A 55,685-nucleotide genomic window follows, 5' to 3' on the forward strand; every position below is an offset into this window, starting at 1 on the left:
CACCATGGCCATCGGCCCGCGACCAGCCCGAGCATCGCGAACCCCGCGCATACCAGACCCGTGACCTGCAACGTCACGATGCACACTGCTCATTGAGTAGCCGACGATCTCACGGGTGGCGAGGTCCAGCCAGGTCGCCAGATACAGCCAGCCCTCGACGGTGGGGAGGTAGGTGATGTCACCGACCGGTTTCCGGCCCGGGGCGTCGGCCGTGAAGTCGCGGCCGATCAGGTCCGTGGCGGGTACCGCCCTCTTCGCGGACGGGTTTCAGCGACCGGCGCTTGCGCCGGGTGACCCCGCAGATGTCGCGCTAGCGCATGGTCCGCTCCACTCGCTTGCGGTTGACCCGACGGTCCAGCCTGCGCAGCTCGGCGTGGATGCGCGGCACCCCGTAGGTGTGCCTGGAGGCGATGTGCAGCACGGTGATCTCGTGGGCCAGTGCGTCGGCGGCGGCCCGGCGGGCGGCGCGGGCCTCTCGCCGGCCTGCCAGGCGCAGAAGGAGGACCGGGCCACCTTCAGCAGTCGGCACTACAGAGCGACTGGGTGGGTGGTCTTCTCCGCCTCGATGAACGCATACACGTCGTTCATCGAGCTTCTTCAGCGTTGCAACTCCAGTGTGAGGATGGCCTTGGCGACTGACGTCATGCGGTTGGGGCTGCAGCGGGACCTGCGGAAGATCCGCCAGGACTTCAGGCGAGCGACGCCACGTTCGACGGGTGCGCGTGCTGCGGCCAGGGCACGGTTGCGGGTCTTCTCGGTGGGGGTCAGTTCCTGCAGGGGCTTGCGTTTGATGCCCGTGGTCAGCCACGGACCGGCGCCCTGGTACGCGAGATCGGCCACGATGGGAACGTCCTGACGCTCGCAAATCCGGATGATCCGGTGGGTGCGGGCGGCGGTCAGGTTCGTGGGTGCGGCCCGGCAGGGCGGGCGAGAGCCACAGCAGCCGGCCGTCGGGATCGGTGACGACCTGCACGTTCACGCCGTGGCGGCGGTGCTTGTGGGAGTAGTCGGCCCGGCCGTCGCCGACCCGGTCGCATTCGGCGAGAGTGTCGTCGAGCAGGACGAAGTCGGGTTCGTGCTCGCGCAGCGTCTTGAGCAGACCCGGTGCACATGCGGCGAGCAGGTCGACGACCGCGCTGGTGTAGGCATGGGCGGTGGACTCGCTGATCCCGAACCCAGCAGCGATCTTCGCCAGAGTGGTGTGTTCGCGCAGGTACACCAGTGCCACCATCGCGCGCTGGGACAGACGGAGCTTGCAGCGCCGGTCGACCTCACGGGTGACGATCAGCATGGTGACCCACTCCACGAGTGCATGCGGCAGGTCGAGTGCGGCAGGATGGATGACCAACGAGGCCCCCGAGCAACGTGATTGAGACGTCAGACATCTCGATCAACAGCCCGGGGGCCTTGCTCGTTGCGCTTCACGGACCGTCACCCGATCGGTGGCCACATCGAAGAAGCTCACCCAGCGACGGCAATGACGCCGGCCCTGGGAGGGCCAGGGCTCCCGAACTGTCCTCTGACCAGGCCTTGCGCCAGCACTGTACCAATCGGATGCTGACCCGCAGCTGTGCGCGATGACCGCGTTCTCGTCGCCTTGGGCGAGCCGCTCGGCCGCCTCAACCTGCAACTTCCCGCCGAGGGCCCGCCGTTCATGGGTCAGCCCGCCGCCTTGCGCGTACCTCACACAGCCGGTTGCCGCAGGGATCGAGGGCCGTCAGCCAACCCGAGAGCACGATTTGAAGGTCTGTAGAAAATCAAGAGAGCTTAGACACCGAATCCAAGAATCTTCCCGGAGCCGAGATCAGGGCACCTCGAAACGACAGGTTGCGCGTGTACACACCCTCGAACAGGATCGCGAGACTGATGTCAACAGAATCCACAGCTCCGTGAGCCGTTCCGGAAATGATCTCCGGATCTGACGCACTGGAACGGACCATGACGATACGGGACTCTGGGCGCTCCAACACGTGCTGCCGCCGGTTCGCTTCCTCCCGGTACCGGTACTCCCGCCCCACGGCCCAGATCCTCAGAGCCCGGGCGCCTCTACCCATCCGCAAGGTCTTCCGGGTGAAGGACGCATGCTGCCCTGCCACGCTCAACTTCCCTTCGGCCACGCGAGGCCGCCCGCCGTACCGGAGAGCTTTGAAGGAGGACATCGGAATGTTCTCACCGGTCACCATGGCGCCTTCATACTCGGCACGTTCACTAACAGGAACGACCTCCAAGGCAGGAACGACGAGTTCAACTGGGCCCAGCCCGCCGACGTCACCTCGCCAGCAGTTCACGTGACGTTGATTCATCGACGTCACTGTATTCGTGAAGCGCTCAAGCTCGAATGAAAATTGAGACATTCTCCGACCCTAACCTCTCCCGCCACGAAGGATCAATCAAAGGGATTGAGCGCACTGCCCAGTGCCTTCGCGCCGTCGGCAAGTTTCCCGGCTCCCTCACTGATCTTCTTCCCTGCCCAGGCCCCGGCGTCCGCGACCTTTCCCGGGAACTTCTTGACGGTCTCCCAGTTATCGGCGATGGTCGCAACACCATAGACGGCACCCGTGACCACAGCGGCGCCGATCGTGATGGGGGTGGGCGCGACCATGGCCATCGTCATGGAAGCATTGAAGGCCACACCGGAAGCCTTCGCTACATATCCGACCTTGTCCCGTTTGAAGGCCTCGACAGGGTTTCCTTCCTGCACAAGGTCGACGGCACCGATCACCGTGGACACCGCGCTGCCGCCGACGCCGGCAGCACGCCACCAGCCGGCCGTCCGCATCGCTGTCCCGGCTCCGGAGGCAAAGGCACTCAGCCGACTCGCGCCGGTCGCCCTGCTCACAGCACCGGCGTTCTTGCCGACCTTGAGCAGGTTCGCCTCCCAAGCCCAATTTCTCCCCGAAAAGGCCGCGAGGCTGTCCTTTCCGGTCAGCACATCAAAAATCGGCGCAGGAGTACGTGCCCCAATGGTTGCAGCCAGGGCTTTGATACGTGCAGGAATAAATCGAGATGTCGCCTGCCCCTTCAAGAGCTGAGCGAGCGTGGTGCCAGGCGCCTTCAGGAATTTGACCTCGCCAGGATTCTTGAGGCTCTTGAAGTACGAGATCAACTGAGTGGTGCCCACGGCCGTCATCTTGAAGGCGCCCGGAACTGTAGAGACCATTGCCGTCAGGTCGATGTAATCCCCGACAACTTCCCCGAGATTCTTATCGTCTGTCACCTTGGCGACGGCATCACCCTTGATGCGCTGGATCCAGTCCGAGAGCGTCTCGCCCTTCTGCCGCTCCAACCACTTGGTGTCGAACTTGTCACCGTTCGCAACGGAGGCGTTCGCGATCAGCATGGCATCGGGTGGAAGGTGTGCGCCCTTCAACTCCTCCGGCGTGAACCCCGCGTACAATGCGGCGGCTTTGGGATCACCCTTGTCGGCCCGCAGAATGGCCGCGCGGCGCCGAAGATCGACCGCCGTGCCGTCGGCCCAGTTCCGCATGGGTTTGAGGGCGGCCAACTTATCGGTCACGCTCAGACCGGACGCGCGGGTAAAGGCCTCGTCCAGTTTGTCCCGTAGTTGGCCTCTGCCATCCAACAGCTTGGCCAGGTGTTCCATGTCCTCCGGATTAGCCATGCGCTTGGCACTGTTGCTCATTCTTTCCCCGTGATCATGTGCTGCGCCGTGCAAGGACTGGTCCGGAAGGCGCAGGACAGGACAGTGACGTACCGCCAGGTTGCTGCGGTCATGCACATATGCCTCAAGAGGCAGGCTGGGACTACTGCGCGGACGCGAGTTGCGACCCGTCCGGCAGCAGGTCCGTGATCAGCTGCCACAGTTCCTTGGCCGAGGTGCGCCGCACCCTCAACTCACTGCTGTGGTCCACCTGGCCGTCGGCCACCGGCTCGGCGGGCAACTCCCGCAGCCAATACCCCTCGACCCCGCAGTCCCATACCGCGAGCGCCGTTGCTGCCAGCCCATTCCCCGGCGCACCCGCCCCTTGCCAGGCCACGGTCATGCGCCACATGCAGTTGAGCTGGGACAGTACCTCCGCCAACCGAACCGGAGCGTCCGTCCCTTCGGCCGCGACCTCAGGCCTCCCGAACTGCCCCGTTTCCATCCGGGCGACCAGAGCGTCGAACGCACCCATGGTCGAAATGATCACCTCGTCGGACTCGACCCCGACGGTGAAATCCCGATGCAAATCGACCATCCTGGCGAGGGCCCACACGAGCGTCTCGGGCTCCGCAGGAACGTACTCCGACTCCGCCTCACCGGGCCAGTTCTCGTGCGTGAAAATGAAGTCGTCGCCGATGACTGCTCCACTTTGAGTAACCCCCTTGGGGCCGCTCATCTCCACCTGGGCAATGACCCGCGGTTCCATGAGCGTGGCGACAAGTGGATAGAGGTCGGCCGCGATCTTGTCATCTGCTTCAAGGATCCCCACCTCCCGCAACTCGACCCGAGCCTGGAACAGTTCCTCGGGAATCTGCTCCTCTTCCACGAGAAGCCCGAGCACGCTGACATGGAAATCGGATAGGCGCAGTCGGCGTCGGGCTGCATCCATGGCGGGCATTCTGTTGTATCCCCCTGACGTCAGAGATCGTTGAAGAATCTCACTGAAGAGTCGAGCAGATGAGACTACTTGAAGAAGTCGAACAGCGTGAATAGTTGACGAGAGAAAGTCGGGCAGGGCATCAAAAGACCCACCGGTTGATGAAGCGGCCGGGCAGCGACACTAGCGCCCCGAAGGTCGAAAGATCCCATGTGTACACTCCCTCAAGGACGAGTGGATGCTGAGGTCGGGTGAAACTGCCTCGCCCAGGCATGCTCCTGAGACGGTCTGCGGTTTCGCCCAGCTGGAACGCCTCATGTGTACGGCGACCCCAGGGCGTACCAGCCCATGGCTGCGCCTCCCGCTCCGCTGGGCATACGCGTATGCCCGCCCCTTGACTTGAATCCTCAGGGAACGCACATTCCGGCCAGGCAGCCACACATTCCTGGGAAGCCCTGCCGGCTCCCAATCGACCTGCAGTTCCCCGCTGGCCAGCAGCGGTCGCTACAGGAAGCCCAGTCCGAAGTGCGTCGCGAGCGGGAATCCTTCCCCACTCACTGCCACTCGCGATACTCCGAGAGTAAGCGCTGTACTCCGTGGGATACATGAGCTCAATCCGTCCGAGCCCAGCGACGTCCCCAACCCACGAAAAGGACCTCACCTCGGCGCCCCTCGACGGATGCCGCACGCTGCAGCTCGAACGTAACCCCGCTCATACGTCCTGTCCTCGGGAAGCAGGATGCTGGCCTGATAGCCAACCCAGACGCCAAGAACCCGGGGTAGCGATCACCCAGCGCTTCGGCAGCTTCTCCTCGTACACCATTGCCTGCCCGGACGACGCTGTCGATGCGCCCGCTCCGGAACCGTCCGCGCCTCCCACGACCACTCCCTTCAACTCTATTCAACCTACGTTCCGGGCAGGCCACCCACCGCCCGCAACAGCGGACTAGAAGAATGAGCTCGGGGTCCTTAGAGGGAGATCGGGAGGCCAGGGCGCCGAGCAGGTCGGGTCGCGCAGCACCGGCGCCCGTTCTCCCTCCTCGCCGACCAAGCCGATACGCTGGAGCCCGACCAGTCCCACAGTTCCTCAGGTGGCGTCTCGTTGTCCACGAGGTGTGCGAACACGGCGATGTGACGGTCGGCCAGCCGGAAGCGGGCCCAGGGAGCTGTCGTACGAGGGCACTGGTACGGGTACCTCTCGCCGTATCAGGGGCAACCCTGCTACTTCTTCTCATCCTTCAGGTCCTTGGCGTCCTGCGTGCACTTGTGCGCTTCATCGCGAAGCGCCTTGGCGACCGTGCCGCACGTCGTGTGCCAACTCTTGAGCCGCCCGCGCACGTCGTCCGCGTTCGGGCCCGACCAGGTCTTCATCCCGGTCGTACTGTGCTTCCTGGCGGCATCGACAAGTGAGTCGATGTGGTCGGCCAGTGACCTCAGCCGGCTGGCCCGCTGGTTGAGTTCCTGAATGTCAGGATTTGCCATAGCAGCCTCCCCCGCTGTCCCAGAGGCCTCAGCATACTGGCGCTCCGTGCAGACCTCCCTCAAGCTCCTGCCCCAGGCCAACACCACTCGTTCACACGAAGCTCCCCTCTCCGGAGGCACTGGACTGCAACTATGTCTGGTGCGGTAGCGTCCCTTGTTGCAAACGGATAGTCCGTTTACCTATGTGACACGGGGAGGAACGCCATGGATCGCGGTGCAGATCTCACTCAGCTTCGGGAGCTGTCCAAGCTCTTCGGCAAGAAGGCCACCGACCTCCAGGGCCTCATCAAGGCTCTCGAGACGGCCACGAGCCAGAGCTCGGGATACTGGAAGGGCCCCAAGGCCGACCGCTTCCGGAACGACTGGCACGACGTGAAGCCGACCTTCGACAAGTGGGTCGACACGCTGAACGACGCCAGCAAGTCGGCCAACACCAGCGCCGACAACATCGAACGCGCCACCTGAGCCGACGCGGAACGTGCGGATGCCGCAGCTTGCCGGGGCATGCCTTCGAGGTCGTCCAACCTCGGACGGGATGCCCCGGCGGCATGTGAGCAGAACACGAAGGGGACTCCGGCGGGCAACCATAAGCGCGCCATGGGAACAGGCCTATGCCACCTCCCACCGGCCCGGCCCGGCCAACATCGTTAGTGGCCAACGTGTTCACACCCAATACGAAGGCGCCCTGCACGGGCCTCCTTGGCCAACCAGGACGATCTGCCCCCTCCCCGAGGCCCTGCTATTGCCCCGCATTCAGGCATCCTCATAGGCTGCGTGGATGCATTCGGCTCAGTCTCTCCAAGAAGCCCCGGAAGTCCTTGTAGTTCCCACTATGACGGACCTGCCACGGGACGATGATGGTGCGCCTCGTTTGGAGGGCACGGTCGACGTGACGCTCATCCCTTTGGAAGCCGAGTCCGGAGGAACACAACTCGTCGCTCTGGCTTTCTCTACCGTGGCTGCCCTGGTGGATGCGATGGGTGAGGATCAGCCGTGGGTCGCGATCCCCACCGACAAGCTCGAAGAGGCGCTGCAGGGGTCGGGCGCCCAGGCGATACTCATCGACCCGCAGCCACCGGCGGACATGGGGGACGCAAAGAATGGTTGATCCAAACTTCTCGGGAATCAACCCCGCAAACCTGATGAAGACGATAAACAGCTTGGTCTCCGGCAGTAAGACACTCCATCAGGGAAAGACCGCTTATCTCAGTCGCTTTCAGAAATTTGGGCTGGACACGAGCCACCTCACGGAGCTCGGGAAGATAGCTTCCTGGGTCGACGACGAACTGCCCATGCTGCGTCGTCGGCAGGCACTCGCCGCTGCCATGGAGTTCGAAGGTGTGGGGCCCAAGCCTCCCATGGTCCAACTGCGCGAGCCGGTGTGGACCGCAAAGCAGGCACACGAAGAGGGCGAGAAGCTCGCCAAGGAGGCCAACGAGCTCGCGGACATGGGTGCTGACGAAGCAGGACCCGCGTTCCACCGCATCGCCGAAGAACTGGCCAAACGCAGCAAGGATCCGGACTACACCTCGGCCTTCTACGCCAACATGGATCCTGAGCTCGTCAAGAACCTACCCATGGCAATCGCGGTGGCCAACGCGCCGACGGCCAAAGACGACGCCAAGGTGTTCGGCACCGCTTTCACCACCGCTGCGAGCGCCGAGAAACCCGCACCAGGTTTCAACAAGGTGCTGGATGTCTTCCACGGCGACCTTCCCGAGGACGAGCCCGGCGCCATCTTCAACCGCGCACTGATGCAGGGCGACGACCCCGACCTGTGGGACACCGCCTGGAAGCACCTCCAGAAGGCGGTCACGGACCTCGGCGACCCGAAGGCGACCTGGACCGTACACGCGGGTCTAGTGGCCGGTGTCATCGGTGTCCAGTCGAAACTGGCGGACCAGCTCTGGGATGAGGCCGGCAAGTTCTCACAGGCGGCGAAGGCGGCCTATGAGCGGCGCATCAATGCCATGTCCCCTGCGGAGCGGGCCCAGTTCAAGAAGGAGACGCGGATCAATGCCAAGGCTTCGAAGGCCGCTTCCCGGCAGGCCGAGCGGATCTTCGCCAAGTACGGCCTGGGCTCGTTCTCGCGCCTGATGGAGGCATCCCTCGGTGACTCCGCCCGCTGGTTCGCTGACAAGGTCCCGTACACCAGGGCACCCACGGCCGTGAAGGGCGGTTGGCTCGGCAAAGTCTTCAGAGTGGGTGGACGTGTGCCGCTGGTTGGCTCACTGCTGACCATCGGCGGCATCGCGTACGACATCAAGGTCAACAACGCGGACACCGATGTGGCAGTCGCCTCGAATGTCGCGTCTCTTGGAGCCGGAATGGCTGGCGCCTGGGCTGGTGCGGCGACCGTGGCGGCTTTGGGCGGGCCGGTGGGCTGGGGTGTGGCAGCGGGCATCGTGGTGGGCGCAGGTCTCGGCTACGCCGCCTACTATGCCCTCAATACCGATACCGGAAAAAAGGTTGTACATGCCGTGACTGACACGGTCAAGGACGTCGGAAAGAGTATTGGAGGGGCTGCCAAGAAAGTGGGAGGGTGGCTAGGCTTTTGACGCATAGGAACTGGATGTCATGGCAAAGAAGAAGAAGCGCTCGCGGGACGACTGGACCTTGCCCTCGAAGTCCGCGGAACGGCAGGCTCGGGACCGGGATTTGCAACAGCTTCGGGCCGCAGTGCGCCAGCCTCCCCTGCCGCAACGACGCCTGATCCTGGCGATGTTCGCAATGGCCCTGGGGACATGTGTGGCCTTTCTCACGTTCTGGCTGCCTTCACAGGCGCTCGTGAACGATTTGCGCTCCCGAGGGGTCCCTGCTGCGGCCGAGATAACAGCCTCACCGAAGAACAAGTATGGCGAGGCGGGCAACGTCAAGGTGCGATTCAGCGGCCCCGAAGGCGAGGTCGAAGCCGTGCTCAGCGATTGGGGCGGAAAGCGCCCTGAAGGTCTGCTTCCAGGAGCGGCAGTTTCGGTGACCTACGACCCTCAGGAACCGACTCGAGTACTGACAACGGAGTGGGTAGAGGATCCTCCCGCCATGACGCTGCCAATGCTTATCACACTGACATTCACTCCCCTATTGCTGGGGAGCGCAATCCTCCTTGTGGTACGGCGCCGCAACTTGCTGAAGGCAAGGGAGCAGGCCGCAACGGCATGACTCACAACGTGCCGATACTCCATGAACGAGAGGAGACGACTGTGGCGGATCCCGAGCCCAAGGTGGACAATCCGAGAAAGGCTGATCTGGAGAAGCTGCGCCGCGATCTGGCAAAGGAGGTCGAGCAACTCAAGAAGGCGCTCAAGGGGCCGACCGAGGACATCGAGGGTGACAAGGTCTGGGTCGGTAAGAACGCTCGTGCCTGGCGCCAGGAACTGCAGGGTCGTCACAAGAATTTGGGAGAGCAGGTCGACAAACTGCTCCCCCTTGTTGACGCCGCCATCCGGAACGAGCCCGACAAGGTGTCCACGAGCGAGGCCCGCCTGTACAACAAGGGCATCTGAACCCAAGGTGCTGCTGATGAACAACTTGGCTGTTCTGAGCCTTGTTGTTCCGTGCGATGCAGGTACGTCACCGGCATCGTGACGATGAGATGGCGGGCCGCCGCGTACGCAAAGAAGCTCCGGCGATGCCGGGTGACGTACCGAGTCACCCGTACCGGCCGGAGCTTCGATGTAAATACCTACAGGCTGTAGATCCTTCCTGTTCAGCCCGTCCCCACGGTGAATCCGGATTCTCGCACTCGCACTCGTGCCGTGCTCCGCGTTCCACCATTTGACGGAAAATGAAAGATGGACCGCCAATGCTGTTACAGGCGCAATCAAGAGCACCAAAGAGCACAGGGAAGGCGATCGGCGCCGCCGCATCCGTCAAGCGTCAAGAAATACGGTGGATGGATGGTTCTCATAAGATTGCCACGGTATGATTAAGAAAAGAAGAAAACGCCCTGCGGGGCAATATCAACTCCCGCCTCGCATCAAAAGAGCACGCCAGGAAGGCGCCAGGGCAAAGCCGCGGCCTCTGCTCCCGCAACTCCGTGTGATCCTGGCTGGGTTTGGTCTGTTTCTTCTGTGCGTAGGGATGGCTCTATTCTTCTTGCTCCCCTCGCGATCCTTGGTTCAGGACCTGCGTGCCCGCGGGGTGAGTGCCGCTGCCACGGTCGTTGGTGTCGACTCGAAGCCGAAGTACGTGAAGGTCCGTCTTGTGAGCAGTTCCAAGGCAGGCACCGAGGTCAAGCTTTCGGAATACGCCGGGATGCTTCCCGAAACGGAAAACGGCGCTTCCTTGATCGTCACGTACGATCCCGAGGCCCCCTCCCGGATTCTTACTCAGAGCTGGGTAGAGGACCCGCCAGCAAACCTGCCCGCCTTCGGCACTTCGGCTCTGGCTGTCATCTGCCTCGGTCTCACCACGGCAGTGATCTGGCGTCGTCTCTGGATCCTTCGCGCGTTCCGCCCGGAGGCCCCCCAGCCTCATCGCTCTCAGTAACAGGAAAGCAGCGCCGAGGGGATCCCGCTCAGTGAGCGGGATCCCCTCGCGGCTTACGCGTTCACCACAGCCTGAACGGGTACGAACGCCCCGCCGGCCACGAACAACCCGCTGCCCGCCGCCCCGCCCCCGCTGTTCGCAGGCAGCCGGATGCCGAACAGTTCGCCGTCCGACGAACTCTGCGGTGTCAGCAGCATGCCGTTGCGGGACTTGCGGGCCTCGACTGCGAAACCCCGGTACTGGCTCGACAGTGAGTCCGTAGTGCCGGCGGCGAGCAGGCCCACCCCACCGTCGGCTCCCATTCGGATAACGCCTTCCAGCGGCTCATCCAGCGGCGCGTCGTAGAGGAGTTCGGCGTCGTCGACCACGACCACGTACGGCCGTCCGTCGAGCTGGTCCTGGAGTTCCTCCAGTTCGTCACCCGAGCTTTCCGCGTTGAGCATGCCGAGAACCCCTTCTCGGCCCTCCAGGTCCCGCAACGGAGACCGGCGAGGCGTCACGACCACCAGGGGAGTGCCTGCTCGCAGAAGAGACTCGGCGGCGCACAGCAGAGCAGTCGAACGGCCGGACTTCGGCGGGCCCGCAATGACGAAACCGGGTCCGTTCTCCTCCAAGTCGATGCCGATGGGGTGGAGTTCGTCACCTCCCACGGCGACCAGCGCCCACAACGGTGACGACGGAACGAAGTCCGGGTCCAAGGCCATCGCCTCCGACGCCGTGATGCGCGTCGGCAGCGCATCGACGCGCAGGGGACGTCGGCCCGCCGGAATGCGGCCGTAACGGGTTCGCGCCTCCTCCGCGAGCTCGCGGAGCGCGCGGACCTGGGCCTGACCGGCCGGGTCCTGCGCCAGCAGGCCGATCTGGGTCTCGTCCACACCCGTGTCCGTGATGCGGAGGGCGCGTCCGGGCGGCATGTTCTTGGGGACCTCGCGCGCCTGAAGACCGGCTGTGGAGTAGTCGTTCGGGTCGGCGAAGCGCATGACGAGTCGGTCGGAGAAGGCCGAGGAGACGTGACCGCTCAGACCACTGCGGTCGGCCGTCATGACGACCTTCAGCCCCGCTGCGGAACCTTCGCGGAAGAGACGCTGAGCCGCTTCCAGCAATTGACCGTAGTTGTAGTTCTCGAAGGTCGACGCGAAGCCTTCCCAACTGTCCAGGAGCAGGACCATCCAGGGCAGTCGCTCCTCCGGGGACGCTCCCGCGCGCTGTTCCGCAACGCTGGAAGCGCCCTCCATCGCGAGCAGTTGCTGACGGCGGGCGATCTCCACCTGCAGGCGCTGGATCAGCCGGCGGGCCCGGTCCGGCTCGTCGCGTGTCACGACGGCGCCCACATGCGGCAGACGCACCAGGGGCAGTAGGGCATTGGAGCCACAGTCGATGGCGTAGACGTGCACATCGTGCGGGGAGGTGTTGCGGGCCAACGAGCCGGCGAGCGTGCGCAGTGCCGTCGAGCGGCCGGAGCGAGCGCCACCGAGCAGCAGGGTGTGCTCGCCGTGTACAAGGTCCAAGGACACCGGCATGCGGGTCTGCTTCGCCGGCAGGTCGACCAGGCCGTACGGGATCGGCGCCACGTCGTCGCCAGGGGCGGTGGCCGGTGCGCCGCCGTACGTGGACAGTTCGTCCAGCGTGACGGATTCCGCCAGTGGAGGAAGCCAGGGGCTGCGCTGTTCGCCATAGCCCATCCGCTCCGCGCCGTCGCGCACCGCGTCCACGAGGACGGCCAGGTCGGTGACCATCGTGCCGTCGTCCTCGGCCTCTTCCCGCTTGGGCAGCGGGCGGGCGTAGGCGTTCCAGGGCAGGGGGATGAGCGTGGCCTTCGGTCCTGTTTGACCCGTGGCCGGGCGACGGCCACCGATACGGGCCGACTGCACACCGATCAGGGACTGGGCGCCGGAACGGACGTACATACGGCCTGGCGTCGACTTCGAGATCGCGCCCGAGTCCGGTGCGTCGATGACGTCCATCGACTCGGCGGCGTCGGTCACCCGCAGGGCGATGCGCAGGTTGGTGTTGGCCCGGATGTCGGCGCTCACCACACCCGCGGGACGCTGTGTCGCGAGGATCAGGTGCACGCCGAGGGAGCGGCCTCGGCGTGCGATGTCGACCAGTCCCGCGATGAAGTCGGGCAGTTCCGCGACCAGGGACGCGAACTCATCGATGACCAGAACAAGCCGGGGCATCGGCTCCAGTTCAGGGCGGAGCTTGCGGGTGTCGTTGTAGTCCTCGATGTCCTTGGTGGCGGCGTCGAAGAGGATCCGCTCCCGGCGATGCAACTCGGCGGCGAGCGAGGCGAGGGCCCGCTCGGTCAGGTGGGCGTCGAGGTCGCTGACCATGCCGACGGTGTGCGGCAGGCGAGCGCAGTCCATGAACGCGCTGCCGCCCTTGTAGTCGATGAGGACGTAGTTCAGGGCGTCGGGACGATTCGCCACCGCGAGCGAGGCGATGATCGTCTGCAGGAGCTCGGACTTACCAGCACCCGTCGTACCGGCGACCAGGGCGTGCGGCCCGTCGCGGCGGATGTCCAGGACGAATATGCCGTCGGCGGCGATACCGATGGGTGCGGACGTCGTCGAACCACCGGCCTGCCAGACACGCTCCACGTCGGCACCGGCCGGGTTGGGCATGTTGAGCAGGTTCAGTAGACGGGCCGACGTGGGAAGGGCGGAATCGGCGTCATCGCGGCTGACGTCGCGGATGGGGGCGAGTGAGCGGGCAAGGAGTTCGCACCACTCGTAGGGAACCTGGTCGGCCAAGACGTCGCCGACCGCCTCCAGACCGTAACCACGCACCCGGACATGGTGAGCCGCATCGGGCGACCAAGCTACGACGGCCTTGCACTCCTCGGGCAGCAGCCGCTCGTCCTCGTCGATGCAGAGGGCGAAGATGCCGTATTGCGGACCTTCAGTCAGGAGTTGGGGGACGCCGGGTACACGGCGCAGCAGTCGTGCCCCGTCGAGAATCAGCAGCACGTTGGCGTCCGGGTACAGCTGGCCCGTCATGTTGTTCTGTTCGCGAGCTGCCTTGCGTCGAGCCAGTTCGTTCAGCAGTTCGTTGACCCTGCGGGTGATGCCCTCGGAGTCGAAGCCCACCAGGGCGACGCACTCCTGTCCCTCGTCGGGGTTGGTGTGCGGCAGCCAGTGCGCCCAGTGCCATTCGGCGCCGGCGGCGGGTGAAGCGGCCAGCGACACCAGTGACAGGTCCCGGGGGCTGTGCAGCACGGCGGCCTGCACGGCCAGCCAGCGCGCGGTGGCGAGGGCGCGGGCCCGGTCACCCGCGATGCCGACCACGCCGAGCCGGGCGAAAGGCAGGGTGACTGGAACATCCGGAAGGATGGGAGGCTCCGGGGGCTCCTCGTCGTGTGCCGTGCCGCCGCGCGCGAAGACGAGTTCCACATCGGAAGGCAGGGCGCCGACCCCGATGCGCAGCTGCATCGCATCCGGGTCGGTGAGCCTGCGCTCCCACAGGCGGCGTCGGGGGCCGGTCGCGAAGAGCAGGACCTCAGCCGGGTCGGGATTGTCGTCACGCCGGGCGCGCTGTTCTTCCTTGCTGAGGGCGACGAGTTCGGCCTCGTGGGCCGCGAGGTCCTTCTTGTACTGCTTGAGGGACGTCTTGTGCTTCTTCTTGCCGTCGCGGTTCTCACTGATCCACTGGCCCAGCATCATGAGCGGGCTCATCAGGCAGAACAGCAGCATGTAGATCTGCTTGGTGAAGAAGTACATGGCCAGCCCGAACAGCATGGGCATGAAGGCCATGATGAACTGGAACCGCGCGCGCTCCCCCTTGGTGGGCGGTACCGGTACCACCAGCCGTCGCCGGGGCCGCAGTGGCGACAGCCGAGGGGGACGGTTGTAGGCGAGGCCGCCCTCGCTCATGGGGGACAGGTGGGCGTCCGGCGCAGCCACCTTGTCCAGGACGAGCAGCGAGTCACCGACCCGTGCGACCCGACCGAGCGGCCACGGGGTGTCGGCCGTCATCGTTTCGTCGTCCAGCTGAACGCCTGCACCGGCCTCCGGCGTGAGCATGACCTTGCCCTGGAGGTCGATCGTCAGTCGGAGAGCGACCGGTGGCAGTGAGGCATCGGGCAGGGGCAGGGAACAGGTGGGTGCGGATCCCGCGGTGGCCGCGCCGACTCCGAGTCGGACCACCCGGCCGGAACCGGGGCCGCCGGTCACCCGCAACTCGTACTGTCCGACGGGCTCGCCTTTGCGCAGCAGCGGGCCTATCGAGCCGTCGACGGAGACGCGCATGCCGTCCCGCAGGACGCCGGTCGCCGGTGCCGCAGGATCGCACAGCACACCATCAGCCCACAGCGCCGGTGCTCCGGTCACCGCCGTCCCGTAGCCGGGCAGCGAAGCCAGTGAGGTGCCGGGCATGGCCACGACGTTCCCCGTCCCGCCGCCATGCGGGGCGACGCCTTGCCCGACGGCCTGTGTCAGCACCTCCGCGACATCACCTGCCGTGGCGGTGTCGTCGGCGGTGACGACGACGTCCTCCGGCTCACCGCCTTCGCGTACGACCGTGACCAGCATCCGCATGGTGGTCATCCTCCCCGTAGGCCGCTGTGGCCACGTTCGTTAACTTCAGCTAACGGAGACTATGGCAGCCCCCGGTCTCGCTCCCAGCGCCCCGGTGTCAGACTGCCGGCATCGCGTATATCTCCGGCCCGTTCGTCACCAACAGCCGGTTCCCGGCGGGGGCAATCTGCCACGGGGCTCCGGAGTCCTTGTCGTCGGTCCAGGTCCACCGCACCTTGCCGGTCTTGGCCGCAAGGGCGATGACACCTCCCGACAGGGGGCCGGAGGCGCAGTACAGCGTCGTGCCGACCTTCACGAAGGTCTCCGGCCCGCCACGGTCCTGGTCCTCGCACAGCCAGAGCCGCTTGACGCTCTTGATGTCGACGGCCCATACGCCGCGGTCGTAGTCGCTGACATACAGCACGCCGTCGATGACGGCAGGGTTGTTGAAGCCGCGGCGTCCCTTGGGGGAGAGCGTCCAGCGGGTCCTGCCAGTCTCCGCGTCGACCGCCGTCAGCTTCTCGCCGGGCAGGAAGACGAGGCCGTTCGCGACGGTCGGCTGCCAGGCCCAGTCATCGCCGATCTTCTGGGTCCACAACTGGTCGCCGGTCGCGGTGTCGCGCACGGTGAGGTTGTAGTTGGAGTCCGTGTAGACGAGGTACTTGCCGGAGACGGTGCCTTGGACGTCGTAGTCCTTCGTGCCCCAGTCGCGGTGCTGCAGCCACACCTTCTCGCCTGTGCTATGGCTGATGGCAGCGACCGCCGTACGGTACTTGGTGGCACTCGCGGCTTGGCCGAAGTCGGTCGCTGTGACGTACACGTTCCTGTCGTCGATGGCGATGGTGCCCTCGACGCGGAGCTTCTCGCCGAGGCGGCTGCGCCACACCTCGTCGCCGGTCTTCACATCGCGCGCGACGAGGACGCCCTCGATGCCGCCATCGGTCAGGAACACCTTGCCGTCATGGAACAGGAGCTGGGAGCCGGGGGCGCAGACGTCGGGCTTCGACCAGCGGGTCTTACCGCTCTTCACGTCGTAGGCCACCAGAGGGTCGCCGCTGACCAGGAGCAGGCCATCATGGATGAGGAGCGGTACATCCGTGGTGGTGCTGTCCTCCGCCGCCTGCTCGTGCCACAGCGGCTGGGGGGCGACTCCGGGCGGCGGGGTGGTGAAGTTCTCCTCGACGGGCTGTGCGGAACCGCCGGCCCCACTCGTGCCGGTCGTTGTGCCAGAGGGGTCACCGTCCTGGCCGAGCCACCAAGCGGCGCCACCGCCTGCCACAGCCACAGCGGCGGCACCGCCGAGCGCAAGACCGAGGACGCGGCGGCGGGAAGGAGCGGCGGTGGCGAGGGCTGGCGCGGTCGTCCCGTGTCCCGGAGTGGATGTGTCGCCCGGCGGTGTGGCGCAGCCGGGCATCGGGGTGCCATAGGCAGCCGCAGGGGTGCCGCCATGCCCAGAGGAGTGTGGATAGCCGTACCCAGGCGTCGGCGTGCTCGCTGACTCCGGTGTCCCACCCGCCATCACCGGTGCGGGCCCGAAGGACGCGGCGACCGGGGTCTGAGTCTGCTGCGGTGCCTCCAAGTCCAGTATTCCGGCCGCATGCGTGGCGATCGTCGATGCCACTGCCGACGGCAGCCAGTCGCTGAGCACACCCTCGACGCCCTGGGGTGCCAGTGCCGTCACGATCTCCGACGGCGCAGGTCGATGCGTCGGGTCCTTCGCAAGACATGCGCGGACGAGGCCCACCAACTGCTGCGGGACACCCTCCAGATCAGGCTCGCCATGCACGACCTGATAGAGCAACGAGGCATGCGAGACGGCTCCGTGACCGAACGTGCCTCTGCCGGTCGCCGCAAACGCGAGCACGGCACCCAGCGAGAAGACGTCTCCCGGCGTGCCGACATCCTTACCGAGCGCCTGCTCCGGTGACATGTATCCGGGTGAGCCGACCACGACTCCCGTCTGAGTCATGCGGTTTCCGTCCACCGCACGTGCGATCCCGAAGTCGATGACGCGCGGACCGTCCGCTGCCAGCAGGACGTTCGACGGTTTCAGGTCGCGGTGGATCAACCCCGCTGCGTGAACCTCCTGGAGAGCAGCGGCGAGGCCTGCAGCCAGTGCCCGCACGGTCCGCTCCGGCAACGCACCGTGCGCAGCGACCACATCCGTGAGATCCGGACCGAGCACGTACGACGTCGCCAGCCACGGCAGCGGCCCGTCCGGGTCGGCATCCACGACGGGGGCGGTGAAGCGGCCGGAGACCGCCTTGGCTATCTCGACCTCGTACCGGAAGCGGTCGCGGAATTCGCCGTCTGCTGCCAGGTCCTGACGTACGACCTTCACTGCGACGGTCCGGCCACCGGGCGAACGGGCCAGGTAGACGCGGCCCATGCCGCCGGCACCGAGTCTTCGCAGGAGACGGTAAGTGCCCAAATCCGTCGGATCGTCCGGTTGCAGCGTCTCCATGATGGGCCTTCCCCGTGGCACGCGTTGTGGTGCGCTTGTTATATCTGATGTTGTTCGCTATCGCAGACACAGTAGTAAGTGCCTGACCAGGGTGAGAGTTAGGGGCCATGGGCGGGAGTTCGGCGAAACCGAAGCGGAGAAAGGCGGCCGGGGCGGCCCTGCGTTACGAGCACCGGCCAGGGCGGCCGCTGTCCGTCCGTCGAGCGAAGACCAGTCTCGGGAGCGCCTGTTCGGCTGCCTGATGCTGCCGGGCTCCGCGGCCGCGGCCCGCTGTGGTTGGATTTCGCGCCGACCGGGTCCCGACGAGATCTTTCTTCGTCACCTCCTTCAGGGTCAGTACGTCGACGCACACGCCGCCGATCTGGCCGGTCTGGCGGAGACGGCCCAACTCGTGTCCGACGGAGCCCGTTCGACCGTGATCCGGAACGTGCCGAGTGGCAGCCTGCCGTCGACGCTGCCCTGGCCCTCCCAGGTGCCGAGGCGAGCGGCGGGTACCGCACCGGAAAGGGCGGCGCTCACGGTCGCCCCGCGTCGCGGTCCTTGGTGAGGCACACCGCCGTCAGGTGCCTGTCCCGAAGCCGATCAGCGCGGGCCGTACAGGGTAAGAGGGACGTTCGACGCGCTGCGTGTCGCGGTGTACGGGGCCGGCTCGTGCCCGGCCGGCCGAGCAGCCGGCAGGGCCCCGCGGCCGTGGGTTCGTCGGCGTCGAGCGGCCGCCGCACGGCGTCACCCCGTCCCCGCGGGCGCGGGGGTGCTGCCGGGCCCGGCACGCCTGCGCCTCCCAGCGGAGGAGTGCCGGGACATGACCCGGCACGGGCTCACGGCTGGAGCAGGTTCACCTTCACGTCCGCCGGGAAGCCGGTCGTCGGGCCGACGCGCCGGGCGAACTCGGCGACCGCCTCCAGTTGCGGGCCGCCGAAGCGGAAGTCGAGGGTCGTGAAGTAGCGGGCGAGGGTCTCCTCGTCGAAGGCCTCCCAGCGGGCGGCCTGTTCGGCGACCTTGCCGACCTCCTCCAGGGAGAGGTTGCGGGAGTCGAGGAAGGCCTCGTGCACCTTGCGTGTGATGGCCGGCTCGCGCTCCGCGTAGTCGCGGCGCGCCGCCCAGACCGCGAAGACGAACGGCAGGCCCGTCCACTCCTTCCACAGCGCGCCGAGGTCGTGCACGTCCAGGCCGAAGCGCGGCCCGTCGAGCATGTTCGCGCGCAGCGCCGCGTCGCCGATGAGGACGGCGGCCTCGGCCTCCCGCATCATCAGGCTCAGGTCGGGCGGGCAGGCGTAGTACTCCGGCTGGACGCCGTAGCGCTCGGCGAGGAGCAGCTGGGCGAGGCGGACGGAGGTGCGGGAGGTCGATCCCAGGGCGACCCGGGCGCCGTCGAGCCGGTCCAGGGGGACCTGCGAGACGATCACGCAGGACATGACCGGGCCGTCGCAGCCGACGGCGATGTCGGGGAAGGCCACGAGGTCGTCGGCGTGCTTGAGGAACTCGACCAGGGTGATCGGACCGATGTCGAGATCGCCCTGCACCAGCTTCTCGCTGAGCTTCTCCGGGGTGTCCTTGGTGAGCTCGAAGTCGAGGAGCGTGCCCGTTCTGGCGAGCCCCCAGTACAGGGGCAGGCAGTTCAGGAACTGGATGTGGCCGACGCGCGGCCGGGTGCGAGGATTGTCCACATCGTGAGGCTAGCCCTCGGGGCGTACGGACCGGCGCGCGGGCCCCGATCGGGTGCCTGCGTCTGGGTGGTCGCCCCCGGTCGGCCCACGGAGGGTCACCCCGGACTGCGCTCTCGCGCCCGGCTGCCGCGGGCCGTCTCCGGCCGCCACGGGAGGCTTCACCGCCAGCCGGCGGGAGATGTTCAAACATTCGGGTGACGTGATCTTGGCCCCTATTGCATTCGGTGGCCCGCGTGCTAGGCTCGTCGCAAGTTGCAGTTTGGTTTCCCTTGCAGTACAGAGCCTGCGGAGCATGTGACCGCGGGCTCTCGTCATTCACAGACATATGCACTTGTGCGGAATTCATCTTCACACTTGCTGGTTCTGGAGCAGGGCAACCCTTTTGGGCCCAAGGAGGGCTTATGGCTACCGGAACCGTGAAGTGGTTCAACGCCGAAAAGGGCTTTGGTTTCATCGCCCAGGAGGGCGGCGGCCCCGACGTCTTCGTCCACTACTCCGCGATCAACGCGAGCGGCTTCCGCTCGCTCGAGGAGAACCAGCAGGTGTCTTTCGACGTCACGCAGGGCCCGAAGGGCCCGCAGGCTGAGAACGTCACGCCGGTCTGATCAGTAGTACCCAAGGAGCCCCGCGCCGCCAGGCGACGGGGCTCCTGCCCTTTCCGGGCCCTTCCGCCCGGTGAATTCCTGGCGAAGTCCCGGCGAGTTCCGGCCATGGGACGATGAGCGGATGCGGATAGACCCGGAGAACAGTGGGGAAGGCGGCGTGGTCCCCGCCGACAAGCGCCTGGCGACAGGGCTGGCCCTCGGCCTGTCCCTCGGCCTCACCCTCGGCACGGCCATGGGGCTCGTGCTCGGAATGACCGTCTTCGACAACATCGGCCTGGGGCTCGCCCTGGGCGTCGGGTTCGGGACGGCGGTCGGGACGGGGGCGGGGATAGGGGTCGGGCAGGCACGCGCGGGCCGGGGAGACGGGGCCACGGGAGACGACCAGGGGGCGTGACACGTGCCCTCTTCCGAAAGGCAGAGGGGACCAGAGGGGGCAGGGGGGACCAGGGGCCGAGGGGACCAGAGGGCACAGATCCGGCCGCGGGAGGGCGCAGGCGTCCCCCCTCCCCGCAGCAGGGTCTCCCGTCTTCGCAGTACGGCTCCTGCCCCCGCAGCACGGCTCCCCCGCAGTATGGTCTCGCGGCATGAGCGATGCCGACTTTCTGAGCGAGACCCGGCACTTCTACGACACCGTCGCCGAGGACTACGCCGTTCACTTCAGTGACCCGCTCGCACCACTGGACCAGATGCTGCTGAACGGGTTCGCGGAGCTCGTCGGTGCCGGAGGCGAAGTCGCCGACCTGGGGTGCGGGCCCGGGCGGGTGACGGCGCTCCTGGCGTCCCGGGGGCTGTCGGTGTTCGGCCTGGATCTGTCGGAGTCGATGCTCGCGATCGCCCGCCGTGAGAACCCGGGCCTGCGGTTCGAGCAGGGCTCGATGCTGGAGCTGGACCTCCCGGACGGCTCGCTCGACGGGGCCGTGTGCTGGTACTCGATCATCCACACCCCCCTGGACCACCTGCCCGGCCTCTTCGCCGGCCTCCACCGCGTGCTGCGCCCCGGCGGCCACCTGCTCCTCGGCTTCCAGTCCGGCGAGGAACCCCGCCGCTACGAGGAGGCCTGGGGGCACCGGGTGGCCCTGGACTTCCGCCGGCGCCGGCCGGAGCACATGGCCGCCCTGCTGGAAGCCGCCGGCTTCGCCGTCCGCGCCCGGATGACGAGGGAACCCGACGAGGACCGGGGCGAGCCGGTCCCCCTGGCGTACCTTGTGGCGCGGAAGCCCCGGAAGACAACCGCATAGCGCATCACCGCCGCCCCCCAGGCCTGCCCCGCGGCCCGGAAGCCCCGGAAGACAACCGCATAGCACGTCACCGCTGCCCCACACGACACCGAGCGGTCCCCGCGACCGCCCGGCTCCCACCCCGCCCGCTCCCTCCTGAAGCACCCCTACACCCTCTGAAACACCCCTAAAACAGCCCTCACCCCTAAAAGCACCCCTAAAGCACCCCTAAAGCACCCCTAAAGCACCCCTAAAGCACCCCTAAAGCACCCCCGCAGCGTCCATCCCCGCGATGTACCCGAACGTCATCGCCGGCCCGATGGTCGAGCCCGCCCCCGCGTAACTGCGGCCCATGACCGCCGCGCTCGCGTTGCCCGCCGCGTACAGGCCCCGGATCACCGAGCCGTCCGCGCGCAGCACCCGGGCCCGGGCGTCCGTCCGCATACCGCCCTTCGTGCCCAGGTCGCCGGGGACGATGCGGAAGGCGTGGTACGGGGGGAGCCGGAGGGGGGCCAGGCAGGAGTCGGGGAGGACGGAGGGGTCCGTGTAGTAGTGGTCGTAGGCGCTGTCGCCGCGGCCGTGGTCGGGGTCCTCGCCGCGCAGGGCGTGGGAGTTGAAGCGGTCGACCGTGGTGCGCAGGGCCGCCGCGGGGACGCCGATGGAGGCGGCGAGTGCGTCGAGGGTCCAGGCCTTGTGGGCCGCGCCGGAGTCGTACCAGTCCTGCGGGAAGGGCAGGGCCGGCAGGACGTCCTTGAAGAGGTACCGGTTGCGGTAGTTCTGGTCGGTGATCAGCCAGGAGGGGATGGCCGGGTCGGTGTCGTGGACGTCGTACATGGTGTGGACGACGTCGCTATAGGGGGCTGCCTCGTTGACGAAGCGCCGTCCAGAGCCGTTGATCAGCAGGCCGCCGGGGAGCGTGCGCTCGGCGAGACAGAAGTACGGCCCGCCGGGGAGCGGGATCGCCGGACCCCACCACGCGTCGTCCATCAGGTCGAGCGCCGCCCCGAGCCGCTCCCCCGCCCGGATGCCGTCGCCGGTGTTCTCCTTCGCCCCGACCGTCCACTGCGTGCCGATGGGCTGCCGCTGGAAGCGGTCCCGCATCGCCGCGTTGTGCTCGAAGCCGCCGGAGCCGACGATCACGCCCCGGCGGGCACGGACCAGCCCGGGGGCGCCGTCGCGGGTGACGACGGCACCGGCGACCGTGCCGTTCTCGACATACAGGTCCGTCAGAGGCGTGTTCAGCCACACCGGTACGCCCGCGGAACGCAGTCCGGCGCGCAGGCCGGTGGCCAGGGCCTGGCCCATCGTCAGCGGTTTCTGGCCGAGCAGGGCCGCCTTCGTGCCCCGCGCGAGGCACTGTGCGGCGACGGCGGCGCCCCGGGCGTTCACCGCGGCCAGGGCGAGCCACTTGTAGTCGGTGCTGAAGACGACCATGCCGGCGGGCACGTCCATGTACGGCGGGTTCAGGCGGGCCAGTTCGGACCCCAGGACGTTGCCGTCGAGCTGGTCGGGCTCTATGGAGCGGCCGTTGGGGAGGCCGCCGGGCAGCTCGGGGTAGTAGTCGCTGTAGCCCTCCATCCAGCGGAAGCGCAGGGGGCTGTGGGCCATGACGAGGGAGAGCGCCGCCGGGCCGTGGGTGAGGAAGGCGCGCTGCCGGTCGGCGGGCACGTCCGGGCCGACGACGGCGGCGAGGTAGGCGGCGGCCTTCGCGGGGGTGTCCGGGACACCGGCGGCCAGGATCACCGGGTTGTTCGGGATCCAGATCCCGGCGCCGGAGCGGGCCGTGGAGCCGCCGAAGACCGGTGCCTTCTCCACCACGAGGCAGCTCAGGCCCTGCCTGGCGGCGGTCAGCGCGGCCGTCATCCCGGCCGCTCCGGAGCCGATGACGACGACGTCGTACGTACCGAGTGGGGGTAAGTCGGCTGCTCTGGCGCCCTGTTGGACTCCTGCGGCGACCGCCAGCCCGGCCCCGGCGGCCCCGGCCAGCAGTCGTCTGCGGGACGGGGCCGCGGGAGTGCCTGCGGAGTGCGTGCTTGTGGTCATGGCCGCTCCACCCGACGAGAACGCGAAAGGGGTGGGGAATGTCGCGCGGGGGTCTTGTGAAGTCAAGCCCCCGTGCGACACCCGCCGCGCGTCCGCTACTCGAGCCCGATGGCCTGGCAGTCCGCCTTGTACTTCGCGGTGCAGATGTCCTTCACGGTGTACACGCCGTCCGTGATCACCGTCTCCTTGATGTTGTCCCGGGTCAGGGCGACCACCGGCACCAGCATCGCCGGGATGTTCTCCTCGGTCGGGCTGTCGACCGTCTCGCGGGTCAGGGCGGCGAACTCGATCGAGCGGTCCTGGACCTTGGCGACCGCGATCTTCGCGGCGTTCGTCGCCTCCAGCAGGAAGGACTTGTACACGGTCATGTACTGCTCCCCGGACACGACCCGCTGCACCGCGTCGAGGTTGGCGTCCTGCCCGGTCACGGGCGGCATGGTGGTGGCGCCCGCCTCCTGCAGCGCCTCGATGACGGCGCCCGCCATGCCGTCGTTGGCCGAGTAGACGGCGGCGATGTTGTTCAGCCCGACGGCCTGGATCGCCTTCTCCATGTTCGCCTTGGCGGTGGCGGGCTTCCAATCCTTGGTGTCGTACTGCTCGACGATGTCGACGGCTCCCTGGAGCTCGCTCAGCGCACCGTCCTTGAACCGGGCCGTGTTGGGGTCGGCCGGGTCGCCGTTCATCATGACGACCTTGCTCTTCTCGGCCTTGTCGCCGAGTTCCCCGACGATGGCGCGGCCCTGCACCTGGCCGACGAGTTCGTTGTCGTGGGAGACGTAGGCGTCGATGGGGCCCTCGGCGAGCCGGTCGTAGGCGATGACCGGGATGCCGGCGTCCTTGGCCCTCTGCACGTCCGTGGCGATGGTCTTGGAGTTCAGCGCGTCGACGAGGATGACGTCCACCTTGTCGTCGATCATCTGCTGGAACTGCCGGCTCTGTCTGGAGACGCTGGCCTCGGCGTTGGCGTAGCGGACCTTGCCCTTGTTCTCCGTGAGGGAGGCGACCTCCTGCTTGATCAGCGGGTAGTCGAACTTCTCGAAGCGTGCCGTGTCCCGGTCGGGCAGCAGCAGGCCCACCGTGATGTCGTTGCCCTTCTTCGGGGCGCTGTCGTCACTTTCGCCGTCGCCGCAGGCGGTGAGGGACAGGGCCGAAAGGGAGACCGCCAGGGCTAGGGCGGCGGGGCGCACAGCTGACCGGCGGGGGTGACGCGCTTTCACTGGTGGTGCCTTCCGAAGGTGGAGCATCGTGACGAGTTGGTCAAAAGCCAACGGGCAGACGCCTTGCCTCGTCAAGAACCACGTGTGAAGAGATCGCAAAGGTGAAGAGATCGCAAAGGTGCCTTACCGCGTGTACAGGCTCTCCACCTCCTTCGCGTACGCGCGCAGGACGGCCTCGCGGCGGAGCTTCATCGACGGGGTGAGGAGGCCGGACGCCTCGGTGAAGTCCTCGGGGAGGATGACGAAGCGGCGGATGGACTCGGGGCGGGAGACCATCTTGTTGGCGTCGTCGATCGCGCGCTGCAGGACGGCGCGCAGGTCCTCGTCGTCGACGAGGAGCGGGGGCGGTACGGGGTGTTTGCCGTTCATCTGGCGCCAGTGGGTGATGCCCTCCGGGTCGAGGGTGATCAGGGCCGAGACGAAGGGGCGGCCGTCGCCCAGGACGAGGCACTGGGAGATCAGCGGGTGGGAGCGCAGCCAGTTCTCCAGCGGGGCCGGGGCGACGCTCTTGCCGCCCGCGGTGATCAGGAGTTCCTTCTTGCGGCCGGTGATCGTCAGGTAGCCCTCGTCGTCCAGTTCGCCGATGTCGCCGGTGGCGAGCCAGCCGTCGGGGGCGGCGGGGACGACACCGCCCGCCTGCGGGTCCCAGTAGCCGCGCAGGACGTGGTCGCCGGCGACCAGGATCTCCCCGTCGGCGGCGATGCGGACGCGGGTGCCGGGCAGGGGCCAGCCGACCGTGCCCAGGCGGGGTTTCAGGGGCGGGGTGACGGTGGACGCGCCCGTGGTCTCGGTGAGGCCGTAGCCCTCGAAGATCTCGATGCCGGCGCCGGCGTAGAACGCGGAGAGGCGGCGGCCGAGCGGTGAGCCGCCGCAGATGGCGTAACGGACCCTGCCGCCCATGGCGCTGCGGATGCGGCGGTAGACCAGCGGGTCGTAGAAGGCCCGGGCGGTCCTGAGGGCGCGGGTGGGGCCGGGGCCGGTGCCCGTCTGGCGGGCCTCCATCGCCTCTCCGTAGCGCTGGGCCACCGCCACCGCACGGTCGAACGACGTGACCCGGCCGCCCGCCTCGGCCTTGGCGCGGGCCGAGTTGAAGACCTTCTCCAGCATGTACGGGATGGCCAGCAGACAGGTCGGCCGGAAGCTCGCGAGGTCGGGGAGCAGGTGGTCGGCCTTGATGCTCGGGGCGTGGCCCAGCCGGACGCGGGCGCGGACGCAGGCGATGGCCACCATGCGGCCGAAGACGTGGGACATCGGCAGGAACAGCAGGACCGAGGCCTCTTCGTCGGTCTTCGCCCGGAAGACGGGGTAGAGCAGCTCGATCGCGTTGTCGACCTCGGCGAAGAAGTTGCCGTGGGTGAGCGCGCAGCCCTTGGGGCGGCCGGTGGTGCCCGAGGTGTAGATGAGGGTGGCGAGGGTGCCGGGGCCGAGCATGCCGCGCCGCACCTCGACCTCCTGGTCGGTCAGGTGCGCCCCGGTCTCCGCGAGCCGGTCGACGTGTCCCTTCTCCACGACCCACAGGTGCTGGAGGTCGGGGAGGCGTTCGCGCTCCGGGCCGAGGGCGGCGGCCTGCGCGGCGGTCTCGGTGACCAGGGCGACCGCGCCGGAGTCCTGCAGGATCCAGCGGGCCTGGAAGACGGAGGACGTGGGGTAGACGGGGACGGTGACCAGTCCGGCCGCCCAGGCCGCGAAGTCCAGGACCGTCCACTCGTAGATCGTGCGGGCCATGACGGCGACGCGGTCGCCGGGCATCAGGCCCTCGGCGATCAGCCCCTTCGCGACGGCCATGACCTGCCCGGCGAACTCGGCCGCCGTGACGTCGCTCCAGCGCCCGTCGGCGTCCTTGCGGCTGAGCGCCACGGCCTCCGGGTTCGCGCTCGCGTTGTCGAACGGCAGGTCGGCGAGCGAGCCGTGGCTCCACGGAGGCGCCAGCGGCGGTACGGACGCCTCCCGGACGGCCCCGTCCAGGCGCCGTACCTCGGGTTCGACCAGGACCGGCCCTCCGTACAAGTCGCCGTAGGCGGAGGAGGGATACGCAGTGGACACGGGCGGCTCCTGGGGCGTGCAGCGAAGGACTGCTTGCTGCATGACGTACGTGCCTCGCACGCCGAGGCGCTCAACCGGCTGAACCCCCAGAAAGGGGTTACTGGCGGTAGGAACGGGATCGTACGGCGCTCACGTGGCGGGGTTGTGCGGGTTCGGGGATGGTCCGGGGCCAGGCCTGTGCATTCCCGGGGGTTACGTGAGGGTCTCTCAGGTTCGGTACGGCGTTCCCCTCTCGGGCGCGCTCCGGGACGGCGGTCACCACCCCCTGCCTGGTACGGCGTTCCCCTGTCAGGCCCGCTCCAGGCCGACGGCCACCCCCTGCCTGGTACGACGCTCCCCTCTCAGGCGCGTTCCAGAACGGCCGTCACCCCCTGCCCGCCGGCCGCGCAGACGGAGATCAGTCCGCGGGCGGGCGCGTCCCGTTCGGCGAGGAGCTTGGCCAGGGTGGCCACGATCCGGGCGCCGGTGGCGGCGAAGGGGTGGCCGGTGGCGAGGGAGGAACCGGTGACGTTCAGCCGGGCGCGGTCCACCGTGCCGAGGCCCCGCTTCTCCCAGGCGGCGAGCGTCGCCAGCACCTGGGAGGCGAAGGCCTCGTGGATCTCGACGAGGTCGAAGTCGTCCAGGCCCAGTCCGGCCCGCTCCAGCATGCGCGGGACCGCGTACGCCGGTGCCATGAGCAGTCCGTCCTCGCCGTCGGCGACATCGCCGCCGACGAAGTCGACGGCGGCCGTCTCGTGGGCGGTGAGGTACGCCAGCGGCTCCAGGCCGCGTTCCCGGGCCCAGTCCTCGCTCGCCAGCAGCACGGTCGCCGCACCGTCCGTCAGCGGGGTCGAGTTGCCCGCCGTCATGGTCGGTTCGGGGTGGTCGAGGCCGAACACCGGCTTCAGGGAGGCGAGTTTCCCGGCCGTGGAGCCGGGGCGCAGGTTCTGGTCGCGGGCGAGCCCACGGAAGGGGATCACCAGGTCCTGGAAGAAGCCGCGTTCGTACGCCGCCGCCAGCCGCTGGTGACTGGTCGCCGCGAGGTCGTCCTGCGCCTGGCGTCCGATGCCCCAGGCGCGGGCGGTGACGGCGGCGTGTTCGCCCATGGACAGTCCGGTGCGCGGCTCGGCGTTGCGCGGGATGTCGGGGACGAGGTGGCCGGGGCGCACCTGCGCCAGGGCCTTCACGCGGCCGCTCAGCGACTTCGCCCGGCGGGCCTGAAGCAGGATGCGGCGCAGGGAGTCGTTGACGCCCAGGGGTGCGTCGCTCGCCGTGTCGGCGCCGCCCGCGATCGCCGCGTCGGTCTGGCCGAGGGCGATCTTGTTGGCGGCGGCGATGACGGCCTGGAGTCCGGTGCCGCAGGCCTGCTGGACGTCGTAGGCGGGGGTGCGGGGGTGGAGCTTGGAGCCGAGGACGGTTTCGCGGGCGAGGTTGAAGTCGCGGCTGTGCTTGAGGACCGCTCCGGCGACGAACTCGCCGACCGCGCCGGGTTCCTGGAGTCCGTACCGCTCGACAAGGCCGTCCAGGGCGGCGGTGAGCATCTGCTGGTTGGAGGCGGTGGCGTAGGGGCCGTCGGAGCGAGCGAAGGGGATGCGTGCTCCGCCGACGATCGCCACGCGCCGCACCGACGGCGACTGCTGCTGGGGGCTCATCTCGACCTGCTCCTCGTCCGTGACGTAGCCTTACCTCCGGTAACCTTACTCCAGAGTAAGCATGCGTGAACCTTCAGAGCAGTCACTGGGAACTGGGAGTTGGAATGGCCGACCGCTATCTGCGCTTCACCGGTACCGCGCCCGGCCGTTTCCTCGCCCGCCGGCTCGGCCTGCCGCAGCCCGCGGCGCTGGCCCGCTGGTCCCCCGGACACCCCGCCCTGGACGGCGGCCTGAGGCACCTCACCGCCGGCCGGTCCGCCGTCGACCTGGCCCCGGTGCTCGCCCGGACGGGGATCGGCCCGGCCGGCTCCGACCGGGCCGCCGCCGTCGTCCTGGACGCGACCGGAGTGCGGGACGTCGAGGGCCTGGCCGAGGTGCACGCGGCCCTGCATCCCGCCGTACGGTCCGTCGCCGCTGGGGGCACCTCCCGCTCGAGCGCAGCCGAGAGTGGGGGAGGCCGCGTGGTCGTGCTCGGCGCGCCGCTCGACCCCGCCGACCACCACCAGGCCGCGGCCCAGCAGGCCTTGGAGGGCTTCACGCGCAGCCTCGGCAAGGAGATCGGCCGGGGCAGGACCGTGAACCTGGTCCGGCTCACGGACGCCTCGGCCGCCGAGTCGACGCTCCGGTTCCTGCTGTCGCCGAAGTCGGCGTACGTGAGTGGGCAGGTGATCGAGGTGGGGGCACCCCAGGAGACACTCCATGAGACGCCTCAGGAGAGTCCCCGGGAGTCCCTCGAGAAGGCCCCCCGGGAGTCCCCCGGGGAGACCGCCGGGGAGACCGCCGCTCCCCTCGACTGGACCCGCCCCCTCGCCGGCCGCACCGCCCTGGTCACCGGTGCCGCCCGCGGCATCGGCGAAGCCGTCGCCGAGACGCTCGCGCGGGACGGGGCCCGGGTCGTCGTCCTCGATGTGCCGCAGGCCGGGCCGGACGCGCGGCGCGTCGCCGAGCGGCTCGGCGGCACCGCCCTGCTGCTCGACATCACGGCCGCCGACGCGGGCGTCCGGATCGCCGAGGCCCTCCCGGACGGCCTGGACCTGCTGGTCCACAACGCGGGCATCACGCGCGACCGGCGGCTGGTGAACATGCCCGCCGAGCGCTGGATCTCCGTGCTGGAGGTGAACCTGGCGAGCGTGCTGCGCACCACGGACGCCCTGCTGAAGGCCGGGACGCTGAAGCGCGGCGGCTCGATCGTGGCCACGGCCTCGATCGCGGGCCTCGCCGGCAACGCGGGCCAGACCAACTACGGCGCGAGCAAGGCGGGGATCGTCGGCATGGTCCGCTCCCTCGCGCCGCGTGCGCTCGCCGAGCACGGCGTGACGGTCAACGCCGTGGCACCCGGCTTCATCGAGACGAAGATGACGGCCGCGATCCCGCTGTTCATCCGTGAGGCAGGCCGCCGGATGAACTCCCTCGCCCAGGGCGGTCTGCCGGTCGACGTCGCCGAGACCACCGCCTGGCTCGCCCACCCCGCCTCCGGCGCGGTCAACGGCCAGGTCGTCCGCGTCTGCGGCCAGAGCCTGCTGGGGGCGTGATGGCCGACGCCGCTCTCGTCCTCGCCGAGCCCCCCTCCCTCGCCCCGCTCCTCGCCCGCGGCGCGCTGCTGTCCCCCTTCAAACGGCCCTCCCCCGACGCCGGGTTCCCGCGCACCCGGCTCGTCCTGCCCGGCCTGAGCGTCGACCTGGCGCGGCTGGCGGCGTACGAGCGGGTCTGCGGGTTCCCGACCGGGGAGGACGCTCTGCCGGTGACCTATCCGCAGGTGCTGGGATTTCCCCTGGCCATGCGGCTGATGAGCGAGCGGGACTTCCCGCTGCCGCTGCTCGGCCTCGTCCACACGTCGATCACGATCACGCGGCACGGCCCGATGCCGGCGACCGGGCGGTACGAACTCTCCGTGCACGTCGAGGGGCTGGCCCCGCACCGGCGCGGCACGGAGGCGGCCGTCGTCACCGAGGTGCGCGGTGCCGGGGGCCTCGTGTGGGAGTCGAGGAGCACCTACCTGGCCCGCCACGCCACGCGACGGCCCGCCGGGCCCGCGGACGAGGAGGCGCGCAAGCCGCTGCCCGCGGTCGCCGAGTGGCGGCTCTCCGGGGATGTCGGGCGGCGCTACGGGGCCGCCTCCGGGGACCGCAACCCGATCCACCTCCACCCGCTCACCGCCCGGCTGTTCGGCTTCCCCCGGGCGATCGCCCACGGCATGTGGACGGTGGCCCGCTGCCTCGCCGCCCACGGCGCACCGGGCTTCTGTTCCGTACGGGCGCGGTTCAGGGCGCCGGTGCTGCTGCCCGGGACGGTGACCTACGCGGCTCAGGACGGCCGGTTCGAGCTGCGTGGCCGCGAGAACCGGATCCATGTGACGGGGGACGTCTACCCGGCGTGAGGGCCCGTCCGCTCCTCCGGGGGCGACCAGGGCCGCCCCGCCATGAGGTCACCGAGTCCGGCCCAGGCGAAGTTCATCATCGTGGCCGCGGCCTGGCGGGCGGTGACGCCCGGGGTGGCGTTGGCCCAGGCGGCCAGCGACTCGGCGGCGCCGACCAGGGCCTCCGCGAGCCCGGCGACCTCGCGCTCGGGCAGGTCGGGGTCGCGGTGTGCCTCACGGGCCCCGGCGAGGATCAGCTGCGTCACGAACGCGACGATCTCCTCGCGCATCGCGGCGACCTCGGAGGCGAACGGCTCGCCGTGCGTACGGGCCTGGAGGTGCAGGACCGACCAGGCGTCCGGGTTCTCGGCGGTGTGCGCGAAGAACGCGCCGAGCCCCTCCCACAGTTGCCGGTCGGCGGGCAGATCACGGCGGACGCCGGCCTGTACCGCCTCGACGAGGGACGTGGCCTCCCGCCGGATGCAGGCGGTGAAGAGGTCTTCCTTGGAGTTCAGGTACAGGTAGACCAACGGCTTGGAGACGCCCGCGAGTTCGGCTATCTCGTCCATGGACGCGGCCATGTAGCCGCGTTGGCCGAAGGTTCGCACGGCGGCGTCCAGCATCTGTTGTTCACGGACCGCACGCGGCATGCGCTTCGTCTTCACGGCACCCATACCGCTTAGCGTACGGTCCCCCCGGCCGGCCCTCGTCCGGAAACCGGAGGAGGACCGCCCAGGGGGTCGTGAACGCGTCAGGCCCGTGGACCGGTCAGGCGGCGGCGGTGACCGGCTCGGCCTTGTCGCGCGGGCCGTCGCTCAGCTCGTCGTTCGGCTCGCCCAGGGAGGAGCCGTCGGCCGTGGCGTAGGCCGTACGGTCGAGCAGGTTCTCGCGGGCGGAGACCAGGACCGGGATCAGCGCCTGGCCGGCGACGTTGGTCGCGGTGCGGATCATGTCGAGGATCGGGTCGATCGCGAGGAGCAGGCCCACGCCCTCCATCGGCAGGCCGAGGGTGGAGAGGGTGAGGGTCAGCATGACCGTCGCGCCGGTGAGACCGGCCGTGGCGGCGGAGCCGACCACCGAGACGAACGCGATCAGCAGGTAGTCGCCGATGCCCAGCTGGATGTCGAAGATCTGGGCGACGAAGATCGCGGCGATGGCCGGGTAGATCGCGGCGCAGCCGTCCATCTTGGTCGTCGCACCGAACGGCACGGCGAAGGACGCGTACTCCTTCGGCACACCGAGCCGCTCGGTGACCTTCTGCGTCAGCGGCATGGTGCCCACGGAACTGCGGGAGACGAAGGCCAGCTGGATCGCGGGCCAGGCGCCCTTGAAGAACTGGACCGGGTTGAGCTTGGCGACGGTCGCGAGCAGCGTCGGGTAGACGCCGAACAGCACGATGAGGCAGCCGGCGTAGATGTCGGCAGTGAACGTCGCGTACTTGCCGATCAGGTCCCAGCCGTAGGTGGCGATGGCGTGGCCGATGAGGCCGACGGTGCCGACCGGGGCGAGTCGGATGACCCACCACAGGGCCTTCTGGAGCAGGCTCAGCACGGACTCGCTCAGGGTGAGGATCGGCTGGGCCTTCTCGCCGAGTTGCAGGGCCGCGATGCCGGCGACGGCGGCCATGAAGACGATCTGCAGGACGTTCAGCTCGGTGAACGGCGTGATGACGTCCGTCGGCACGATGCCGGTGAGGAAGTCGATCCAGGAGCCGGTGTCCTCGGGCTTCCCGCCGTCCTTGGGGGTGAGGCCGGTGCCGGCGCCCGGGTTGGTGACCAGGCCGATGACCAGGCCGATGCTGACCGCGATCAGCGAGGTGATCATGAACCAGAGGAGGGTGCGCGAGGCCAGGCGGGCCGCGTTGTTGACCTTCCGCAGGTTGGTGATCGAGACCAGGATCGCGAAGAAGACGAGCGGGGCGACGGCCAGCTTCAGCAGGCCGATGAAGAGGTCGCCGACCTTCTCCAGGGTCGTGACCAGCCAGGACAGGTCCTGGTCGCGGGCGAGCCAGCCGAGCAGCACACCCAGGACGAGACCGGCGATGATCTGGGCCCAGAAGGGCACCTTGAAGGACTTCGTGCGTGAGGACACGGACTGCTCCGTTGGAGGGGGGGGACGCGTGGGGGACTGACGCGGGGAACTGACGTGGGAGACGACGGGGGTTGCGTTACGTCAGGAACGACAGAAAGCGGACGCGCACCGACAGAGATCCACGTGCAGCCGCGCCACGAGCGGAACGCTCGGAGGCAGAGGGGGCGCGACTGCTGACTTCATACAACGACCTTAACACCTGAACTTTGAGGACCCCAAAGCCTGACTTTGATAGGTGATCGGGCACACACACCCACACAAGGCAAAGCGCCCCGTTTCCGAGCATGTGCGGAAACGGGGCGCTGTTCGCCGGTGCGGGCGGGGCCCTACGAGGTCTGCCCCTGAGCCCGCGCGGTGTCGTCGGCGGCATCTTCCTGGCCGCGGTTGGCCGCCAGATTGGCCTTCATCCGGTCGACCCGCTGCGCGACCCGCACGGACGCCCGGTCCCGCTCCCTGCGCAGCACGACGAAGCTGATCGGCGCGGAGATCAGCAGGGCGAGCAGCACGATCCACAGGCCGTTGCTTTCACCGAGGCCGCGCGGAGCGAGGCCGGAGTAGACGGCGCCCCAGACGACCACGAGGCAGCCCACGAAGATTCCGAGGCGCATCAGCGTGTAGCGGAGCATCTCAATCCACTCTTCCGGTTCGAACGGCCAGAACGCACCCAAACGGGCACCGTCCAGTGAAGCACGCCGGACGGCCGATCTTTCAGGGGGGTCAGCCCAGGGACAGGAGCATGATGACGTCGTCCCGGTCGTCGCCGGGCGCCACCCGGATCGCGCCGGGGATGCGGCCGACCTCCTTGTAGCCGCAGGACTCGTAGAAGCGCTCCAGCCCGGTACCGCCCCGGCAGGTCAGCCGGATCACCTCGATCCCGTCGACGCCCCGGGCCGCGTCCGCGGCGGCGGCCAGCAGATCACGGCCGTAGCCCTTTCCCTGGTGACGCGGATGCACCATCACCGTGTACAGCCACAGCCAGTGCGTCATCAGGTGGTGCGTGTTGAAGGTGAGGAAGGCGGTCGCCGCGACCCGCCCCTCCTCGTCGTGCCCCACGAGCAGCCTGACCCGCCCCTCGGACATCAACGCGAAGTGCTTGAGCAGTTCGGGCCGGATGTCCTCCCGCGTCACCGGCGGCACGAACCCGACGGCTCCTCCGGCGTTGGAGACGTCGGCCCACAGGTCGAGGATGCCGTCTCGCAGCTCGGGGGTGACGGCGGGATCGAGCGTGAAGGTAAGGGGCATGCAGGGATTGTAGCCATTACGACAATGCTCGCGCCGCCACTTTCAGGTCCGACACCAGCCCCTGGTACGCCGCCTGCCGGTCGTCCGCCCGCAGCACCGCCGACGGATGCACGGTCGGCACCAGCCGCTCGGGCCGCCCGTGGATCTCCTCCTCCAGCACGGTGCCGCGCACCTGCGTGACCCGGAACGAGGACCCGAGCAGCGCCTTCCCGGCGGTGGCCCCCAGTACGACGATCAGCTCCGGCTCCACGACCGCCAGCTCCGCGGCCAGCCAGGGTCCGCACGCGGTCGTCTCCCGCAGGTTCGGCGCCTTGTGGATCCGCCGCTTTTGGGGCTCGGCCCGCGCGAACTTGAAGTGCTTGACGGCGTTGGTGACGTAGGCCTCGCCCGGGTCGACACCGGCCTCGGCGAGCGCCCTGTCGAGCAGCTTCCCGGCGGGCCCGACGAACGGCTTCCCCTGCCGGTCCTCCTGATCCCCGGGCTGCTCCCCGACGAGCATGACCCGGGCGTCCTTGCTGCCGGCCCCGAACACGGTCTGGGTGGCGTCCCGGTGCAGCGGGCAGCCACGGCAGTCGGCGGCGGCCCGCCGCAGAGCGGGAAGGCCGCCGCGACCAGGAACGAAGGGTTCAGCGGTATAGGCGTCCTCAGGCGCCTCGGTCCTGACCATGCCCTCCGGGTACCCCCCTCAGGGGCGCGGGACGCTGTCGAGTCAGACCCGCATCGGCTGCGGCGACTCCCGCCGCTCCGGGTCGGGCCCGTCGTACTCCCGGATGATCTCGTACCGCGTGTTCCGCTCCACCGGCCGGAACCCGGCATCGCGGATCAGATCCAGCAGGTCCTCACGCGTCAGCTTGTTCGGCGTCCCGTAGTTGTCCGCGTCGTGCGTGATCTTGTACTCGACGACCGACCCGTCCATGTCGTCCGCACCGTGCTGCAGCGCGAGCTGCGCGGTCTGCACCCCGTGCATGACCCAGAAGACCTTGACGTGCGGCACGTTGTCGAACAGCAGCCGCGACACGGCGAAGGTCTTCAGCGCCTCGGCGCCGGTCGCCATCTGCGTCCGCGCCTGGAGCCGGTTGCGGACCTTGCCGTCCTGCACGTCGACGAAGTCGTGCTGGTACCGCAGCGGGATGAAGACCTGGAAGCCCCCGGTCTCGTCCTGCAGCTCGCGCAGCCGCAGCACGTGGTCAACCCGGTGCCGGGGCTCCTCGATGTGCCCGTACAGCATCGTGCACGGGGTCTTCAGACCCTTCTCGTGCGCGAGCCGGTGGATGCGGGACCAGTCCTCCCAGTGGGTCCGGTGGTCCACGATGTGCTGCCGGACCTCCCAGTCGAAGATCTCCGCACCGCCGCCGGTGAGGGACTCCAGCCCGGCGTCGATCAGCTCGTCGAGGATCTCGGACGCGCTCATCCCGGAGATCGTCTCGAAGTGGTGGATCTCCGTGGCCGTGAAGGCCTTCAGCGAGACGTCCGGCAGCGCGGCCTTCAGCTCGCGCAGCGACCGCGGGTAGTACCGCCACGGCAGGTTCGGGTGCAGCCCGTTGACGATGTGCAGCTCGGTGAGGTTCTCGCCCTCCATCGCCTTCGCGAGCTTGACGGCCTCCTCGATCCGCATCGTGTACGCGTCCTTCTCCCCCGGCTTGCGCTGGAAGGAGCAGTACGCGCAGGAGGCCGTGCACACGTTGGTCATGTTGAGGTGACGGTTGACGTTGAAGTGCACGACGTCGCCGTTCTTGCGGGTGCGCACCTCGTGCGCGAGGCCCCCGAGCCAGGCCAGGTCGTCCGACTCGTACAGCGCGATGCCGTCCTCACGGGTCAGGCGCTCACCGGCCCTGACCTTCTCCTCCAGCTCGCGCTTGAGCCCGAGATCCATGCCCACACCTTTCCTCGACGACGTCCCCAACCGTACGCCCCCGCCCTTCGGGCGGGAGGTGCCCCCGGACGGCCCTTCGGGCCTACTCCTCTTCGGGCAGCTCTCCGACCCGGTTCTCCCACTTCGTGGAGAGCACGATGGTCGTACGCGTCCGGGAGACGCCCTCGATCCCGCTGAGCCGCCGGATCATCTTCTCCAGGCCGTCCACGTCCGCCGCCCGTACCTTGAGCATGTACGAGTCGTCGCCCGCGATGAACCAGCAGTCCTCGATCTCCGAGAGGTCCTTCAGCCGCTGCGCCACGTCCTCGTGGTCGGTGGCGTCGGACAGGGAGATGCCGATGAGGGCGGTGACGCCGAGGCCGAGCGAGGCGGCGTCGACGGTGGCCCGGTAGCCGGTGATGACCCCGGCCGCCTCCAGCCGGTTGATGCGGTCGGTGACACTGGGTCCCGACAGCCCGACGAGGCGTCCCAGCTCCGCGTAGGAGGCCCGGCCGTTCTCCCTCAGGGCCTGGATGAGCTGCCTGTCCACCGCGTCCATTGCGATCGAAGCCTTCCGCTGAAGTTGTCGTTGAGTCCGATGAGGTTCGGTGGTGCTCAGCCGGCGCGGTGTGATCCGCCGCCGAGCTCACCTTGCCAACGGCGGTAGAGCGTGTGCGGCACGCCCGCCGCGTCGAGTACGCGTCCGGCGACGAAGTCCACCAGGTCCTGGATGTGGGTCGCGCCCGCGTAGAAGGCGGGTGAGGCCGGTACGACGGTCGCGCCCGCGTCGTCGAGGGTGACCAGGTGCCGCAGGGTCTGACCGTTCAGCGGGGTCTCCCGTACGGCCACGACCAGCTTGCGTCCTTCTTTCAGGGTCACGCTCGCCGCCCGCTGCAACAGGTCCTTCGACAGCCCGAGCGCGACCCCGGCCACGCTCGCCGTCGAGGCGGGCACGATGAGCATGCCCTGGGTGGGGTACGACCCCGAGGAGGGGCCGGCGGCCAGGTCGCCGGCGCTCCAGTGCCGTACGGCGTCAAGGTCGACGGAGAACGTGTCCGGCTTGCCGTCGGCGCCCCGGGACAGCCATTCCCGCAGGTCGTCCCGCCAGTGGGCGTCCCGGAAGGAGATCCCTGTCTCGTCCAGCAGGGTGAGCCGGGAGGCCCGGGACACCACGAGATCGACGCTCTCGCCGGCGGCGAGCAGCGCCCGCAGCACGGCAGCGGCATACGGGGTGCCGGAGGCACCGGACACCCCTACGATCCAAGGCGTACGCGGCATCTCGCCTGGCTTGACTGGGTTCACAACACCGAGCCTATCCGGCGTCGCAGGGTGGGAACCGGCCAAGGGGGGCGGGGCGTTCCCTGGAGAGGACGAGCGAGCACTGGGGGTCGCCATGTCAGGTCCGGGAGCCGGGTGGTCGACGGGCGATCGTGCGCTGGCCGCGGGCAAGCTGATGCTGGCCTGGGTCGCGCTACTGTGGCTGCTGGAAGTGGTGGACCTCGCCAGCGGCCACGCGCTGGACGGCCTGGGCGTCAACCCGCGCGTCCCCTCCGAGCTGGTCGACATCGTCCCCTCGGCCTTCATCCACTTCGGCTTCGCCCACCTGGCGGCGAACACGGCGCCGCTGCTGGTCCTGGGCTTCCTCGCCGCGCTCTCGGGGCTGCGCCGGTTCCTGCTGGTCTGCGCGCTGATCATCATCGTGGACGGCCTGGGCGTATGGCTCATATCCCCGGCCCAGACCAACACCGCGGGCGCCTCCGGCCTGATCTTCGGCCTCTTCGGCTTCCTGCTGGTCACCGGCTTCGTCGAGCGCCGCCCCCTGGGCATCCTGGCGGGGGTGCTGGTCGCCGCGATCTGGGGCGGCTCGATCCTGGCGGGCCTGGCGCCCACCCAGACGGGCGTCAGCTGGCAGGGACACCTGCTGGGCCTGCTGGCGGGTGTGGCGGCGGCGTTCGTCTTCCGCCGCCGCCCGGACACACCGCCCGCGCTCATACGGTGAGGCCGCGCACCACCAGGTCCAGCAGGGCGCACACGAACAGGGCGATCCCGATGAAGCCGTTGACGCTGAAGAACGCCCTGTTGACGCGGGACAGGTCGTGGGGGCGGACGATCGTGTGCTCGTACAGGAACGCCCCGGCCACGATCAGCAGGCCCAGCCAGAAGAAGGCGCCCGCGCCGGTGGCGAGGGCGTACCAGACGAACAGGGCCGTCGTGAGGGCGTGGCAGACCCGGGCGCCCCGGATCGCCGCCGGGATGCCGAAGCGGGCCGGGACGGACATGACGCCGATCTCGCGGTCGGTCTCGACGTCCTGGCAGGCGTAGATCAGGTCGAAGCCGCCGATCCAGATGCCGACGGCGAGGCCGAGTATCACCGCGTCCCAGGACCAGGAACCCGTGATCGCCAGCCAGCCGCCGACCGGGCCCATCGCCTGGGCGAGACCCAGGATGGCCTGCGGGAAGTTCGTGAACCGCTTGCCGTAGGGGTAGACCACCATCGGGATCACGGCGATGGGGGCCAGGGCGAGGCACAGCGGGTTGAGCAGGGCCGCCGCGCCGAGGAAGACGACGAGGGCGATCAGCGCGCCCGTCCAGGCGTGCTTCACCGACATCGCGCCGGTCACCAGCTCGCGCTGCGCGGTGCGCGGGTTCCGCGCGTCGATCTCCCGGTCGATGATCCGGTTGACCGCCATCGCGAAGGTGCGCAGGCCGACCATGCAGACGGTGACCAGCAGCAGCCTGCCCCAGTGGATGTTCCGGTCCACCTGGTACATCGCCGTGAGGGCGGCGATGTAGGCGAAGGGCAGCGCGAAGACCGAGTGCTCGATCATCACCAGGCGGAGGAAGGCCCTGGTGCGTCCTGGCTGCGGGATCGCGGCGGAAGCGGAGCTCACAGCCCGTACTCCTTCCAGCGGCGGTCCACCTTCGCCGCCGTCTCCGGGTCGGACTCCACCATGTCGGGCCAGCCGCCGTCACGGGTGTAGCCCTCCTCGGGCCACTTCTTCGTCGCGTCGATGCCGGCCTTGCCTCCCCAGAACTGCTGGTAGGAGGCGTGGTCGAGGTGGTCGACGGGGCCCTCGACGACGCTGAGGTCCCGGGCGTAGTCGGTGTTGCCGAGCGCCCGCCAGGCGACCTCGTGCAGGTCGTGGACGTCGCAGTCGGAGTCGACGACCACGATCAGCTTGGTCAGGGACATCATGTGCGCGCCCCAGACGGCGTGCATGACCTTCTGCGCGTGCTTCGGGTACTTCTTGTCGATCGAGACGATCGCGCAGTTGTGGAAGCCGCCCGCCTCCGGCAGGTGGTAGTCGACGATGTCCGGCACGATGATCTTCAGCAGCGGCAGGAAGAAGCGTTCCGTCGCCCGGCCCAGCGGCCCGTCCTCCGTCGGGGGCCGGCCCACGACGATCGACTGGAGCAGTGGCCGCTTCCGCATCGTCACGCAGTCGATCTTCAGGGCGGGGAACGGCTCCTGCGGCGTGTAGAAGCCGGTGTGGTCGCCGAACGGCCCCTCCGGCAGCATCTCGCCGGGCTCCAGCCAGCCCTCGATCACGACCTCCGCCTGCGCCGGGACCTGGAGCGGCACGGTCTTGCAGTCGACCATCTCGATCCGCTTGCCCGCGAGGAACCCGGCGAACAGGTACTCGTCGATGTCCCCGGGCAGCGGCGCGGTGGAGGCGTACGTCACGGCGGGCGGACACCCGAACGCGATCGCGACGGGCAGTCGCTCGCCGCGCCGGGCCGCCACCTGGTAGTGGTTCCGGCTGTCCTTGTGGATCTGCCAGTGCATGCCGATGGTGCGCTTGTCGTGGCGCTGGAGCCGGTACAGCCCGAGATTGCGGACGCCACTGGCCGGGTCCTTGGTGTGGGTCAGCCCCAGGTTGAAGAACGACCCGCCGTCCTTCGGCCACGTGAACAGGGCCGGGAGCTGGTCGAGGTCGACGTCGTCCCCGGTCAGGACGACCTCCTGCACCGGGCCGTCCTTCACCTTCTTCGGCGGCACGTGCGTCATCGCGCCGAGCTTCCCGAAGGCCTCGCGCACGCCGACGAACCCGTGCGGCAACTCGGGCTTCAGCAGCCCGCCGATGCGCTCCGAGATCTCCGCGTACGACTTCAGTCCCAGCGCCTTCAGCAGCCGCCGGTCCGTGCCGAACACGTTCATCGCGAGCGGCATGCTCGACCCGCGCACGTTCTCGAAGAGCAGTGCCGGGCCGCCCGCCTTCTGCACCCGGTCGACGATCTCCCCGACTTCCAGGTACGGGTCCACCTCGGCCTTGATGCGCTTGAGGTCGCCCTCGCGCTCCAGCGCCCTGAGCAGGGAGCGAAGATCGTCGTAAGCCATGCGGTCCAGTATCCCCGAGCGGCTACTCTGACCCTGAACCGCCCACCCGCTTTCGCTGAGAGGCCGTCCATGCTCCGGGTACTGATGTTCCTCGTGCCGCTGGCGCTCAGCGTGTACGCGTTTATCGACTGCATCAGCACGAAGGACGACGACATCCGTCACATGCCCAAGCCGCTGTGGGCGCTCCTCGTGCTGGTGTTTCCGCTCGTCGGCTCGATCTCCTGGCTGATCGCCGGCAAGAAGCGGAGCCCGGCCGCCGAGGGCTGGTCCGGTGTGCGCGGCGGCGACCGGTCCCGCCAGTGGGTCGCGCCCGACGACAATCCCGACTTCCTGAAGTCGCTCGACGAGGACAAGGACACCGACCCGGACGAGCGCAAGCGCGACGAGTAGCGCTCAGAGAGCGGCGGTGAACGCCGACCAGGCGGACCGGGTGACGAGCAGGATCGGGCCGTCAGGGTTCTTGCTGTCGCGGACGGGGACGGATTCGGGGAAACCGGGGGCTACTTCGATGCAGTTGCCGCCGTTGCCGTCGCTGTAGCTGCTCTTGACCCAGGCCACTGTGCCGAACTCGTTCCGGTCCATAGCGCTCGTACCTCTCCATCGCCTCGTGGATCAGAGCGGCGGACTGGGGAGCTGACAGGGCGTCCGCCCTGAGCACATCATAGAACTGGTTATAGCGCTCGTAGAGGGCCGGATCGTTCGTGAAGTGGCCACGGTCGAGGGACTCCGAGTAGAGCCATTGACGCCCTTCGGGCAGCGTGATCAGCGACATGGAGCCGCTGGGACGGACGATTTCGAGCGGCCCTGCGGGCGCGACCTGGATACGGATATTGGGGCGCTGCGCGACGCCGAGCAAGTGCACGCACTGGTTCCGCATGACAGCCGGACCACCCACCACGTTGCGCAGGCAGCTCTCGTCGAGGACAACGACGTACATCGGACCGCCGTCGGCGAGGAAGCGCTGCTGTCGGCTCATCCGGGCTCGGACACGTGCATCCAGGTCCACCCCGCTCACGTAGCGCGAGGACAGCGCGCGGGCGTAGTCCGACGTCTGCAACAACCCCGGAATCACACGCTCCTGATACTCCCGCAGGGAGACGGCCTCCTCGTCCATCTCCGCCCGCCGCCGGAACCAGTCAGGATGCTCCACCTGCGGATACCAGTCGATCCGCCCCCACAGCCGAAGCAACACCCCGCCCGTGCCGAGCAGTTCGTCACAGGTCTTGGCGAACGTGTCCTGCGGCACCCGCGTACCGGCCTCCACCCGCGCCACGTGCGAGCGGTCGCACGGGATCTGCCGCGCCAGCCCCTCCTGCGTGAGCAGTGCCGCCTCGCGGAAATGCCGGAGCACCTCCCCGAACACGGCGGCCGTACTCGCCCCCGACTCCGCCCCGCCGTTCCGTCGGCTCACGGCATCCCCCTCCGTGACAGTGCACCGGTGTCACACGCCAGGCATTGAACCGGGCCGTCCCCCTGCGCAACGCTTGCTACACCCAGAGTAACGAAGGAGCGCGCAATGGAACCGGGAACGCTCGTCTACGACCCCCAGACGCACAAGGTCGGCGAGTACCAGGACAGGACCGGCCCGTACGTGATGCTGCGCCCGGTCGGCGGCGGCCGGGAATGGCAGGCGGACCCGGCGAGGATCCGGCCGGCGACCCTGGACGAGCGGCTCAGCGCGGGAGTGCGGGCGGTCAACGACCGTTCCAGGGAGGTGCTGTCAGCTGATCCGAACCGGCCTCCGCTGCCGGTACGAGGGTGCGCGACATGTGAGGAACTGTCCGCCCGCAGGCGCACCGCACGGGCGACGTTCGACGCGAGTGCCGTGACGGACGCGAACGTTCTGCTGCGCAAGCACCAACGCGAGGAGCACGGCGGGGAGCCGGCCGGGCGCAGGATCTTCCGGTACGTGCCGTACACGATCGCCCAGGACCCGTCCGCCCTGCCCGAGTACGAGGCGCGCTGCGTCTCGGGCGAGGACGCTGACTGCGGAGCCGGTTCCGGGCTCCGTTCGGCACCGGCCGAGGTCGAGGAGTGGCAGCGCAGGCACACCCAGGAGACCCGGCACCTGCGCTACCGCCGCTGCTTCGCCGACTACGCGGTGCTGGAGAGGCAGGGCTGAGGAGGCCCGGACCGGCGTCAGGAGAGGTCGGTCAGCTTCTTGAGCTCGGGCGGGAGTTCCTTGACGGTGTCGGCGACGACGAGACGGTGCCGGTCGGTGTCCTCCAACACCGCGATGGCGACACCGGGGTCGATGCCCTTGACCGCGAACGCGGTCATCAGGGCCGGGCCCTCCCCCTCGTCGCCGTCGCCCGGAGTGTCGTCGCATGCCGGGCGGGTGGCGGTGCCGAGCGACTCCCCCACGGGGACGTCGGCCTCCTCCCTGCCCAGGTAGCTGCGTCCGCCGTACTCGACGACGTACGCGCAGGACGGTGCGGGCGCGCCGTCGGTGTCGTCGTCCGATGACAACACCGACGTGCAGCCCACAGACAGCGAGGCGAGGGTCACCGCCAGGAGCGCCCGTACGGGCCCGCGGTCGACGCGCGAGTGTGACACCTTCATCGGTAGGCCTCCTTCTGAAGCTCCGGCTCCGGCTCCGGCTCCGGTGGATACGCAACGAAGACGTCCGGGAGCTGGGATCGGTTCAGATCCCGGGCACCCCTTGGGACACCAGCCGCCCCCCGCCCACCCCGCCTTCCGGTCCCAGATCGATCAGCCAGTCGGAGGCGTGGACGACGTCGAGGTTGTGCTCGATGGTGACGACCGAGTGACCGGCGTCGACGAGGCGCTGGAGGACCTCGAGGAGGCGGGCGGTGTCGGCGGAGTGCAGGCCCGTGGTCGGTTCGTCGAGCAGGTACAGGGCGCGGCCCGTCGTCCGCCGGCCCAGTTCCTTCGCGAGTTTCAGGCGCTGGGCCTCGCCGCCGGAGAGGGTGGTGGCGGGCTGGCCGAGGGGGAGGTATCCGAGGCCGACGTCCGCCATCCGCCGCAGCCGGGTGGCGACCGGCGGGACGTCCTTGAACACCGTCAGTGCCTCGTCCACGGTCGCCCGGAGCACCTCGGCGATGTCGTGGCCCTCGTGCCGGACCGACAGCACCTCCGGCCGGAAGCGGCGGCCCTTGCACGCCGGGCAGCGCACCTCCACCGCCGGGAGGAAGTGCATGTGGACGGTGAGGACGCCCGCGCCCTCGCAGCGTTCGCAGCGGCCGCCGGGCACGTTGAAGGAGAAGTGCCCGGCGGTCAGGCGGCCTTGGCTGCGGGCCGCGAAGACCTCCCGGATCGGGGTGAAGACGTCGGAGTACGTGGCCGCGTTGGAGCGCGGGACGCGGCTGATCGGCTGCTGGTCGATGAGGACGGCCTTGGAGAGGTACTCCCAGCCGTCGATGCCGTCGTGCTCGGCGGGCAGTTCGCCCGCCCGGTGGAAGTGGCGGCGGGCGGCCCGGCCGAGGATGTCGAGCAGCAGCGTCGACTTGCCGGAGCCGGACGGGCCCGTGACCGTCACCAGGCGGCGCAGCGGGATCCGTACGGTCAGGTCCTTGAGGTTGTGGGCCCGGGCCCCGCGGATCACGACGGCCGTGTCGCTGTCGCCGCGTCCGCGTGAGCGCGGCGCTGACAGCAGGCCCGACAGGTACGCGCCGGTCACCGAGCCTTCCGTCCGGGCGACTTCATCCGGCGTGCCCGCCGCGACGATTCGGCCGCCGTCGCGGCCCGCGCCCGGTCCGACGTCCACCACGTGGTCGGCCGCCCGCAGGACGTCCAGGTCGTGCTCGATGACCAGCACGGTGTTGCCGAGGTCGCGCAGGCGGCGCAGTACGCCGACCAGACGGGCGGTGTCCGAGGGGTGCAGGCCGATGGTCGGCTCGTCGAGGACGTACAGCACGCCGGTCAGGCCGGAGCCGAGCAGGGCGGCCAGCCGCAGCCGCTGGGTCTCGCCGGCGGAGAGGCTGGGGGTGGCCTGGCCCAGGGTGAGGTAGCCGACGCCGACGTCCAGCAGGCGCCGCACCCGCTCCTCCAGGTCGGCGACGACCGGCTCCACCAGCAGCCACTCGTCCCCGCCGGAGCGCTCGCGCAGACCGGCCAGCCAGGTGCCGAGGCCGGTCAGCGGGAGCCGGGCGGCCTCGACGACGGTGAGGCCGTGCACGGTCACCGCCCGGGCCTCCGCCCGCAGCCGGGTCCCGCCGCAGTCCCCGCAGGGCTGCTTCACCAGGCCCTGCTGTTCGGCCCGTTCGCGGTACTCGGGGTCGTCGGCGCGGTCGCTGTAGCGGCGCAGCAACGCCGTCGCGACTCCTTCGAAGCGGCCCGCCGCCACGGTCGCCGGCGGCTCGGTGTCCGGGAAGTGCCGCCGGAACTCGGGGCTTTCGACGCCGTGGAGCAGCAGGTCGCGCTGGACATCGCCCAGTTCGCCGACCGGGGCGTCGGCGTCGAAGGTGAAGCCGTAGTGGGCGGCGGCGGCCCGCAGCACGGGCAGGCTCCAGTCGGTGTACTTCGCGTTCCAGCCCTTCACCGCGCCCTGGGCGACCGGCTTCGCGCCGTCGACCAGGCGCCGTGCGTCGGGCCGGACCACCTCGCCCAGGCCGGTGCAGGCCGGGCAGGCTCCGGCGGGCTTGTTGAACGAGAAGGAACCCATGACCAGTTCGGGCACGAGGGTGCCGCAGTGCGGACAGGGCCGCTGCTCGGCCTCGGCGTCCTCGTCGGCCTCGGTGTCGGCGGCGTACGACGGCGGGATGTCCTGGCCGCAGCCGGGGCAGGGCCGTACGCCGATGCGCGACCACAGCAGCCGCAGGTAGGTGAACACCTCCGTCACCGTGCCGACCGTGGAGCGCGGGCTGCGGTTGGTGAGGTGCTGGTCGACGCTGATGGACGGGGACAGGCCGGTGATCGAGTCGACGGCGGGTTTGCTGACGAGGCCGGTGACCATGCCCAGCGACTCCAGGTACTGCCGCTGGCCCTCGCGGTGGAGGGTGTCGAAGGCGAGGGTGGACTTGCCGGAGCCGGACAGGCCGGTCAGGACGACCAGCCTGTTCTTCGGCAGGGAGAGGGAGACGTTCTGGAGGTTGTGGAGGCGGGCGCCGGTGATCCGGATGCTGTTGTCCATTCCTTCAAGTCTTCCATTGAAGTGCGGTGTTGAGACTTTGAAGGCAGCCGCTCCGGCTGGTACTGCCGTAAGCTTCAAATCGATGACAGATGAACGGCGTCTCCGGCCCGTCGACCTCGCCCGGCTGGCCGGTGTCTCGACGCAGCAGATCCGCAATTACGAGGACGCCGGTGTGCTGCCCCCGGCCGCGCGGACCGCGTCCGGCTACCGCGTCTTCGGGGCGGCGCACCGTGGCGCGCTGGTGGCGTACCGGGCCCTGATGCGGGGGTACGGGCCGGTCGCGGCGACGGGGGTCATGCGGACGCTGCACGGCGGGGACGTCCCGGGCGCGCTCGCGCTGGTCGACGCGGCGCATGCGGCGCTGCACGAGGAGCGGGTGTCGCTGCGGGCGGCGAGCGAGGCCCTGGAACTGCTGGCGGCCGAACCGCCCGCTCCCCTGCCCCGCTCCGGCGGGCTGCGCATCGGGGAGGTGGCCGTACTGCTGGGCGTACGGACGTCCGCGCTGAGGGTGTGGGAGGGTGCCGGGCTGCTGACGCCGGGGCGCGAGCGCGGCACGGGGTACCGGGTGTACGAGCCCGCCGATGTGCGGGACGCCCGGCTGGTGCACACCCTGCGCCGCAGTCACTATCTGTTCGACCAGATCCGACCGGTGCTGGAGGGGCTGCGGCGGGAGGGCAGCAGCGACGCGCTGCGGGCGGCGGTCGCGGCGCGCGGCGAGGCGCTGACGGCGCGGAGCAGGGCCATGATCGGGGGCGCGGCAGCCCTGAACGCCTACCTGGAGCTCGGCGCGGCCGGGACGACGACAGGAGCGACAGCAGGTGGGCCGGGACCGCAAGCCGAAGCCACAGCCACAACCACAGCCAGTACCACAGCCGAAGTCGGAGGATGAGGGTGAGGATGAGGGTGAGGAAACCTCTCATCCTCCAGCCGCAGATCGGAGTGCCCCCATGGACCGCAACCAGGCACGTGCCTGGCTCGCCACCGCCGTGGCGGAGGCCCGGAGCGGGCTCGCCGAGGGCGGGATCCCGATCGGTGCCGCCCTCTACGGCGCGGACGGAACCCTCCTGGGCCGAGGGCACAACCGGCGCGTCCAGGACGGCGACCCCAGCCTGCACGCGGAGACGGCGGCCTTCCGCGCGGCGGGGCGGCAGCGGTCGTACCGGGGCACGACGATGGTGACGACCCTGTCCCCCTGCTGGTACTGCTCCGGTCTGGTCCGGCAGTTCGGCATCTCCCGGGTGGTGATCGGCGAGGCGGTCACCTTCCACGGCGGGCACGACTGGCTCGCCGAACACGGGGTGGAGATCGTGTTGTTGGACGACGAGGAGTGCGCCGCTCTGATGCGCCGGTTCATCGCGGCCCACCCTGCGCTCTGGAACGAGGACATCGGCGTCAGCTGAGCACCCTGGTCAGGGCTCGTATCGCCGTTCGAGATGCCATCCGTTCCATTGAAATGTGGCGACACCCGGTGTGGGCGGTGGCCGGCTCGGCATTCCCTTGATCGGGTCTGTCCCATCTGTGAGCGGAGACGCCCTGTGCGAATGACCGACATCCAGCGCTGCGAGGTGCGGCCTGGACGACTCGTCGAATGGACGCTCAGTCCGGCGACCGTCGCGACGGCGAAGGCCCTGCCGGAGGACTCCAGGCCGCCCGCCCAGTTCCAGGAGTCGCACCTGCGGACGGCCCGGTCCGTGCGCGAGGACGGCCTGTTCGTACCGACCTGGATCGGCGCGGCCTTCGACCTCCCCGGCCGGGCCGACCTGGACGCGCTGGGCGAGGCGCTGCGCGGCTGGACACTGCGGGCAGCGGCGTGGGGCGTCGAGAGCCTCATCGGAACTGGTCGTCAAAGCCCCTTGAGGTACTCCTCGACCACATCCGGGTTGCGTCTCATGGCCGCGAGCAGCTGGCCACGCCGATAGCGGTTGCGTCCCTCTTCAACGCGCTTCTCCCAGCCCTCCCGGCCGTCGGCCAGCCGCTCCGTGATCAGGAACTCGATGACGTCCTCGATGCAGGGCCGGAAGCGCCTGCCCCCGACGGGGAGGTGCAGTTTGTCCAGCGAGCGCTTCTGGTCCTGTTGAGCGCCTCCAGCGCCGGCGACGTGCCGTACACCTGCACGTGCGCGCTCGTGTACCTGTCCTTCTCCCGTTCGTAGTCCCAGTGCAGCAGGCAGGTCTCCAGGGCCTCGTCGGCGAAGATCCCGCAGTACGACGAATGCACGGTCAGGAAGTCGGCCTCGTCGTCCAGGCGCACCTGGAACGACAGGTTCATCCAGGACCGCGGCTTCTTGTGGTCGACGCGGAGCGGGAACGCCGTCGGTTGGGTGGGATTGGCGGCAGACAGGCCATGCCCGAGAGTGAAGACAGGACCGGCCGCGGAACGCGGGCGCAGCACGGCGGCTATGCGCACATGCTGGCTCACGGTCCCGTTGAGGGTCTCCTGTAACTCCTTGGCGAACTTGTAGGCCTGCTTGGACAGATCAGAGATCAACCGTGCCGCCGATGGACACCCACAGCGCATGGGCCTGCGACGAGGAGAAGTCCCCCTTCTCGGCCTGCTCCCGGAGCTCGGCATAGGTCAGCCCGAGCTCGTCCAGGGCTCGCTGCGCGGCATCCTGGTAATCGGCGTCGGACACGATGATCACGATGTCGTCCTCGTGATCCGTAAGGGCCCGCTCGTCAATGGTCACACTCATCGTCTACCCCCCAGACGGTCGTGGCGTGCTGCGTGACGAACACAGCATCGCGTATTCAGCCGCTCGCCGACAGTTACCTACCCCGGATGGCTGAACTTCTACCAGGATGCCGACGGGCAGCCGTAAACCCGTCCCTCCCTCATCACGTACCACGCCGGGATGAAGTTCAGCTGAACACCCGCGCACCGAAGCGGCGTTAGACGCGCGGGAGTCTCGGGGGTCTCTGCAGCTCGGGAGTCTCGGGGGTCAAACGCCTGCGTACGAGTGCTTGCCGGAGACGAAGATGTTCACGCCGTAGTAGTTGAACAGCCAGCAGCCGAAGGCGATGAGGGCCAGGTAGGCGGCCTTGCGGCCCTTCCAGCCGACCGTGGCGCGGGCGTGGAGGTAGCAGGCGTAGGCGACCCAGGTGATGAAGGACCAGGTCTCCTTCGGGTCCCAGCCCCAGTAGCGGCCCCAGGCGTCACCGGCCCAGATGGCGCCCGCGATGATCGTGAACGTCCAGAGCGGGAAGACGGCCGCGTTGACGCGGTAGGAGAACTTGTCGAGGGAGGCGGCGGAGGGCAGCCGCTCCAGGACCGAGGTCGCGAAGGTGCCGGGCTTGCCGCCGCTCGCCAGCTTGTTCTCGTAGGAGTCCTTGAAGAGGTACAGGATCGTGCCGACCGCGCCCACGTAGAAGACCGCGCCGCAGAAGATCGCCGTGGAGACGTGGATGTACAGCCAGTACGAGTGCAGCGCCGGGACCAGCTGGTCGCTGGCGGTGTACAGGACCGTGACGGCCAGGCCCAGGTCGAGCAGGACCGAGGTGATGAGGAACAGGCCGAGCCAGCGCACGTTCTTCTTCAGCGCCAGCAGCCCGAGGTACACACCCACCGCGACCGTGGAGAACGTGATGTTGAACTCGTACATGTTGCCCCACGGCGCCCGTTCCACCGAGGCCGCGCGGGCGATGACGCCGCCCAGCTCGATCAGGAAGGCGAGCACGGTGAGGGACACGGCGACCCGGCCGTACAGGTCGCCCTGCGCGTCCCCGCCGTGCGCCCCGGGCCCGTCCGGCACGTCCCGCTGACCGGCCGCGGCCCGCACGGTGACCTTCGGCCGCTCCAGGACGGCGGTGCCTCCGGTCGTGTTCACCGTGACGGCCGGGGCCTTCTTCGCCTCCGTCGTCGCGGTGAGCGCGGCGGCGGTCCGGGCGACCTTGCTGCGGCTGCCGAAGAGCCATTCGGCGATGTACGCGAAGAAGGCCAGGGTGTAGACGGCCATCGCGGAGTAGATCAGCACATTGCTGATCTCCGCGAGGTTTTCGTTGGTGGCGGCGGCGAGAGTCACTTCTCAGCCCCTTCGGCAGGTACGGGGGTTTCGGTACCCGGCTCCTGGTGGGGGTCGGGGTCGAGGTCGGGGGAATCTGCGGGGTCGTCGGGCCCGGGTACGCCCGGGGCCTGCTCGTAGAGGATCCCGGCGAGGTCCCCCAGCTCCTCGGGGACCTTGGCGGACTCGCTGCGGCCGAGGCCGGCCATCTCCACGACGGTGACGCCATCGGCGCCCTCGACCGCGCGCACCCAGACGCGGCGGCGCTGGATGAACAGGGAGGCGGCGAGACCGCCGATGGCGGCGAGGGCCCCGGCGAGGGCCCACCTGCCGCCGGGCTCCTGGACGATCTGGAAGCCGGCCCACTCCTTGATGTCCTTGCCGAAGGTGACCGTGCCGGCGCCGTTCGGGAGCGTCATGGTCTCGCCGGGCCGCAGCAGCTTCTTGAACAGCTTGCCCTCGGAGTCCTTGAACTCCTTCATGTTGCTCTTGTCCATCTGGTACACGCTCTGCGGGATGCCCGAGTCGGCCCCCAGGTCGCCGTGGTAGGCGGACAGCGCGAGCACCGGGGAGTCCAGCGCGGGAAACTGCGACAGCATCGTGCCGCTGGCGGAGCCGCCGAACGTCGGCACGAAGAACGCGTTGAAGCCCAGCTGCTCCTTCTTGCCCTCGGTGTTGCGGTAGCCGTCGAGGACCTTGACGACACCGGAGGAGGTGACGTTGGCGTCCAGCGGCAGCAGCGGCACGGCGTCGTCGAAGACCACGTTGCCCTTGCCGTCGCGGACGGTGATGACGGGGGCGTAGCCGTGGCTGACGAGGTAGACCTTGGAGTCGCCGATCTCCAGCGGGTGGTTGACCTTGACGGTGGCGTTCTCGTCCTTGCCGTAGGCGCCGGAGCTGTAGGTGAGGTCGGTCCGGTAGACGCGCGGCGTGCCCTTGTTGGGGCCGGTGCGCTCATAGGTGCCGGTGAAGTCCTTCACGTTGAAGCTGAAGGGCACCAGGTCGTCGGAGGTGAAGAGGCTGCCGGACTTGAAGTCGTCGTACTGGGTCAGGGTGTTGGAGAAGCCGTCACCCTCGACGATCAGTTTGTTGCCCTCGGACTTGTACAGCTGGCCCCAGGCGAAGGCGATCAGCATCACGATGAGGGCGATGTGGAAGGCGAGGTTGCCCAGCTCGCGCAGGTAGCCCTTCTCGGCGGCGACGGCGTCACCGGTGAGGTGGGTGCGGAAGCGGCGCTTCTTCAGCAGGGCCAGGGCGGCCTGGTGGACCTCCTCGGGCCGGGCCGTGGTGCGCCACGTGGTGTGGGCGGGCAGCCGGGTCAGCCGCCTGGGCGCGCCGGGCGGCAGGCCGCGCAGCTGGCCCACGAACTGCCAGGTGCGGGGCACGATGCAGCCGATGAGGGAGACGAACAGCAGGATGTAGATCGCGGAGAACCACACCGAGCTGTAGACGTGGAACAGCCCCAGCTTGTCGTAGAGGTCCGCGAGGGTGGGGTTCGCCTCGCGGAAGTCGGCGACCTTCGTCTCGTCCTGGCCGGTCTGCGGGATCAGCGAGCCGGGGATCGCGCCGAGGGAGAGCAGCAGGAGCAGCAGCAGCGCGACGCGCATGGAGGTCAGCTGCCGCCAGAACCAGCGGGCCCAGCCGACGACGCCCAGGGCGGGCAGGTGGGGCGTCTCCTCCGTGGGGGCGGTGGACAGCTGGGAGCCGGCGGCGCCCAGCTCCCGGTCCTCGGCGGCGGACGGGGCCGGGTCGGAGGCGGTGGTCTTGCTCATCGATCAGATCCCCACAGTGAAGCCGTCGGACCAGACCTGCATCTCCTGCACGATGCGGTCCCACGCGCCGGTCAGCAGCAGCAGACCGGTCACGATCATCATGGTGCCGCCGACCCGCATCACCCAGACGTAGTGGCGCTTGAACCAGCCGAAGGCTCCGAGGGCCTTGCGGAAGGCGACCGCGGCGAGCACGAACGGCAGGCCCAGGCCCAGACAGTACGCGATGGTCAGGACGGCGCCGCGGCCCGCGCTGCCCTGGTCGGAGGAGAGTGCCAGCACGGAGGCGAGGGTGGGGCCGATGCAGGGCGTCCAGCCGATGCCGAACAGCGCGCCGAGCATGGGTGCGCCGGCCAGCCCGGCCACGGGCCGCCGGTGGACTCGGAACTCCCGCTGGGTGAACCAGGGCATCAGGCCCATGAAGAAGACGCCCATGAGGATCATGAGCGTGCCGAGCACCTTGGACAGCACGTCCCGGTGCTCCTGGAGCGTCTGCCCGAAGAAGCCGAAGAAGGCCCCGCCGGAGACGAACACGGCGGTGAAGCCCAGCACGAACAGGGAGGCCCCGGCGACCATCCGGCCCCGCCGCGCCTCGGCCAGGTCGGTGCCGCTGACGCCGGTGACGTAGGAGAGGTAGCCGGGGACCAAGGGCAGGACGCACGGCGAGAAGAATGAGACCAGGCCGCCGAGCAGGGCGAGGGGCAGGGCCACCAGCAGCGCGCCGTTGAGGACGGTCTGGTTGGGGTCGGTGGCGGCGGCGAGCGTGGTGATGGCGCTCAAGTCACTTCTCCGCGACGACCGGCTTGAGCATCTTCAGCAGCCGTTCCTCGCTGAGGGCGGACAGCGAGCGGGCCGCGATCTTCCCGTCCCGGTCGAGGATGAGCGTGGAGGGGATCGCCTGCGGGTTGAGCGTGCCCTTCTTGAAGCGCAGCAGCAGCTTGCCGGTCGGGTCGTAGAGGCTGGGGTAGGTGATGCCCCAGTCCTTCTCGAAGGCCAGGGCCGCGCCGGTGGAGGTGTCCCGGGTGTTGATGCCGACGAACTGCACGCCCTTGCCGGCGTACGCCTTGGAGACCTTCGCGAAGTACTTGGCCTCGGCGCGGCAGGGGTTGCACCAGGACCCCCACACGTTGAGGACGACGACCTTGCCCTTGTAGTCGGCGACATCGAGCGTCTTGCCGGCGATGGTCTCGCCGGACAGGTCGGGTGCCGGGGTGCGCTTCCCCTCGGCGACCGTGGAGATGCCGTCGGTGCCGGTGACGAAGTTGGTGTTGCCGCCCCCGCCGGAGGTGCCGCCGGAGCCGCACGCGGAGACGAGCAGCGCGGTCGCGGCGAGACCGGCGGTCAGCGCTGCGTTACGGCGGACACGGCGGGCGCGGTTCGAGCGCAGGGGGGCACGGCTGGCGGCACTCATGTGAAAAGTTTCGCATGCCCGTTCTGGGACTCTCGCCCACCCCCCTTGCGGGCGGAAAACCGCATTTCAGGCGGCGTTCTGCGAGGCATCTCCGCTGGGCGTGGACGTCTGGCCCGTGAAATCCCGCCAGCCACCGGCCGGCTGCTGTCCGACCCCGAGCGTACGGAGCTTGCCGAGCACCTCGGGCTTCTGCACGTCGAGCCAGTCGGTGAACTGCCGGAAGGAGACGAGACGCACATCCCCGCCCTTCTCCTTCTCCCGCGCGATGTGCGTGATGGCCTCCTCGACGGCGTCCATGTAGATGCCGCCGTTCCACTGCTCGAAGTGGTTGCCGATGAAGAGCGGTGCCCGGTTTGTCTCGTATGCTCGCTTGAATCCCTGGATGTACGCCTGGGCCGACTGTTGCCGCCAGCCCGGGTAGTTGTGCGCCGGGGCCTTCGTGGAGTTGAGGGACTGGTTGGCGAGCATGTTGTAGTCCATCGACAGGACCTCGAAGCCACGTCCGGGGAAAGGTATCTGCTGCAGGGGCAGGTCCCATATGCCCTGGCGCTTGCGCGGCCAGACCTGGAGGCCGCCGGGCGAGGAGGCGTCGTAGCGCCAGCCCAGCTCGCGGGCGGTGGGCAGCAGGTTGTCCTGGCCGAGCAGGCAGGGCGTACGGCCGCCGACGAGTTCCTTGTCGTAGTCGAACGGCAGCGCGGGCAGGTCGGTCCAGCCGCCGTTGGTGCGCCACTCCTTCACGAAGGACTTCGCCTGGTCGATCTCGCTGCGCCACTGCCGGGGCGTCCAGTTCTTGACCGAGCCGTGGGACTCGCCGCAGAAGTGCCCGTTGAAGTGGGTGCCGATCTCGTGGCCCTCCAGCCAGGCGCGGCGGACGTTCTTCAGGGTGTCCTTGATGTGCGCGTCGGTGAGGTAGCCGATGTCGGAGGCGCCGCGCGGGTTGTTCGGCGGGTCGTAGAGGCGCTTCTTCGACTCGGGCAGCAGGTACAGCCCGGACAGGAAGAAGGTCATGCTCGCGCCGTGCTCCTTGGCGAGGTCCAGGAAGCGCGGGAAGAGGCCGTTGCCGACCTCGCCGGCGCCGTCCCAGGAGAACACGACGAACTGCGGCGGGGTCTGGCCCGGCTCCAGCGGCTCGGGCTTCGCGGGCTGGTGGGGCTGCTTGCCGGTGTAGGCGGTGGAACCGTCGCCGATGGGCCGGGCGGCGGGCTTCGGCTTCGCACCGCCCTTCGCGGAGTCGTCGCCGGAACCACCGGCGTGGCTGGAATCGTCCGCCCCGGTGAGGCCACCGCATCCGGCGAGCGAGACGGCGGCCGCGGCACCCGCGCCGATTCCGAGCATTCCCCTGCGGGAGTAAGGGCGCATAGCATCCCCGATTCGTCGCGTTCTCTGGTGGTCACCCAGTAAGAGGTCGTGACGGACGGGGAGGTTCCGCTGATACTTGCAGATTCTGTAACGGAAGAGACGCAAGTGATCAGAAGAGGGCGAACAGAAAGCATTCACCCCCTGCCGAACGCCCCGTGCGTCCTGTGCGTCCTATGCGTCCTATGCGTCCTATGCGTCCTATGCGTCTGCCGAACGCTCCGGTCGCGATCGGGCGCGCCTACGCGCCGAAGGCCTTGGTCTGCCCCTTCCCCGGCTTCGCGCCCGCGAGGAGATGCGCCGGGACGAGGTCGCGGGCCGGCTCGGAGTAGCCGACCGAGACGATGCGGTCGCCCTGGTACGTGAAGGTCGTCAGGGAGGCGAGGGTGCACTGGCGCTTGCGCGGGTCGTGCCAGAGCCGGCGGCGCTCGACGTACGAGCGGACGATCCAGATGGGCAGCTGGTGGCTGACCACGACCGCCTCGTGCCCCCTGGCCCGGTCCTTCGCCGCGCCCAGCGCGCTCATCATGCGCACGACCTGGTCGACGTACGGCTCGCCCCAGGACGGCCGGAACGGGTTGACCAGGTGCTTCCAGTTGCCCGGCTTGCGCAGCGCCCCGTCCCCGACGCCGAACGTCTTCCCCTGGAAGATGTTCTCGGCCTCGATCAGCCGCTCATCCGTCGCGAGATCCAGCCCGTGCGCCTTGGCGATCGGCTCGGCCGTCTCCTGCGCCCGCTCCAGCGGCGAGGCGACGACGTACGTCACATCGCGCCCCGCCAGGTGCTCGGCGACCCGGTCGGCCATGCGGCGGCCCAGGTCGGAGAGGTGGTAGCCGGGGAGCCGCCCGTAGAGGATGCCGTCCGGGTTGGCGACCTCGCCGTGCCGCATGACGTGGACGACGGTGAGGTCGCCGTTCGTCTCGCGGTTCGTCCCGTCGTGCGTCTCGCGGTTCGTCTGGTTGTGCGTCTCGCCGCTCATGCCGTCGCCTCCGCTGCCGCGCGGGCCGCCGCCGGGAGGGCGTCGGCGATCCGCTGCACGGCCCGTTCGTCGTGCGCGGTGGAGACGAACCAGGACTCGAAGGACGACGGCGGCAGGTAGACGCCGGCTCCGAGCAGCGAGTGGAAGAACGCGGTGAAGCGGAAGGACTCCTGCGCCTTGGCGTCCTCGTAGTTCCGCACGGGCCGGTCGGTGAAGAACACGGAGAACATGTTGGAGGCGCTCTGCAGCCGGTGCGCGACGCCCTCCTTGGTCAGGGCCTCGGTGACGAGCCCCTGGATCTCGCGCGACACGGCGTTGACCCTGTCGTAGGCGGCGTCATCGAGGAGCCGCAGCTGGGCGAGCCCGGCCGCGGTGGCGACGGGGTTCCCGGAGAGGGTGCCTGCCTGGTACACGGGCCCGGCCGGGGCGAGGTGCGCCATCACGTCCGCCCGGCCGCCGAAGGCCGCCGCGGGGAAGCCGCCGCCCATGACCTTGCCGAACGTCATCAGGTCGGGGACCACGCCGTCGACCCCGAACCACCCGGCGCGGCTGGTCCGGAAGCCGGTCATGACCTCGTCGGAGATGTAGAGGGCGCCGTTCTCGGCGCAGGCGTCCTTGAGTCCCTGGTTGAACCCGTCGGCGGGCGGCACGACGCCCATGTTGCCCGGGGAGGCCTCGGTGATCACGCAGGCGATCTCGCCGGGGTGGGCCCGGAAGGCCTCGTGTACGGCGTCGAGGTCGTTGTACGGCAGGACGATCGTGTCGCCGGCCTGGGCGCCGGTGACACCCGGGGTGTCGGGCAGCGCGAAGGTGGCGACGCCGCTGCCGGCCGCGGCGAGCAGCGAGTCGACGTGCCCGTGGTAGCACCCGGCGAACTTGATCACCTTGGTGCGCCGCGTGAACCCGCGCGCGAGCCGGATGGCGGACATGGTCGCCTCCGTACCACTGGACACGAGCCGCACCTGCTCCAGCGGCCCGACCCGGGCGACCATCTCCTCGGCGAGCGCGACCTCACCCTCACCGGGCGTACCGAAGGACGTACCGCGGGCGACGGCGTCCTGCACGGCGGCGATGACCTCGGGGTGCGCGTGCCCAAGGATCATGGGCCCCCAGGAGCACACGAGATCGACGTACTCCCGTCCGTCCGCGTCGGTCAGATACGGGCCGGTGCCGGACACCATGAACCGCGGCGTGCCGCCGACGGCTCGGAAGGCCCGCACCGGTGAGTTCACGCCACCGGGCGTGACGGCCGCCGCGCGGTCGAAAAGAGCCTGCGAGGCCGGTGCTTC

50 protein-coding genes and 3 pseudogenes (1 of these 53 running past the window's edge) are annotated in these 55,685 nt (G+C 69.1%); 17 read left to right on the top strand and 36 right to left on the bottom strand.

Features of this window, described 5'->3' with window-relative positions:
• Window positions 1-310 precede the first annotated feature (310 nt).
• From ACZ5TL_RS36895 to ACZ5TL_RS36915, 5 genes and pseudogenes are all read right to left on the bottom strand, one after another.
• Window positions 311-529 (bottom strand): IS3 family transposase, encoded by a 219-nt coding sequence (locus tag ACZ5TL_RS36895; protein ID WP_468595165.1) that lies wholly within the window; start codon window positions 527-529, stop codon window positions 311-313.
• Between the two features lie 68 nt (window positions 530-597).
• Window positions 598-1,348: pseudogene (locus ACZ5TL_RS36900) on the bottom strand (transposase).
• A 1,038-nt stretch (window positions 1,349-2,386) separates the two neighbouring features.
• Window positions 2,387-3,643 (bottom strand): mucin-2, encoded by a 1,257-nt coding sequence (locus ACZ5TL_RS36905; protein ID WP_468595166.1) that lies wholly within the window; start codon window positions 3,641-3,643, stop codon window positions 2,387-2,389.
• Between the two features lie 121 nt (window positions 3,644-3,764).
• Window positions 3,765-4,553 (bottom strand): hypothetical protein, encoded by a 789-nt coding sequence (locus ACZ5TL_RS36910; RefSeq protein ID WP_468595167.1) that lies wholly within the window; start codon window positions 4,551-4,553, stop codon window positions 3,765-3,767.
• A 1,209-nt stretch (window positions 4,554-5,762) separates the two neighbouring features.
• Entirely contained in the window at window positions 5,763-6,023 is a 261-nt protein-coding gene (locus tag ACZ5TL_RS36915) for a WXG100 family type VII secretion target (RefSeq protein WP_468595168.1), read from the bottom strand.
• Between the two features lie 204 nt (window positions 6,024-6,227).
• Here ACZ5TL_RS36915 and ACZ5TL_RS36920 point away from each other — a divergent pair, with 204 nt between their 5' ends.
• The 6 genes from ACZ5TL_RS36920 (at window position 6,228) to ACZ5TL_RS36945 (ending at window position 10,511) form a co-directional block, all read left to right on the top strand.
• Entirely contained in the window at window positions 6,228-6,488 is a 261-nt protein-coding gene (locus tag ACZ5TL_RS36920) for a WXG100 family type VII secretion target (protein WP_193505604.1), read from the top strand.
• 367 nt (window positions 6,489-6,855) lie between these two features.
• Window positions 6,856-7,131, top strand: coding sequence for an SAV_915 family protein (locus tag ACZ5TL_RS36925; RefSeq protein WP_468595169.1), 276 nt, complete (start codon window positions 6,856-6,858; stop codon window positions 7,129-7,131).
• Window positions 7,124-8,581, top strand: coding sequence for a hypothetical protein (locus ACZ5TL_RS36930; protein WP_468595170.1), 1,458 nt, complete (start codon window positions 7,124-7,126; stop codon window positions 8,579-8,581). Before ACZ5TL_RS36925 ends, ACZ5TL_RS36930 begins: the two co-directional genes overlap by 8 nt.
• Window positions 8,582-8,600: 19 nt before the next feature.
• Window positions 8,601-9,182, top strand: a complete 582-nt coding sequence (locus ACZ5TL_RS36935) for a DUF3592 domain-containing protein (protein WP_468595171.1) — start codon at window positions 8,601-8,603, stop codon at window positions 9,180-9,182.
• Window positions 9,183-9,223: 41 nt separating this feature from the next.
• Window positions 9,224-9,526 carry a hypothetical protein gene (locus ACZ5TL_RS36940; RefSeq protein ID WP_468595172.1) on the top strand — a complete coding sequence of 101 codons (303 nt, stop codon included), beginning with the start codon at window positions 9,224-9,226 and terminating at the stop codon, window positions 9,524-9,526.
• Between the two features lie 700 nt (window positions 9,527-10,226).
• Window positions 10,227-10,511: a hypothetical protein gene (locus tag ACZ5TL_RS36945; protein ID WP_468595173.1), complete on the top strand. Its 285-nt coding sequence runs from the start codon at window positions 10,227-10,229 to the stop codon at window positions 10,509-10,511.
• Window positions 10,512-10,564: 53 nt separating this feature from the next.
• Here ACZ5TL_RS36945 and ACZ5TL_RS36950 read toward each other — a convergent pair whose 3' ends face one another.
• The 3 genes from ACZ5TL_RS36950 to ACZ5TL_RS36960 all read right to left on the bottom strand — a co-directional run bounded on the left by ACZ5TL_RS36950 (window position 10,565) and on the right by ACZ5TL_RS36960 (window position 19,156).
• Entirely contained in the window at window positions 10,565-15,046 is a 4,482-nt protein-coding gene (locus ACZ5TL_RS36950; RefSeq protein ID WP_468595210.1) for an FtsK/SpoIIIE domain-containing protein, read from the bottom strand.
• Between the two features lie 97 nt (window positions 15,047-15,143).
• A complete protein-coding gene (locus ACZ5TL_RS36955; protein ID WP_468595174.1) occupies window positions 15,144-17,489 on the bottom strand; it encodes a protein kinase domain-containing protein in 2,346 nt (781 codons plus the stop codon).
• An 818-nt stretch (window positions 17,490-18,307) separates the two neighbouring features.
• Entirely contained in the window at window positions 18,308-19,156 is an 849-nt protein-coding gene (locus ACZ5TL_RS36960) for a menaquinone biosynthetic enzyme MqnA/MqnD family protein (RefSeq protein WP_468595175.1), read from the bottom strand.
• Window positions 19,157-19,557: 401 nt separating this feature from the next.
• On the opposite strand from ACZ5TL_RS36960, the gene ACZ5TL_RS36965 reads away from it, so the two are divergent.
• The 3 genes from ACZ5TL_RS36965 (at window position 19,558) to ACZ5TL_RS36975 (ending at window position 20,999) form a co-directional block, all read left to right on the top strand.
• Window positions 19,558-19,761: a cold-shock protein gene (locus tag ACZ5TL_RS36965; protein ID WP_003992177.1), complete on the top strand. Its 204-nt coding sequence runs from the start codon at window positions 19,558-19,560 to the stop codon at window positions 19,759-19,761.
• Between the two features lie 121 nt (window positions 19,762-19,882).
• A complete protein-coding gene (locus ACZ5TL_RS36970; RefSeq protein WP_468595176.1) occupies window positions 19,883-20,155 on the top strand; it encodes a glycine zipper domain-containing protein in 273 nt (90 codons plus the stop codon).
• A 190-nt stretch (window positions 20,156-20,345) separates the two neighbouring features.
• A complete protein-coding gene (locus ACZ5TL_RS36975; RefSeq protein ID WP_468595177.1) occupies window positions 20,346-20,999 on the top strand; it encodes a class I SAM-dependent DNA methyltransferase in 654 nt (217 codons plus the stop codon).
• A 240-nt stretch (window positions 21,000-21,239) separates the two neighbouring features.
• Here the strand turns inward: ACZ5TL_RS36975 and kstD are convergent, their stop codons facing one another.
• The 4 genes from kstD to ACZ5TL_RS36995 form a co-directional block, all read right to left on the bottom strand.
• The gene (gene kstD / locus ACZ5TL_RS36980) at window positions 21,240-23,021 is read right to left on the bottom strand and encodes a 3-oxosteroid 1-dehydrogenase (protein ID WP_468595178.1); all 1,782 of its coding nucleotides are present in this window, start codon (window positions 23,019-23,021) and stop codon (window positions 21,240-21,242) included.
• 95 nt (window positions 23,022-23,116) lie between these two features.
• Complete coding sequence (locus ACZ5TL_RS36985) at window positions 23,117-24,238, bottom strand: sugar ABC transporter substrate-binding protein (RefSeq protein ID WP_468595179.1); 1,122 nt, start codon at window positions 24,236-24,238, stop codon at window positions 23,117-23,119.
• A gap of 123 nt (window positions 24,239-24,361) precedes the next feature.
• Window positions 24,362-26,281: an AMP-dependent synthetase/ligase gene (locus ACZ5TL_RS36990; RefSeq protein WP_468595180.1), complete on the bottom strand. Its 1,920-nt coding sequence runs from the start codon at window positions 26,279-26,281 to the stop codon at window positions 24,362-24,364.
• A 341-nt stretch (window positions 26,282-26,622) separates the two neighbouring features.
• Entirely contained in the window at window positions 26,623-27,912 is a 1,290-nt protein-coding gene (locus tag ACZ5TL_RS36995; protein WP_468595181.1) for an acetyl-CoA C-acetyltransferase, read from the bottom strand.
• A 104-nt stretch (window positions 27,913-28,016) separates the two neighbouring features.
• Between ACZ5TL_RS36995 and ACZ5TL_RS37000 the strand changes: the two genes are divergently transcribed.
• Together ACZ5TL_RS37000 and ACZ5TL_RS37005 are read left to right on the top strand one after the other, a co-directional pair.
• Entirely contained in the window at window positions 28,017-29,444 is a 1,428-nt protein-coding gene (locus ACZ5TL_RS37000; protein ID WP_468595182.1) for a 3-oxoacyl-ACP reductase, read from the top strand.
• On the top strand, window positions 29,444-30,289 hold the full coding sequence (locus ACZ5TL_RS37005) for a MaoC/PaaZ C-terminal domain-containing protein (protein ID WP_468595183.1): 846 nt from the start codon (window positions 29,444-29,446) through the stop codon (window positions 30,287-30,289). Before ACZ5TL_RS37000 ends, ACZ5TL_RS37005 begins: the two co-directional genes overlap by 1 nt.
• Here the strand turns inward: ACZ5TL_RS37005 and ACZ5TL_RS37010 are convergent.
• From ACZ5TL_RS37010 to ACZ5TL_RS37050, 9 genes are all read right to left on the bottom strand, one after another.
• Entirely contained in the window at window positions 30,277-30,942 is a 666-nt protein-coding gene (locus tag ACZ5TL_RS37010; RefSeq protein WP_468595184.1) for a TetR/AcrR family transcriptional regulator, read from the bottom strand. The two genes, ACZ5TL_RS37005 and ACZ5TL_RS37010, sit on opposite strands and share 13 nt — an antisense overlap.
• A gap of 94 nt (window positions 30,943-31,036) precedes the next feature.
• Complete coding sequence (locus tag ACZ5TL_RS37015) at window positions 31,037-32,359, bottom strand: dicarboxylate/amino acid:cation symporter (RefSeq protein WP_468595185.1); 1,323 nt, start codon at window positions 32,357-32,359, stop codon at window positions 31,037-31,039.
• Window positions 32,360-32,440: 81 nt separating this feature from the next.
• Window positions 32,441-32,542 carry a putative leader peptide gene (locus ACZ5TL_RS37020; RefSeq protein WP_468595186.1) on the bottom strand — a complete coding sequence of 34 codons (102 nt, stop codon included), beginning with the start codon at window positions 32,540-32,542 and terminating at the stop codon, window positions 32,441-32,443.
• A 143-nt stretch (window positions 32,543-32,685) separates the two neighbouring features.
• Window positions 32,686-32,985 (bottom strand): DUF4229 domain-containing protein, encoded by a 300-nt coding sequence (locus ACZ5TL_RS37025; RefSeq protein ID WP_468595187.1) that lies wholly within the window; start codon window positions 32,983-32,985, stop codon window positions 32,686-32,688.
• A 91-nt stretch (window positions 32,986-33,076) separates the two neighbouring features.
• A complete protein-coding gene (locus ACZ5TL_RS37030; protein ID WP_468595188.1) occupies window positions 33,077-33,601 on the bottom strand; it encodes a GNAT family N-acetyltransferase in 525 nt (174 codons plus the stop codon).
• Window positions 33,602-33,617: 16 nt separating this feature from the next.
• A complete protein-coding gene (locus ACZ5TL_RS37035; RefSeq protein WP_468595189.1) occupies window positions 33,618-34,268 on the bottom strand; it encodes a UdgX family uracil-DNA binding protein in 651 nt (216 codons plus the stop codon).
• A 42-nt stretch (window positions 34,269-34,310) separates the two neighbouring features.
• Window positions 34,311-35,474 (bottom strand): aminofutalosine synthase MqnE, encoded by a 1,164-nt coding sequence (mqnE, locus tag ACZ5TL_RS37040; RefSeq protein ID WP_468595190.1) that lies wholly within the window; start codon window positions 35,472-35,474, stop codon window positions 34,311-34,313.
• An 82-nt stretch (window positions 35,475-35,556) separates the two neighbouring features.
• Window positions 35,557-36,012 (bottom strand): Lrp/AsnC family transcriptional regulator, encoded by a 456-nt coding sequence (locus tag ACZ5TL_RS37045; protein ID WP_033314055.1) that lies wholly within the window; start codon window positions 36,010-36,012, stop codon window positions 35,557-35,559.
• A 56-nt stretch (window positions 36,013-36,068) separates the two neighbouring features.
• Entirely contained in the window at window positions 36,069-36,731 is a 663-nt protein-coding gene (locus ACZ5TL_RS37050; RefSeq protein WP_468595211.1) for a UbiX family flavin prenyltransferase, read from the bottom strand.
• 115 nt (window positions 36,732-36,846) lie between these two features.
• On the opposite strand from ACZ5TL_RS37050, the gene ACZ5TL_RS37055 reads away from it, so the two are divergent.
• Window positions 36,847-37,452, top strand: a complete 606-nt coding sequence (locus ACZ5TL_RS37055) for a rhomboid family intramembrane serine protease (protein WP_468595191.1) — start codon at window positions 36,847-36,849, stop codon at window positions 37,450-37,452.
• Here the strand turns inward: ACZ5TL_RS37055 and mqnP are convergent.
• Both mqnP and ACZ5TL_RS37065 read right to left on the bottom strand, forming a co-directional pair.
• Entirely contained in the window at window positions 37,442-38,344 is a 903-nt protein-coding gene (gene mqnP, locus ACZ5TL_RS37060; RefSeq protein WP_468595192.1) for a menaquinone biosynthesis prenyltransferase MqnP, read from the bottom strand. The two genes, ACZ5TL_RS37055 and mqnP, sit on opposite strands and share 11 nt — an antisense overlap.
• Entirely contained in the window at window positions 38,341-39,792 is a 1,452-nt protein-coding gene (locus ACZ5TL_RS37065; RefSeq protein WP_468595193.1) for a menaquinone biosynthesis decarboxylase, read from the bottom strand. Before ACZ5TL_RS37065 ends, mqnP begins: the two co-directional genes overlap by 4 nt.
• Before the next feature lie 69 nt (window positions 39,793-39,861).
• Here ACZ5TL_RS37065 and ACZ5TL_RS37070 point away from each other — a divergent pair, with 69 nt between their 5' ends.
• Entirely contained in the window at window positions 39,862-40,182 is a 321-nt protein-coding gene (locus tag ACZ5TL_RS37070; RefSeq protein ID WP_468595194.1) for a PLD nuclease N-terminal domain-containing protein, read from the top strand.
• A gap of 3 nt (window positions 40,183-40,185) precedes the next feature.
• Here ACZ5TL_RS37070 and ACZ5TL_RS37075 read toward each other — a convergent pair.
• Both ACZ5TL_RS37075 and ACZ5TL_RS37080 read right to left on the bottom strand, forming a co-directional pair.
• Window positions 40,186-40,287 (bottom strand): annotated as a pseudogene (locus tag ACZ5TL_RS37075) (DUF397 domain-containing protein); the annotation flags it as partial.
• Window positions 40,244-41,203: a helix-turn-helix domain-containing protein gene (locus ACZ5TL_RS37080; protein WP_468595195.1), complete on the bottom strand. Its 960-nt coding sequence runs from the start codon at window positions 41,201-41,203 to the stop codon at window positions 40,244-40,246. The pseudogene ACZ5TL_RS37075 and the gene ACZ5TL_RS37080, both read right to left, overlap by 44 nt.
• A gap of 105 nt (window positions 41,204-41,308) precedes the next feature.
• Between ACZ5TL_RS37080 and ACZ5TL_RS37085 the strand changes: the two genes are divergently transcribed.
• A complete protein-coding gene (locus ACZ5TL_RS37085) occupies window positions 41,309-41,914 on the top strand; it encodes a DUF7848 domain-containing protein (RefSeq protein WP_468595196.1) in 606 nt (201 codons plus the stop codon).
• A 17-nt stretch (window positions 41,915-41,931) separates the two neighbouring features.
• On the opposite strand, the gene ACZ5TL_RS37090 is transcribed toward ACZ5TL_RS37085, so the two are convergent.
• Complete coding sequence (locus ACZ5TL_RS37090) at window positions 41,932-42,354, bottom strand: DUF6281 family protein (RefSeq protein WP_468595197.1); 423 nt, start codon at window positions 42,352-42,354, stop codon at window positions 41,932-41,934.
• Window positions 42,355-42,436: 82 nt separating this feature from the next.
• On the bottom strand, window positions 42,437-44,884 hold the full coding sequence (gene uvrA / locus ACZ5TL_RS37095; protein WP_468595198.1) for an excinuclease ABC subunit UvrA: 2,448 nt from the start codon (window positions 44,882-44,884) through the stop codon (window positions 42,437-42,439).
• 82 nt (window positions 44,885-44,966) lie between these two features.
• On the opposite strand from uvrA, the gene ACZ5TL_RS37100 reads away from it, so the two are divergent.
• From ACZ5TL_RS37100 to ACZ5TL_RS37110, 3 genes and pseudogenes are all read left to right on the top strand, one after another.
• A complete protein-coding gene (locus tag ACZ5TL_RS37100; RefSeq protein ID WP_468595199.1) occupies window positions 44,967-45,773 on the top strand; it encodes a TioE family transcriptional regulator in 807 nt (268 codons plus the stop codon).
• Window positions 45,774-45,831: 58 nt separating this feature from the next.
• Window positions 45,832-46,284: a nucleoside deaminase gene (locus ACZ5TL_RS37105; protein WP_468595200.1), complete on the top strand. Its 453-nt coding sequence runs from the start codon at window positions 45,832-45,834 to the stop codon at window positions 46,282-46,284.
• A gap of 135 nt (window positions 46,285-46,419) precedes the next feature.
• A pseudogene (locus ACZ5TL_RS37110) lies at window positions 46,420-46,686 on the top strand (condensation domain-containing protein); the annotation flags it as partial.
• Window positions 46,687-46,867: 181 nt separating this feature from the next.
• On the opposite strand, the gene ACZ5TL_RS37115 reads toward ACZ5TL_RS37110, so the two are convergent.
• From ACZ5TL_RS37115 to hemL, 9 genes are all read right to left on the bottom strand, one after another.
• Complete coding sequence (locus ACZ5TL_RS37115; RefSeq protein ID WP_468595201.1) at window positions 46,868-47,371, bottom strand: hypothetical protein; 504 nt, start codon at window positions 47,369-47,371, stop codon at window positions 46,868-46,870.
• Window positions 47,361-47,570 (bottom strand): hypothetical protein, encoded by a 210-nt coding sequence (locus tag ACZ5TL_RS37120; protein WP_468595202.1) that lies wholly within the window; start codon window positions 47,568-47,570, stop codon window positions 47,361-47,363. The genes ACZ5TL_RS37115 and ACZ5TL_RS37120 overlap by 11 nt, the downstream gene beginning before the upstream one ends.
• A 252-nt stretch (window positions 47,571-47,822) precedes the next feature.
• Entirely contained in the window at window positions 47,823-48,902 is a 1,080-nt protein-coding gene (ccsB, locus tag ACZ5TL_RS37125) for a c-type cytochrome biogenesis protein CcsB (protein WP_468595203.1), read from the bottom strand.
• Window positions 48,899-50,653, bottom strand: a complete 1,755-nt coding sequence (gene resB / locus ACZ5TL_RS37130; protein ID WP_468595204.1) for a cytochrome c biogenesis protein ResB — start codon at window positions 50,651-50,653, stop codon at window positions 48,899-48,901. The genes ccsB and resB overlap by 4 nt, the downstream gene beginning before the upstream one ends.
• Before the next feature lie 3 nt (window positions 50,654-50,656).
• On the bottom strand, window positions 50,657-51,430 hold the full coding sequence (locus ACZ5TL_RS37135; RefSeq protein WP_468595205.1) for a cytochrome c biogenesis CcdA family protein: 774 nt from the start codon (window positions 51,428-51,430) through the stop codon (window positions 50,657-50,659).
• A 1-nt stretch (window position 51,431) separates the two neighbouring features.
• The gene (locus ACZ5TL_RS37140) at window positions 51,432-52,061 is read right to left on the bottom strand and encodes a TlpA family protein disulfide reductase (RefSeq protein WP_468595206.1); all 630 of its coding nucleotides are present in this window, start codon (window positions 52,059-52,061) and stop codon (window positions 51,432-51,434) included.
• Window positions 52,062-52,127: 66 nt separating this feature from the next.
• Window positions 52,128-53,420, bottom strand: a complete 1,293-nt coding sequence (locus ACZ5TL_RS37145; protein ID WP_468595207.1) for a polysaccharide deacetylase family protein — start codon at window positions 53,418-53,420, stop codon at window positions 52,128-52,130.
• 238 nt (window positions 53,421-53,658) lie between these two features.
• The gene (locus tag ACZ5TL_RS37150; protein WP_468595212.1) at window positions 53,659-54,306 is read right to left on the bottom strand and encodes a histidine phosphatase family protein; all 648 of its coding nucleotides are present in this window, start codon (window positions 54,304-54,306) and stop codon (window positions 53,659-53,661) included.
• A gap of 86 nt (window positions 54,307-54,392) precedes the next feature.
• Window positions 54,393-55,685, bottom strand: the 3' portion of a protein-coding gene (hemL, locus tag ACZ5TL_RS37155; protein WP_468595208.1) for a glutamate-1-semialdehyde 2,1-aminomutase. 24 nt of this gene lie beyond the right edge of the window; only the last 1,293 of its 1,317 coding nucleotides appear in the window; the start codon falls outside the window, past its right edge; its stop codon occupies window positions 54,393-54,395.

The sequence above is a fragment of the Streptomyces sp. NPDC033136 genome (genome assembly GCF_055578235.1).

What these genes read in the sequence shown, in the direction of transcription:
- ACZ5TL_RS36905 (WP_468595166.1), bottom strand. Translation starts at nt 3,643, where the DNA reads ATGAGCAACAGTGCCAAGCGCATGGCTAATCCGGAGGACATGGAACAC.
- ACZ5TL_RS36910 (WP_468595167.1), bottom strand. Translation starts at nt 4,553, where the DNA reads ATGGATGCAGCCCGACGCCGACTGCGCCTATCCGATTTCCATGTCAGC.
- ACZ5TL_RS36915 (WP_468595168.1), bottom strand. Translation starts at nt 6,023, where the DNA reads ATGGCAAATCCTGACATTCAGGAACTCAACCAGCGGGCCAGCCGGCTG.
- ACZ5TL_RS36920 (WP_193505604.1), top strand. Translation starts at nt 6,228, where the DNA reads ATGGATCGCGGTGCAGATCTCACTCAGCTTCGGGAGCTGTCCAAGCTC.
- ACZ5TL_RS36925 (WP_468595169.1), top strand. Translation starts at nt 6,856, where the DNA reads ATGACGGACCTGCCACGGGACGATGATGGTGCGCCTCGTTTGGAGGGC.
- ACZ5TL_RS36930 (WP_468595170.1), top strand. Translation starts at nt 7,124, where the DNA reads ATGGTTGATCCAAACTTCTCGGGAATCAACCCCGCAAACCTGATGAAG.
- ACZ5TL_RS36935 (WP_468595171.1), top strand. Translation starts at nt 8,601, where the DNA reads ATGGCAAAGAAGAAGAAGCGCTCGCGGGACGACTGGACCTTGCCCTCG.
- ACZ5TL_RS36950 (WP_468595210.1), bottom strand. Translation starts at nt 15,046, where the DNA reads ATGCGGATGCTGGTCACGGTCGTACGCGAAGGCGGTGAGCCGGAGGAC.
- ACZ5TL_RS36955 (WP_468595174.1), bottom strand. Translation starts at nt 17,489, where the DNA reads ATGGAGACGCTGCAACCGGACGATCCGACGGATTTGGGCACTTACCGT.
- ACZ5TL_RS36965 (WP_003992177.1), top strand. Translation starts at nt 19,558, where the DNA reads ATGGCTACCGGAACCGTGAAGTGGTTCAACGCCGAAAAGGGCTTTGGT.
- ACZ5TL_RS36970 (WP_468595176.1), top strand. Translation starts at nt 19,883, where the DNA reads ATGCGGATAGACCCGGAGAACAGTGGGGAAGGCGGCGTGGTCCCCGCC.
- ACZ5TL_RS36975 (WP_468595177.1), top strand. Translation starts at nt 20,346, where the DNA reads ATGAGCGATGCCGACTTTCTGAGCGAGACCCGGCACTTCTACGACACC.
- kstD (WP_468595178.1), bottom strand. Translation starts at nt 23,021, where the DNA reads ATGACCACAAGCACGCACTCCGCAGGCACTCCCGCGGCCCCGTCCCGC.
- ACZ5TL_RS36995 (WP_468595181.1), bottom strand. Translation starts at nt 27,912, where the DNA reads ATGAGCCCCCAGCAGCAGTCGCCGTCGGTGCGGCGCGTGGCGATCGTC.
- ACZ5TL_RS37000 (WP_468595182.1), top strand. Translation starts at nt 28,017, where the DNA reads ATGGCCGACCGCTATCTGCGCTTCACCGGTACCGCGCCCGGCCGTTTC.
- ACZ5TL_RS37005 (WP_468595183.1), top strand. Translation starts at nt 29,444, where the DNA reads ATGGCCGACGCCGCTCTCGTCCTCGCCGAGCCCCCCTCCCTCGCCCCG.
- ACZ5TL_RS37010 (WP_468595184.1), bottom strand. Translation starts at nt 30,942, where the DNA reads ATGGGTGCCGTGAAGACGAAGCGCATGCCGCGTGCGGTCCGTGAACAA.
- ACZ5TL_RS37020 (WP_468595186.1), bottom strand. Translation starts at nt 32,542, where the DNA reads ATGAAGTCAGCAGTCGCGCCCCCTCTGCCTCCGAGCGTTCCGCTCGTG.
- ACZ5TL_RS37025 (WP_468595187.1), bottom strand. Translation starts at nt 32,985, where the DNA reads ATGCTCCGCTACACGCTGATGCGCCTCGGAATCTTCGTGGGCTGCCTC.
- ACZ5TL_RS37030 (WP_468595188.1), bottom strand. Translation starts at nt 33,601, where the DNA reads ATGCCCCTTACCTTCACGCTCGATCCCGCCGTCACCCCCGAGCTGCGA.
- ACZ5TL_RS37035 (WP_468595189.1), bottom strand. Translation starts at nt 34,268, where the DNA reads ATGGTCAGGACCGAGGCGCCTGAGGACGCCTATACCGCTGAACCCTTC.
- mqnE (WP_468595190.1), bottom strand. Translation starts at nt 35,474, where the DNA reads ATGGATCTCGGGCTCAAGCGCGAGCTGGAGGAGAAGGTCAGGGCCGGT.
- ACZ5TL_RS37045 (WP_033314055.1), bottom strand. Translation starts at nt 36,012, where the DNA reads ATGGACGCGGTGGACAGGCAGCTCATCCAGGCCCTGAGGGAGAACGGC.
- ACZ5TL_RS37050 (WP_468595211.1), bottom strand. Translation starts at nt 36,731, where the DNA reads ATGCCGCGTACGCCTTGGATCGTAGGGGTGTCCGGTGCCTCCGGCACC.
- ACZ5TL_RS37055 (WP_468595191.1), top strand. Translation starts at nt 36,847, where the DNA reads ATGTCAGGTCCGGGAGCCGGGTGGTCGACGGGCGATCGTGCGCTGGCC.
- ACZ5TL_RS37065 (WP_468595193.1), bottom strand. Translation starts at nt 39,792, where the DNA reads ATGGCTTACGACGATCTTCGCTCCCTGCTCAGGGCGCTGGAGCGCGAG.
- ACZ5TL_RS37070 (WP_468595194.1), top strand. Translation starts at nt 39,862, where the DNA reads ATGCTCCGGGTACTGATGTTCCTCGTGCCGCTGGCGCTCAGCGTGTAC.
- ACZ5TL_RS37085 (WP_468595196.1), top strand. Translation starts at nt 41,309, where the DNA reads ATGGAACCGGGAACGCTCGTCTACGACCCCCAGACGCACAAGGTCGGC.
- ACZ5TL_RS37090 (WP_468595197.1), bottom strand. Translation starts at nt 42,354, where the DNA reads ATGAAGGTGTCACACTCGCGCGTCGACCGCGGGCCCGTACGGGCGCTC.
- uvrA (WP_468595198.1), bottom strand. Translation starts at nt 44,884, where the DNA reads ATGGACAACAGCATCCGGATCACCGGCGCCCGCCTCCACAACCTCCAG.
- ACZ5TL_RS37100 (WP_468595199.1), top strand. Translation starts at nt 44,967, where the DNA reads ATGACAGATGAACGGCGTCTCCGGCCCGTCGACCTCGCCCGGCTGGCC.
- ACZ5TL_RS37105 (WP_468595200.1), top strand. Translation starts at nt 45,832, where the DNA reads ATGGACCGCAACCAGGCACGTGCCTGGCTCGCCACCGCCGTGGCGGAG.
- resB (WP_468595204.1), bottom strand. Translation starts at nt 50,653, where the DNA reads ATGAGCAAGACCACCGCCTCCGACCCGGCCCCGTCCGCCGCCGAGGAC.
- ACZ5TL_RS37140 (WP_468595206.1), bottom strand. Translation starts at nt 52,061, where the DNA reads ATGAGTGCCGCCAGCCGTGCCCCCCTGCGCTCGAACCGCGCCCGCCGT.
- ACZ5TL_RS37145 (WP_468595207.1), bottom strand. Translation starts at nt 53,420, where the DNA reads ATGCGCCCTTACTCCCGCAGGGGAATGCTCGGAATCGGCGCGGGTGCC.
- ACZ5TL_RS37150 (WP_468595212.1), bottom strand. Translation starts at nt 54,306, where the DNA reads ATGCGGCACGGCGAGGTCGCCAACCCGGACGGCATCCTCTACGGGCGG.